This is a genomic window from Pedobacter sp. HDW13, assembly GCF_011303555.1.
Taxonomy (GTDB): Bacteria; Bacteroidota; Bacteroidia; order Sphingobacteriales; family Sphingobacteriaceae; genus Pedobacter.
The window spans coordinates 2883576-2941246 of the sequence record NZ_CP049868.1; the positions used below are offsets into that span (position 1 = coordinate 2883576).

Consider the following 57671-nt stretch of genomic DNA (forward strand, 5'->3'; position numbering starts at 1 on the left):
AGGAAGTGCAGGAGAATTACATTCGCTATAAAGAATCGGTACAACGCATTAACGTGGCCGAAGAAAATATTAAACAAGCTACGGAAAGTTACCGCATTGTGCAGAATACCTATTTCAATCAGCTATCGCTGCTAACCGATTTGCTCGATGCCGAAACCCAGTTGTTGCAATCGCGCTTTGAACTAACCACCGCAAAGGTAAATGCCAAAATACAATACTATCAATTACAAAAAGCCATTGGAAATTTATAACATGAACACACAAAAACAAAGTAAGGCCGATAAAATAATTAGCAGGATAACCACCATCATAGCGCTGATTGTACTGGCAGTATTGCTGGTTTGGGGAGGTAAAACACTGCTGGGTTATATGCGCTATGAAGAAACCAACGATGCGCAGGTTGATGAATACATTAACCCGGTTACTGCCAGGGTTAGCGGTTACATTAAAGCCGTAAAGTTTGAAGAAAACCAGGAAGTAAAAAAAGGAGATACCCTGGTGCTGATTGATGATGATGATTACACTGTGCAGCAGGATGAGGCTTCGGCTTCGTTACTGAACGCACAGGCACAGGTATCGGTACAGCAAAGCAATATTAAAACGGCTCAAAGTAATGCTGCGGTAATGCAGGCTAAAATTGCTGCCGCTAAAGCCAAACTCTGGAAACAGCAAACCGAATACAACCGTTATAAAAAACTGTTCGATGCCGAATCGGCAACACGCCAGCAACTAGAAACGGTTGAAAGTTTACTGCAGGTAGCGCAGGCTGAGTACCTGGCTGCAAAGGAAGATTATGCGGCGGCAGTTTCTAAAACAAATGATATAAAAGCACAAAGTGAAGTGCTGTCATCAGAAATAAAAAGGAGAGCTGCCGTGGTGAAAAGAAATAACCTTAATACTTCATACACCGTAATTGTAGCGCCATACGATGGTAAAATGGGTAGACGAACCATACAGGAAGGCCAGTTGGTGCAAACCGGACAAATCATAGCTTACATTGTTGATCGAAGTGCGGGTAAATGGGTGGTGGCCAATTTTAAAGAAACCCAGATTGCGAAAATGTATGTTGGCGAACAGGTAAACATAGAAGTAGATGCCTTTCCCGATCAATTTTTTGCGGGCGAAATCGAATCGCTATCAGGGGCTACCGGATCAAGGTTTTCTTTACTGCCTCCCGATAACTCTACCGGAAACTTTGTTAAGATTGCACAACGCATACCCGTGCGCATCCGCATCAATAAACAGGATAAAGGCATTGATTTGTTAAGTGCGGGTATGAGCGCAAGTGTAAAAGTTAAAAGGGCTCAGGGTCATGACTAATACCATGCCCTTATTTAAAGCGAGGGTACCCGAGTGGTTGGTTGTTAGCAGTATTTTTGCAGTATTGCTATCGTCGGTACTGCTCTTTGCCTTATCAACCGCCGATGGAATTGCTGCCGCTGGTTATTATGGTGCTACCGCTGCTGATGTGCAGTTTTCTTTACTGATGTTTTATTCAGCCGTAGCCAGCTTTGCAGTGGTAGAACGCCGTTTTTTTGCGCGGGTAGTAACCAAAGATTATCTCCTGATTTGTATTGTTTTAGAAATACTGATTACCTATTGTTGTTACCATACCCGCGAAATAGGCCTCATTTTCGTCCTGCGTTTTTTACAAGGCATAGTAAACTGTGGTTTAACCAGTATTTCGCTCAACCTGCTGTTTAATCGCTTAAAATCAGAGCATGCCAAAGAAACAGGTTATACCATTTTTTATGGGATGATTCTTTGTGTTTCGCCACTTACGGCTTTGTTTTCGGTGCCGATAGTAGAAAACTACGAGTATAATGTAGTGTATAAGGCCATGATATTTTGTTTTTTGCCCAGCGCTGCATTGCTTTTTAGTGTATTAAACCGGGTGCACATGTTGCCTAAAAGCCATTTGTATAAAATAGATTGGCTCAGTTTTGTACTTTTTGCCTCCATGCTGGTGCTAATTGCTTATGTATTGATATATGGGCAGCAGTACGATTGGCTGGAAGATAATACCATTGTTGCAGCCATATTGGCAATTTTAATGTTATTTGCGGTTTCGGTTGCCAGGCAGCAGACCTTAAAAAGGCCAGCGGTTGATCTGGCTATATTTAAATCAAGGAATTTTGCCATTGGCATCGTTTTTCTGGTTATCCTGTATCTAATCCGCGGGGCATTTGGTTTAACTTCTTCTTATTTTATCAGTGTTTTGGGGATGGATTCGTTGCATGCCAACGAGATCATGATCTTTAATATTACCGGCGTAGTAGTCGGGTCGTTTATTGCCATTCGTTTCCTCATCAGGCAGAAGCACCTGCGCATTTTATGGGTAAGTGGTTTTGTATGCCTGTTTGTGTTTTTCTTATGGATGGGGCAGTTGTTTTCGAGCGAAGCAGGAACCGCTAATTTTTACCTGCCTTTGTTTTTACAAGGATTGGGAGCAGGAATGGTGATGTCACCCATTGTGATGTTTATCATGTCGTCAGTGCCCGATCGCATGAGCCAGTCGGCAGCTTCAGTAGGTGTTTTTGTGCGTTTCTCTACTTTTAGTTTAAGTCTGGCTTTTATTAATTTTTTCCAGTTGTATTTTAAGGGGAAACATAACGATGATTTGAGGGCTAGTCTTTCTGTGTTGGATTTTAATCTACCCGAACGGTTAAAAAGCTACCAGTCTGCCTTGACAAGCAGGGGTATGTTGAGAGATGAAGCATCGAAAGTGGCCGTCGGCCTGTTGAATAAAGCCGTGCAGAAACAAACCTTTTTGCAGTTTTGTGTAAGCTATTATAATTGGGTTGCGGTTCTTTGCCTATTCACGATTTTGCTGATTGCCTTGCAACCTGTAATTAGCCGCACGGTAATTAATTTGCGTAATAAACAACCTGCGGCTGCAGGGTTTTAGGGCAGTTGGTAATTAACAGTTTGTAGATTCTGTAAGGATTTCTGCTGCAAAGAGATTGTGAGGTTGATGTCATGTTGAGCCTGTCGAAACAGGTTTTCTAATTCCTTCGACAGGCTACCATTGACAGACCCAACAGAAGGATCGTCATTTCGACTGAAGCCAACCGGTTTTTCACCGGTAGTGAAACGGAGAAATCTATAAAGACAGATTTCTCGACTACGCTGCACTTCGCTCGAAATGACGACTCCGATGGGGCTGTCACTAATATTGTTTTTATCCAATAAATTAACCCTCAGGATGACAACTTAATTTTTATTGCTCTATTGTAAATGCACTCAGGTTTACAAACTGCTGAATACGTGCTGCAACTTCTTCTTCGGTTAAATTTAACAATCTTTCAGTTCCGAATTTCTCTACACAGAATGAAGCTAAAGCTGAACCATAAATAATGGCATTTTTCATGTTGTTAAAGTTAATGGTGCCCACTTTAGCTAAATAACCGATAAAACCACCTGCAAAAGTATCACCTGCACCAGTTGGATCGAACACTTCTGCCAAAGGCAATGCCGGAGCAGAGAAAATCTGATCTTCGTGGAACAACAAAGCGCCATGCTCACCTTTTTTAATGATTAAATATTTCGGACCCATAGCAAGGATTTTCTCTGCTGCTTTAACCAATGAGTATTCGCCTGATAACTGACGGGCTTCGGCATCATTAATGGTTAAAACATCAACCAATTTAATGGTCTCCAGTAAGTCGTCCATCATAATGTCCATCCAGAAATTCATGGTATCCATTACAATTAACTTCGGGCGGTTTTTAAGGCGTTTAATTACGGTTTGCTGTACCTGAGGGGTAAGGTTACCCAGCATCAGGTATTCGCAGTCCTGATAGCTTTCCGGGATGATCGGGTCGAAATTTTCCAATACATTTAATTCGGTAATTAATGTATCGCGGCTATTCATATCGTTATGGTATTTGCCCGACCAGAAAAAAGATTTTTCGCCTGCTTTTATTTGTAAACCTTCAGTGTCAATACCATGTTTGGTAAAGGTATCAATATCCGATTGATGGAAATCATCACCCACTACTGCAACAATTTTGGCTTTATTATAAAAGTAAGATGCTGCTAAACTGGCGTATGTTGCTGCTCCGCCTACAATTTTATCTGTTTTTCCGAAAGGAGTTTCAATAGCATCAAAAGCTACAGTACCTATGATTATCAGGCTCATATCTATGTATTAGTTTTTTTTTAATTTTTTTTCACTGCAAATATTGCATAAATAATTTAAAAGCCCTAATATTGCATTCCCAAAACGAACAAGCAGATATTTGCTGTAAAGCTTAAAGAAACTTGTTTTTTTGGATAGCCGGATTCCTTCTTAGCTCAGCCGGTTAGAGCATCTGACTGTTAATCAGAGGGTCGCTGGTTCGAGCCCAGCAGAAGGAGCGAAACCCACAATGAAAGTTGTGGGTTTTTTGTTTTAAGCCCATCCAGGCTTAACTATTTTACCTCTTCTAATCAATGTTATGTTGGCAATAGCCCGATAGGTAATCATCATAAAATTAACTAAATTCGCCGCATAAAAACTGGAGGTAAAGAACGCATATTCTAAAACTGCAAATTTACTCCTACCCGAATACCAAAAAAACTAACTTTCCTGAGATAAATGGGCCATAAAAGAATAACGAATGGATAAAATTAATTTGCTGGTTATTGTAACTGTAATTTCCTTGTTCATTTCACTATTTCTAGCATTTTTTTTGCTTACAGTTAAAACCAAACACAAGACGAGCAATGTGCTGTTTGCTATTTTTCTATTGATAAATGCAACAGATCTTAGTCATCCTTTATTTAATTTATATACTGATGGTCCTTCGAATCTGGGAATGTTCAGGACTACATTTGCTTTCTTACAAATTCCAGTTTTTTATCTGTACGTTTTATCTGTTTGTTATGCTGATTTCAGGTTTAAACCTAAATATTTGCTTCATCTGCTTCCATTTTTCATTGTAAACGCAATTTTATTACCTCGTTTTTATGCTGTAGATGCCGCCGCTAAAATTGATTTTATTGTAAATCGCCAAAGTATGGTTGAAGTGCAATTCAATCATCTTCTTATTCTTATTCAAATAGTGATCTATTTAGCAGCTATTTTTATGCTATTAAGAAAAGCAAAAAAGCTCTATCTGGAAAATAATGCAGGCGACAGTATCAATTCTTATCATTGGCTATTTCAGTTTACAAGCGTACTCACCATTTTATATTTAACTGCCATTTTAAAAAATGCATTTAAATTTTCTGATTATCCCTACATCTCTGAATGGATAAAGATTGGAATATCGGTATTTAGCCTGTTTATGATTTGTTGGTATTTATACAAGGCATTAAATCATCCGGATTTATTCAGAAGTATAGACTCAAAATTAAAATTGGTTTCGGACCTTATTCTGGAAGAAAAAAATAACCAGCAATTAGCCATAGCTGAAGAGGAATACAATGAAGAGTTATTGAAATTGAAGCAGTATATGGCCGAAGAAAAACCATTTCTTAATCCTGCTTTAACCATTCAAGAGGTCTCAAAGCATATTAGAGTTCCTGTTCGCGACTTATCGCTTTTAATTAACCATAAACTGGAACAACATTTTTACGATTTCGTTAATGCTTACCGGATAGAGACTGCCATGGATATTTTAAGGGATGGGACAAAAGGTAAGCTAACTATTCTCGAAATTCTATATGATGTAGGTTTTAATTCAAAATCTTCTTTTAATACGGCTTTTAAAAAACACACTGGCAAAACCCCTACTGTTTATCGTAAGGGTTTGTAAAATAGCGCTTTGTAATTATTTGTACTTGTCTTTTTAATTACCTGTACTTATTTTTTGAAACAAATGCGTTCGACTACGTCTATTCGGTCGCACAGTGTTAACTTCTTTTTCATGTTTGTATCGTCATAATTTTTAACCTAAAAACGATACATGAAAAGGACACTCTATTTACTAACGCTTCTATTAATAGTTTCGGGTTGCCAAACCAGCTATAAAGTTTTATCGAAAAAAAGAGACTATAGCTTTCTAACCGACAGTTTACACCTTGAACAACAATTAGCAAAATACAAGCTTCCGGGGGCCAGCCTTGTTGTTTTTGAAAATTATCAAATGGTGTATTTGAGCCAAGTAGGATTGAAATCAATGAATGCTAAAGAGAAAATAGACGAAAACACTGCCTTTTCTGTAGCATCAATTACAAAACCAATAACGGCACTGCTTTGCCATATACTTGAAGAGAAAGGCTTAATTAATTTAGATGATCCAATAGATCAATATTTAAAACGTTGGCACTTGCCTAAAAGTAAGTTTACGGAGCATAATAGTCCAACCTGGAGGCAATTCTTTAACCATACTTCTGGTACAAATCAAGGCGGATTTGCAGACTATTATGAAGGAGATACCATTCCAACAATTAAACAAAGTCTTTTAGGGCAAATACCAAGATACAATAAGGAAATTGAATTCTTGTTTACACCTGGAAGCAGTTTTGAATACAGTGGCGGCGGTTATGTAATTGTACAAATGGCATTAGAAGATACCTTGAATAAATCTATTGCAGAACTTGCAGCAGAATACCTTTTTTCGCCTCTTGGTTTAAAAAACACCACAATGAGACAGCCTAACCAAACCGGATTTTTGACTAATGTTGCTTCAGTTCACGATAAAGATGGAAAAGTGATTAAAAAAGGCCTGCCAATTACACCGCAAGTTGGAGCATCTGGAGTATGGTCTACCCCAACAGATTTAGCTAAACTTACCATTGAGATACAAAATGCCTTGCGCAATAAAAACAACAAAGTAATTTCTCATCGTATAGCTAAAAAAGTAACCGCAGTAAGCGCTTTGAAAAATGCTGTTGGTGGTTGGGCTTATGGATGGCAAAAGTCTGTTGGTTACAACAACTACGATTGGTTTATGTGTAGTGGCTCTAATACTGGAGTTGGTGGTAGTATTTTTGCTACGATGACAGATGGGAATGGCTTTGTAATTCTTGCGAATGGCGAAAAACCTAATCGTATTCCTGTGATCAACCAAGTGCGGATAAAGCTGTTGACGTTGATGAACTGGAACAAAAAAGTACCTCATGAAAACATTCAGGAAATACCTTCGAGTTTAAAAAAGCAACTGATCGGAACTTATGATGATTTCCTTTATGGGCAGGGAATGGATATCAAAATTGTAGAAAAGAATAACCGTCTTTATGTTGAATCTCCATTTTTGGAAATCTTTAAGGGGAAGAATGAAAATGAGTTGCTGTATCTGAAAAATGGATTATTTAAAATTGTAGATTATCCCAACCTGTTAAAATTCGATTTCAGCAATGGAAAACTAAATGCTGTAGTATTAACAAGAGATCAGTTAGCTATTCAAATCCCAATAATAATTAAAGAAAAATAACATCAACACATCGAACGCTAGATTGCAAGGTGTTGTAATTCAGTAGTTTGTGATTACTCGTACTTGTTTTTTCAAACAAATGCGTTCGACTACGTCTATTCGGTCGCACAGTGTTAACTTCTTTTTCATGTTTGTATCGTCATAATTTTTAACCTAAAAACGATACCATGAAAAGTACGCTTTATTTACTCATCCTTCTCTTAACAGTTTCGAGTTGTCAAATAAACAAAAGAGTATTGTCTACAAAAAGAGACCTTAGCTTTCTTACAGACAGTTTAAATGTTGAACAACAATTAGTAAAACACAAGCTTCCAGGGTTTAGTGTTGTTGTTTTTGAAAACTACAAAATCGTTTATACTAATCAATTTGGAGTAAAATCAACAGATTCAAAAGAAAAAATAGATGGAAACACTGCTTTCTCTACAGCATCTATTTCAAAACCAATTACCGCATTGCTTTGCTACGTGCTTGAAGAGAAAGGACTGATCAATTTAGATGAACCAATAGATAAATCCTTAAAACGTTGGCATTTGCCAAAAAGTAAGTTTACGGAGAACAACAGCCCAACCTGGAGACAATTTCTTAATCATACAGCCGGCACAACTCAAGAGGGATTTGCAGACTATTATGAAGGAGATACCATTCCAACGCTAAAACAAAGTCTTTTAGGTCAGATACCGAGATACAATAAAGAAATTGATTTCTTATTCACTCCAGGAACCGATTGGCAATACAGTGGTGGCGGATATGTAATTATCCAAATGGCATTAGAGGATACCTTGAATAAATCTATCGCCGAGCTTGCAGCAAGATATATTTTTTCGCCACTTGGCTTAAAAAACACCACAATGATACAGCCAAATGAAAAGGGATTCCTAACTAACGTGGCGCTTGTTCATGATGAAGAAGGAAAAGTAATCAGAAATGGTTTGCCAATCACGCCTCAAGTTGGGCCATCTGGCTTATGGTCTACGCCAACAGATTTAGCTAAAATTGCTATTGAAATACAAAATGCTTTACGCAATAAAAACAACAAGGTGATCTCTCATGATATTGCCAAAAAAATAACAGCAGTAAGCGCTTTAAAAAATGCTGTGGGTGGATGGAGTTACGGATGGCAAAAATCTTTTGGTTACAACAACTACGATTGGTTTTCTTGTAATGGTTCCAATACTGGAGTTGGGGGCAATGTTTTGGCGTCTATGACAGATGGTAACGGTATTGTATATCTGGCCAATGGCGAAAAACCTAATCGTTTTCCAGTGATGAATAATACCAGGATAAAGATACTTACACTAATGGGCTGGAATAAAAAAATCAATGAAGACATTCAGGAAATACCTATGAGTTTAAAAAAACAACTGATAGGAACTTATAACGATTTCTTATATGGACAGGGAATGGAAACCAAAATTGTAGAAAAGAATAATCGTCTTTATGTTGAGTCTCTTCTTTTGGATTTTCTTAAAGGAAAAAATGAGAATGAGTTACTATATCTAAAAAATGGATTATTTAAAATTGTAGATTATCCCAACCTATTAAAATTTGATTTCAGCAATGGAAAACTAAATGCTGTAGTATTAACAAGAGATCAGTTAGCTATTCAAATCCTAATAATAAATAAAGAAAAATAACATCAACACATCGAACGCTACATTGCAAGGTGTTGTAGTGCAGTGGTTTGTAATTACTCGTACTTGTTTTTTTAAACAAATGCGTTCGACTACGTTTATTCGGTCGCATAGCGCCAGTTTCTTCCTCATGTTTGCATAGAAATAATTTTTAATATAAAATTCGATATCATGAAAACTTCATTAAAACTCTTAGCCACTCTATTATTCATCAGTAACTTTTCTTTTGGACAAGATATTTCTAAAAAGATTGATTCCATCATAAAGGATAATTATCAAAAAAATCCAAACGTTGGTATTAGCGTTGGCTTTATCCAAAATGAGGAAGCATACTATACCGCCTATGGTAATTTGAACGCGACCAGTCAAACGAAAATCGATAAGCATTCGATCTTCGAAATTGCATCGATCACTAAAATTTTAACTTCAAATTTAATAGCACAAGCAGTTGTGGAGCATAAAATAAAAACCGATGATTTTATCGATGGCTTCCTTCCTAAGGGCTATGTGTTACATCAAAATCTTAAAAACAAGATCAAAATTTCAGACCTGGGCTCTCATCAATCTGGTTTGCCTGATATCGATTTTGTGAAATTAATAGCGTTAAATCCACAACAGCCTGTAAGTAATGTAACTGAAGAAACATTGACCACTATCATCAATAACTGTACAGAACTAAAAGATTATGGTAAATTTCGTTATTCTACAATTGGCTATACTTTGCTTGGACAAATATTAGAAACAATATATGGCAAGAGTTATGATCAAATTATTAGAGAGAAAATATTCCAACCGTTAAAAATGACAAGTACATTGACCAAAGATTTCAATGTAAAAAACATAACGACAGCTCACAATCCAGAAGGTGGCATTCAGGAATTCTTCAACTGGAATGTTACCGCACCTGCCGGATTGGTAAAATCTAACGCTGTTGATATGGTTACCTATTTAAAAGCAGTTTTGAATGAAGAAACTGCAGTAGGTAAAGCATCCATCATTGCAGAAAAAATCTACTATAAAGATGACAAAAGAGAAATGGGATTTGGTTTTAATATGATAGTGGATGATCAAAATACCGTTTACCTAAAATCTGGAGATTCTATGGGACAATCTTCAATTATATTTTACAATAGGGCTAAAAACTGGGGTGTCATTATCCTACTAGATCAAAGAAACTCAAAAATGAGACAGGATTTGCTGGATAAAATTTATAATACTGTTTTAAAATAGGTAAAGCATTTAGTTTGCCCACAAGTATAAAAGAACAGCGTAAAATTTTCAGTTGATTTCTCTTTTGTAGTGTGTTTATTTGTAAGCGCCTGTGTAAAGGGGGTTAAAGTCATAGCGAGAGTTGTGGCTTTTTTTATTTACATGCACTCAAATCCAATTAAACTTTCTGCGTTTGCAGCCGTCCAAATTGTACACACAGCATAAAGCTTGATTTATTATTTACTTAAAATTTAGGTTATGAAAAAGATTGTAAATGCGTTGCTCTTATTGGTTATGGTTGTGAATTTTAGTGCCTGCGTGGTGCATACCAGAGGGCCAAGAGGAGAATGGGTGCGCGGGCACTACGTAATCGGTCCTCATGGCGGCCGCTATTGGGTGCATGGCCATTACCGTTAATAGGGGCTGGAGGATTGAATGATTGAGTTTTGGATGAAAGAATGGTTAACTGTTCAATCATTCAAAATTCAATCATTTTTTATTTGCCTTAATTATCTTACTTCTTAATGTTAAAAAAATCATCATTAAGTAATTAAGAACATTAAGCGTTTTTAGCGATATTCCAAATACATTCAATCATTCAAAACTCGGTGATTCTCTCTCAAAACTCATGTTTAAAAAACGTTTACGTAACGATTGTGATTTTTGAATAAGATTACAGGAATAAAATAATACATTAGCAGCATCAATCTTATTTAATATATGCAGGAAGAAATTCTTTTACAGATAAGCGGAAAAATTAAAGAACGTCGTAAAGAACTTGGCATTACCGTGCAGGAACTTGCCGATAAGGCATCGGTAAGCAAAGGACTTATTTCGCAGATCGAGAATAGCCGTACCATACCATCATTAATGGTGTTAATGGATATTATTAAAAGCCTGCAGATTGATTTGAACAGCTTTTTTAAAGATATCAATTTCCATAAAAAAGATGCGCCCGTTCTGGTGAAGCGAAAAGACCAGTATCAGCAATTTGAAAAAGAGCAGGCCATGGGTTTTAACTACTCACGTATCCTGACCAAAAACATTAAATTTTCTACGGCCGATTTTGTATTGCTCGAGCTGGAGGTAAATGCGCACCGCCCAATGGTTAAAACCGAAGCCTTTGAATTTAAGTACATGATTGAAGGCAAGGTAGAGTACCAGTTCTCTAAAAAGAAAATTGTACTCGAAAAAGGCGATTCGATGCTTTTCGATGGCAGACTCTCACATACTCCTGTTAATATTGGCGATGGGAAGGCATTAATGCTCGTAATTTATTTTTTTGAGTAAAAAAACGATAAACAATGTTTATTAATACTTAACAAATTTTTACCTTCATGTTTATAAACACAAATAATATAAACAAATGAACATGAAGAAAATTTTATTGGCTGCATTAGTGCTGCTGTGCACATCCCTTTCGGTTGTGGCACAATCAAAAAAAGTTAAACACGTTGTTTTAATTGGTTGCGATGGTTTTGGTGCATATGCACTGAAGGAAGCCAAAATGCCAAATCTTAAAGCATTAATGAGCAGCGGCTCGTGGACCGATAAGGCCCGTTGCGTGTTGCCCTCTTCGAGTGCCGTAAACTGGGCTTCGCTGTTAATGGGAGCCGGACCTACCGAGCATGGTTATACCGAATGGGACAGCAAAGTGCCCGAAATCCCCTCAGCAACCAAAACAGCCTATGGTATATTTCCAACCATATTCAGCGTAGTCAGAGATCAGAAAAAAGAAGCTAAAACAGCTGTGGTTTACAGTTGGGGTGGTATTGGCTATCTTTTCGAAAAAGAGGCTGTTAATATTGTAGTTAATGGAAACGATAAAGACGATTTTTGTACCGACACTGCTGCGACTATTATCAGGAAAGAAAAACCTTATTTTACCTTTTTGCATTTAGATGAGCCTGACCATACCGGTCATGCTATTGGGCACCGTACACCTGAGTATTATAAACAACTGGAACTGGTAGACCAACGTATCGGTAAAATTGTACAGGCCGTTAAAGATGCCGGGATAGCAGACGAAACCATCATATTGGTTACGGCAGATCATGGCGGCACAGGCAAAGGCCACGGCGGTAAATCGTTAGATGAGATTCAGATCCCGTGGGTTATTGCGGGGCCGGGGGTGCGTAAAAACCACGAACTTAAGGATGTGATTATTACTTACGATACAGCTGCTACTTTAGCCTGGATAATGGGACTGCAGCAGCCACAAAGTTGGCGGGGCAAACCAGTGCAGGAAGCATTTACAAAATAGTACCTGCTTTGGCTGGTATAAACTTAACAATTTGATAACTTAACTTTTGTTTACAAATAATAAACTATGTTTACTATTGCGATGTTAAATACAAAAGTTTATGGCTATCAGGTTAAAAGCGTTAAACAACGCAGGCACAATCGTTAAAAACAGGTATTATGCCGTTAATAAAATTCAGCAGGCTCAAATTACTAAACTCGGCAGTTAAAATGAGTCTGCTGCATGTTGCCCGCAAAAAAGCACTTAACTGGCCTTATTGGTTAATTACTGTGCTTGGTGGTATTGCTGCCTTTGGTTGCTATACCAGTATGTATGCTTTCAGAAAAGCCTTTGCTTCTGCCACTTTTGAGCATCAGGAATTTCTGCATGTCGATTATAAAGTATGGCTGGTGGTTGCGCAAATGGTGGGGTACACGCTCAGCAAGTTTTATGGCATACGCTTTATTTCCGAATCGGGTAAAAATAACCGGGCGCGAAGTATTATCCTGCTTATAGTTTTTTCGTGGCTGGCCTTACTGGGCTTTGCATGTGTACCTGCTCCTTACAATATCGCTTTCCTTTTGCTTAATGGTTTTCCGTTGGGTATGATCTGGGGTTTGGTATTTAGCTATTTAGAAGGCCGTAAAACCACCGAGTTTATGGGCGCATTAATGTCTATCAGTTTAATATTTGCTTCTGGCTTTGTTAAAACGGTGGCGCGTACCTTAATGTCGGTTGCAGGTGTGAGCGATAACTGGATGCCTTTTCTTACCGGACTTGTTTTTCTGTTGCCGCTCTTCTTCTTTGTTTTTTGTTTAGAAGTAATGCCGCCACCATCAAAAGAAGATAAGCTATTGCGTACCGAACGGGTGCCTATGAATGCAAAACAGCGTGCTAAATTTATAACTGCTTTTTTGCCGGGCATCGTACTCACCATTATTATTTATGTGCTGCTTACCTGTATCCGCGATATGCGCGATAATTTTGAGGTAGAGATATGGAATGGTTTGGGTATTCATGATAATCATATTTATACTCAAATCGATACCCTGATTTCGGTAGTGGTATTGGTTATGATTGGACTGCTGATTCTGATTAAAGATAACCTTAAAGCTTTTACTGTTATCCATGTAATGATTATAGCAGGCTGTTTGCTAATTGGCTTTAGTACCTTTCTTTTTGATAAGGGATATGTTGGGCCTGTAAGCTGGATGGCTTTATTGGGTATGGGACTTTATATGGCTTATATCCCTTATAATGCCATTTTCTTTGAGCGGATGATTGCCAATTTCCATTATAAGAGCAACATTGGTTTTATTATGTACGTGGCCGATTCTATTGGCTATGTAGGTAGTTTTTCGGTGTTAATGCTGCATGAATTTGGCGAAACCAATGTAAGCTGGATGCATTTCTTTAAGCAGTGCTTAATTGCCGTGCCGCTTATTGGCGGTGTGTGTAGTGTGCTTTCGCTAATTTATTTCAGGCGAAAAACCTTGATGACGAATAAAAAACAGCAACACCTGCCAGCTAAACAGGCATGGAGTGGCGTTTCAGAATAACGATTAATTTAAATTTGTGCCCATTGGAAATTAAAACCAGCGAGGCACCTGAATAATAATTCAATGACAGATAAACATTTCGATCTTATTGTAGTTGGTGGTGGCATATTGGGTACTTTCCATGCTTACCATGCACTGCTTATGGGTAAAACAGTATTGCAGTTAGAAAAAGATAATTATCCGGTAGGTGCTACCGTGCGCAACTTTGGTCAGGTGGTACCATCAGGTATGGAGGCCGAGTGGTTTGAGTATGGTGTGGCCGGATTGGAAATCTACAAATCTATCCAGCAGGAATTTGATATTTCAGTTCGTAATAACGGCAGTGTTTATATTGCATCCGATGCTGATGAGCAAACCTTAATACACGAATTAAAAGCACATTACGACACTTTAGGTTACGAAACAGAGTTGCTTGGGCAGGCTGCCATCTTAAATAAATATCCGGCCATTAAATCTTCATATGCAAAAGAAGCCATATTTTTCCCCCAGGAAATTAGCGTGGAACCCGAACTGATGATTTACCGCTTGCAGCAGTACATGCAAACTAAGTTTAAGAATTATCAGCTACAGTACAACAGCCCTGTAACTGCGTGCCAACGCAAGGGCAGCGGGGTAGAGGTGGGCTTAAAAAACAACAGCGTACTTTTTACAGGCGACAAAGCCGTAATCTGTAATGGTTACGAGTTTAAGCTGCTTTATCCTGAGTTGTTTAGCGAAAGTGGTATTGTGGTAAGTAAACTGCAGATGATGCGCACGGTGCCTATGGCTGATGTACAGCTGTCGGGAAATATTTTAACGGGCTTAACTACCCGCAGGTATGAAAGTTTTGAGCATTACTGCCCTTCTTTCCAATCTATTAAAACACCAGAACATTACGAAGAACTTAAAAAATGGGGTATCCATATCTTGTTTAAACAGGCGGCAGATAGCAGCATTATTATCGGCGATTCGCACGTTTATGCAGATGTAAACCATTTTGATGACCTGGGTTTTGATCTCAGTCATCACATTAACGAATTAATGCTCGAAGAAGCAGCGCGCATTGTTGATTTTGATGTGCGTAAGCTGCAAACTACCTGGGCTGGCTTTTATCCGCAACACGCAACTAAACATATTGTAACCTACGATTTGGATGATTGTATCCATATCCGCACTGCTATTGGTGGCAAAGGTATGACCGCGAGCGCGGGTTATGCAGCCGAAAGCATTAAGAATATATTTAGTTAACAAATACTAAACAAAATAGTGGTATTTTGTTAACTAAAAGTTGGTATTAGGCTAACATGCACGTCTTAATATTGCATCTGTAAACCTTAAAAATTTTATAGATGAAACATCTCTACAAGATGAAGATGTGCATGGTAGCTTTGCTACTGCTATGCATCACGCCTTATTTTACATGGGCGCAAACAAAAATAGCAGGTCTGGTTAAAGACGATGCACAACAACCTATTCCCGGTGTAAGTGTGCTGGTAAAGGGCAGCAAAAAAGCCACTTCTACCGATCTTTCAGGTCGCTTTACCATTGATGCCAAAAGCGGCGAAACTTTAGTGTTTAGCGCTGTTGGCTTTCTTCAGCAAGAAGTTGAGGTTAGCGGAACCAATCTTACCGTAGCCTTAAAAACAGACTCGAAAAACTTAAATGAAGTGGTGGTTACCGCTCTTGGTATCCGTAAAGAAAAACGTAACCTGGGTTACGCCATTCAGGAAGTAAAAGGCGCCGATTTGGTAAAGGCCAGGGAAGCCAATCCGGTAAACGGTTTGGTGGGTAAGGTTGCCGGTTTAACTGTTGGTGTATCTTCCGAACTTTTGGGACGTTCGTCGCTATACCTGCGAGGTAACAACGTAAACCTGGTGGTGGTAGATGGGGTGCCAATTAATTCGGATACCTGGAATATCAACCCCGATGATATTGATACCTATACCATACTAAAAGGCCCTGCAGCTGCGGCGCTTTATGGTTATCAGGCCTATAATGGTGCTTTATTAATTACCACTAAAAAAGGAAAACTGAACGATAAAGGCTTTGTGGTAGAATTAAATTCGAGCACACAGTTCAACAAGGGTTTTATCGCTTTACCTAAAAGCCAGGATGAGTACGGCCCGGGCGAGCATAGTGCCTATGCTTTTGGCGATGGAAAAGGCGGTGGCTTAAACGATGGCGATTACGATATCTGGGGACCAAAATTTGAAGGTCAGCTTATTCCGCAGTACGATAGCCCAATTGTAAACGGTGTGCGCCAGGGTACGCCATGGGTGGCCCGCGGAAAAGACAACTTAAAGCGTTTTATCCAAACCGGACTGCTTTCGGCCAATAACATTGCGCTATCTTCGGCTACCGATAAATACAATTTAAGGGTATCGGTTTCCAATAACTACCAAAAAGGCATTATCCCGAATACCCAGCTCAACATTAATAACTTTAATGTGAGCGGTACCTATAACATCAGCCCTAAACTAAAGGCCGAAGCTTATATCAATTACAGTCGCCAGTTTTCTGATAATATTCCAGATGTAAACTACGGCCCGAACAGTGTAATTTATAATATGACACTTTGGGGTGGTGCCGACTGGAATATCGATGATATGAAAAATTACTGGCAAACCGGTAAAGAAGGTATCCAATCTATTTATGCCGAGTACCAGCGTTACCATAACCCTTATTTCATGTCGTACGAGTGGTTGCGTGGCCATAAAAAGAACGATATTAACGGTTATGCATCATTAAACTATAACCTGGTTAAAGGTTTGGATGTGATGTTAAAAACACAGATTTCTACTTACGACCAGCTGAGAACAGAGAAAATGCCATTTTCGGCACACCCTTATGGTCGCGAAGAAGGTTTGGGCGATTACCGCGAAGACCGTAGAAGCATGTTCGAGAATAATACCCAGCTACTTTTAAAATACAATAAAAACGTTGGGGATCTGTTCGAAATCAGTGCCTTTGGTGGTAGTAATGCGCGTAACTTCAGTTACAACTCTAGCTTTACTACAACCGATTATCTGAACGTACCTAACGTTTACAATTTCTCTAACTCTAAAAACCCGGTAAAGGCATTTAACTTTAATTCGAAAATGCTCGTATTAAGTGCTTTTTATTCAGTGGATATCAGCTTTAAAAAGTACCTGAATATTAACACCACGGGCCGTATCGATAAAAACTCTGCTTTGCCAATGGGCAATAATTCGGCATTCTACCCTTCAGTTTCTTTAAGTTCGGTGGTATCTGATTATGTGAAAATGCCTGCTTTTATTTCTTTTGCAAAAGTAAGGGCATCGTATGCTAACGTTAAAGATCCGGGTTTAGGTACTTTAGAATATATTGGTGCAACACCATTGCAAACATATCCTTTGGGTTATGGTGCCGAATACACCTCGTCATATGGCGGTCCGGGTTATGGCATGTCTTCTCCATATAGCGTTAGACCAACTTTTAACAACCAAACCGGTGCTTTTTATACCGATAACCTGATCGATTTAAATGCAGTAAAAGCGCAAAGCCGTACCAATTACGAAGGTGGTATCGACCTTAAGTTTTTAAAGAATAGGTTAGGTTTTGAAGCCACTTATTTCCGTTATATCGACGGGCCAAAAATCATCAGGCAAAACATTTCGCCTGCTACAGGTTACCAAACCAATACCATTAATGGCCGTAAAACACAAAACAGTGGGGTGGAGTTAAGTTTATCTGGCTCACCGGTGCTTACCGATAAATTTGGATGGGATGTGTTGGTAAACTGGTCTACCTATAAACAGATTTATAAAGAACTTGCCCCTGGCGAAACTTCGGTTGATCAGTTCTTCAAAGCAGGCGACCGTATCGATAATATTTATGGTTCGGTGCTGGCTAAATCTCCAAGCGGGCAGGTAATCCACACGTCGAGTGGTACCCCTATTTCTTTACCGGTTAACCAGTTGCTGGGCCATGCCGATCCAAACTGGGTGTGGAGCATCAGCAATAAATTCAGGTATCAGAATTTCTCTTTCAGCTTTCAGTTAGATGGAAAAGTAGGAGGCGTAATGCAGGATTATGTGCGGTTGAAATCTTTTCAGGGTGGTCGCCAGATCGAAACCATTCAGGGTAAAATGGGCGAAGCCAGATATCAGGATTATGTACGGGTAAACGATCCGAATTATAAAGGTACCTGGGTAGGTGATGGTGTGGTTGTAGCCAACGGAGCCAAAATTAATTTCGATCCGGTTACAGGTGTAATTACCAATTACAATCAGCTTACTTTTGCACCGAATGCTACCCCTCAATTGCTGCAGGATTACCTGGGTGTTTTTTATGGCGCTAAGGAAAATACCATGATGAGCCGTACTTATGCCAAATTGCGTGAGGTAACCTTCGGTTATCAGCTGCCTAAAAAGTTATTGGCCAATACTTTTATCCGCTCGGCCAATATATCGGTAGTAGGGCGTAACCTGCTTTATTTTATTAATTCTACCTATAATGATGTGGATGTAGATCAGTATTCGGGCAGAGAAGGCACTTCTACACTGCAAACACCAACTACACGTAGTGTTGGTTTTAACCTGAATGTTACTTTCTAGTCATTAAAAAATATAAGATCATGAAATCAATATATCGCATACTGTTTCTTTTCATCGCAATGGCAGCAGCCACAGGATGTAAAAAAACATTCGAAGAAAATTTTAATAACCCCAATCAGGCCGAGCATGTTCCGCCAAACTTATTAATTAACGGCATTTTGTACAATATGTACGAAGCCCCGTTTTCGGGCTCCGAGCGCTGGAACCAATATACCGCGGCAAATTATTTCTATTATGCCACCAACAATTACGACTGGACAGGTGCATCGTTGGATTATACTACTTTAAAAAACGTAGTTAAAATGGAAGAAGAAGCCAATCGATTAGGTGGCGAGGTAGCCAAACCTTACCTGGCGCTGGCCAAATTCTTTAAAGCTTATTTCTTTATTAAGATGAGCTTAAAGGTAGGCGATTTACCAATGACCGATGCTTTAAAAGGTTTCGCTAACCTTACCCCGAAATACGATACACAAAAGGATATCTTTAAACAATCGATCAGTTGGTTAGATCAGGCCAATACCGATTTAACTGCATTGATTGCTGCCGGAAACAAAGAGCTAAAAGGCGATATTTATCTCAAAAACGATTTGCTGGCCTGGCAGAAAGTGGTAAATACCTTTAGGTTAAGAACGTTGATTCAGTTGAGCAGCCGGGCTGATGATGCTGATTTGCAGGTAAAACAACAGTTTGCCACAATTCTGGGTAATGCTGTCAAATATCCGGTAATGGAGAGCATGGCCGATAACCTGCAATTTGTATACAACGAGAGTTTTAACAAGTACCCGAACAACAAAGATAACTTTGGTAACGATGCCCTACGTTATAACATGGCAGGTACTTATTTAAATACGCTTTCGCAATTGAAAGACCCGCGGGCTTACATGGTGGCAGAGCCTGCCAGGGGTATTGCCGAAGCCAATGGTTATGCGCTTACCGATTACCGCAATTTTGTTGGCGCCAGTACCGGCGAAGACCAGGGGGTGATGCTGGATAAGGTGCAGAAAGGTTTGTATTCATTAATTGGCCGTTACCGTTATTACAGTGGTTATACCGCCGAAAATACTTTCATTATTTCGTATCCTGAGTTATGTTTTATCAAAGCCGAAGGCATAAACCGCGGCTGGGCTACCGGCGATGCGGAAAGCTGGTATAAAAAAGGAATCCAGGCATCTATTGCTTTTTATGGTGTACACGATGGCAGCAATACGGTAACCTTTTTGAAAAAAGATGGTAAACTGGGTGAATTTGAAACCTATGCTGTTAACTTCACTTTTGAAACTGATTATTATGCTCAAACAGCTGTTAAATATGATGGCAATACGGTTAAAGGTTTAACGCAAATCCTTACGCAGAAATACCTTGCTTATTTCCGTAATTCTGGTTTCGAAGCTTACTATCAATACCGCCGAACAGGAGTGCCCGAATTTCAGGTGGGGCCAGGTATTGGTAATAGCCAGCGGATACCGAAACGTTTTCAATACCCCAACATTGAGCGTACCACCAATGGCGAAAACTTAAACCAGGCTTTGAGCCGCCAATATAATGGCGTTGATGATATTAATTTAGCTCCATGGATTGTAAAGTAATTTTAATTAACTGTTTGGTAATCAGTTTAAAATAACTAAAATGGCCTTTCGTTATTTAAGAAAGGCCATTTTGTTTAATAATATTTGAAATATTTGTTGCATAAATCATATTAAAGCGCTAATATTGCACTCCCAAAACAAACAAGCAGATATTTGCTGCAAAGCTTAAAGAAAGTTGTTTTTTGGATAGCCAGATTCCTTCTTAGCTCAGCTGGTTAGAGCATCTGACTGTTAATCAGAGGGTCGCTGGTTCGAGCCCAGCAGAGGGAGCCAGAGTGGGCAAGCACGTTTTACGGTCGCTTGCCCTTCTTTTTTTACCTTCTATCTCATTGTTAATCAGGTAGATCATTTGATGCATCGCGCTCCTCTTTGCGGTTCGATGTTGCAATTCTTCAAATGTGAATTTCTCAGGGAACATCGAACCAATAATTTTTATTTTTTTTGCATAACTTTTTGATTTACAGTAAACTGTGTGGATTTCTGCGAGTTTTTCAATTGCATCATCAAGTTATCCATTTAGTTCCTCCAGTGATATAGTATTATTGGATACTTGACCTAAACGGGACTCCATCTAGCATTCATGTAGTTAAATTTTGTATGCCCCCCGAACCAATGCGATTTCATCAGGAAAAAAATACCGGGTACGGTTTTTTACAATCAGAAATCTTTTATTCAGCCTGCTAGAAATCTTCTTGCTTCTTAGTGGTCAATAAGATAGTTCTAGAAAAACGGGGAAACTTACATTATAAATACGGGAAATTCCCCATAGTCTGCCTGCCGATAAGCCGATACATTTGATCCATACATTAAGCAAAAATCATTGTCATGAAAAATAATGTTCTGCCTAGGGCCTTAGGCCCTTAAATAGGGAAATCCAATAAAATCTGGCAACTAAAAATTTAAACAACTTAATTCAATCAAAATGAACTCTTGCTCAATTGCCTTTTCGGTGGCGCTTGCATTAATCGTCATCCTTTTTTTATCGCTTAATAGCCGGCTTCTAGCCGCCTTAAAAGACATGAGTGTCTTGACAAGCGACCAGCGTTCCTACAGCCTTGCAAAGACTACGCTGTTTTTCTGGACGGTGCTTGTCCTGCTTTCTATATGTTATTTAGGTATCGTTCTGGGCAAAGTCCCTGAGCTCAACGAAGGTGTTTTAGCCCTGCTTGGAATCGCTGCTGGCACTACAGCAACAGCAGCCACCATCGACTCTTTACAGAGTCAGGATCCAAAGATTGCACGCATCCAGGACACTTCGGAAACCGAAAATTTCTTTTTAGATATCCTTTCAGATAAAGACGGGATCAGTACTACAAGACTGCAGACCTTTATTTTCAACATCATTTACGGCTGCTATTTTATATCGGTAGTTATCAGCGATGAAAAGCTATTTCTTTTTCCCGCCAAAACACTTATGCTTCTTGGTATTAGTTCCGGTGCATATGCAGTGTTAAAAGTCACAGAAAACCGCCCTGTCACAAAATAGATCTCAGGGAGCAAAACTGATATAATTGCTCAAAGAAAAAAATAAATCAATCTAAAATCAAACACTAAACTAAAACAAGATGAAAGTTCAGAAAAAAACGAATCCGCTAGTCGAAATTCAACTGGCAGAAATGGGTCAGATCAGTTTGTCAATAGCAATAGGCAATGCACAAATCGGTGGAAACCAAGTGAAATTTACCGATTCAGACCAAATCTTCCACAAAGGAGATGTTAATAACCTGGCCCTTGGTGAGGCTGACAGTCTCCGTGGAAGAACTTTGGAGATTATCACCAATGTGCTGGACATCAACCCTGGAACCAATAACATTATCGTCACCGATTATTTTTCTGGAGGTTCGCCCGGTCAAATCGTCACCACAGATACCGTATCAAATAGCGGGGACATCTGCTCGATTACCGCAACTTATAGGTTTAAATAGAAATCACATGAAAAAGATACTCCTGTTTACATTTACCTGCCTGGCGTTTTACGCGAATGCGCAGGTCAAAATGAATGACCTCATCATTCCCGATGCGCCCGGATTAATCTTGGGAGATAAAGCCCCCTCAATGGTAAGCAAACCTTCCACACCAAGGGCATTCAGCGCAAGCTTAATGACCCTTGCTGAAGGTGGGGCGGTCGAGGTTTCACCATACTGGCTCAGTAATAAACCCAATTATACCTATAAAGATTTCATCACCGAAAAATTTCCTTTTTGCAGACACTGACTTTTTCAGTAGCCACATATAAGGAAAAAAATACTTTTGGATTTGCCCCTGGTTTACGTGTTCAGCTGCTGCGGCTTTATAGTGAGCGTAGCCGCGAAAATCTTCAAAAGAAAGCAGCGGATCTTGTGTCGCTATTGAGTCAGGGAACAACAATAAATCTGGATTCCATCAATAAAGCAAACGAGGCGCTGGATGAAGCTTCCCAGCAGGGACTCTTTGTTGTAGAGTTTGCAGCCGCAGTGCTTGGCAAATCAACAGAAGGTTACCTTAAGGATTTGGACTTTAACAAATCCGGCACCTGGTTAAATATCAAATGGCAGCCTGCAAAATTCCCGGTTGGCCTTGTCGGGCTGGCAAGATATTCATGGAAAAACAATACCTCCAGCCAGGACAGCTCAGCTTTGGATTTTGGTGCAGGCCTAAAGTTTACGAAAGCCAAATGGGATCTTTCTGCCGAGTATGTGAATAGAAGGGAAACCGGGGGCAAGCACTATGAACGACTGGCCTTCGCGGTCAACTACGCCATAAGCGAGAATATAGTTTTAACGGGTTCTGTAGGTAAAGATATATCAGGCGTCAATAACATCATTTCTTTATTGGGCTTTAAAGTTGGGCTATCAAGAAATGAAGCAAAAGATAAATAAAAATCCAGCAAAATAAATTGTCAGATCTTCGTTTAAATTTGTTAATTTAACTCACAAGCAATTGACCTAAAATTACTTACGCGAGAACCATTAATAAATACGCTCTGACAATAAATCATCTAAATCAAATTATTATGGCAAAGAAAAACAAAACCATGAAGGTTCACGGCTATGACAGTGCTCAAAACGAAGTTGAGATCACCCGCGAACAGCCATTTTCCGATGTAAGTACAGGTAAACATTACGGAATGCCTGTGACACCTGAAGCTTTCCTTAACATGATCAGGCGCTTCAAAGACCAGATGCAAAACCCGGACCCCAAAAATCCTTTTAAGGATGTACTTTGGGTAGAATTCAGTAAAGCCTCAATCTTTAGAATTCTTTCTCAGGAAGATTGCGAATACATCCGGTTTTATATGGCAATCCCTGATGAGAGTTCGGGTAAGGCCAGCCTCTCCCTGCAAGGGGTAAAAGCCGACGGGAGTACCATCAAGCGAGAAATACTGGAAAGTATCGCCCAACAGATGGAAACCGATTCCACCGCCGAAGATCAGACCTTGACCATGCAGACCGAAAATTTGCCCCCACCTGTTGAGGAAAAAGGAAATGAAGGATCAACTTTTCACGGTGATCCTGTTAAATCGCTCAATGCGTTTATCTCCAAACCTGAATGGTCGTTCCAGAACAGAAGCTTTTCGGCGTTTATTTCCGACCTTCATGATTTTCAGATAGAGAAGTTCTAGGCATGTTCCGCTTACAGTACATTTATTACCTGCTGATGCTGGCGTGCTTTATTAGAAGTCTGTTTTATATAAAGTTTTACAGGGTCAGGCTGCTGGCCCTGTTGCTGCTTATCTCCATTATAACGGAGATAATGGTAGAAATATGCATTTATAAAAAAACGAACTACTATATTTTTTACCATATTTTCAATATCTGCGAATACACTTTTATAACCCTGATCCTTTATGACTGTATACCTTATCATCCGGTTAAAAAGGCAATGCAGATATCGATACCGGTTTTTGCGACCATTTCGGTATTGATCACCCTAAACCTACAGGATGTTTTAAAGTTGCCGAGCATCAGCAACAGTATTGAAGGCCTACTGGTAATTACCTGGTGCCTGACAACTATGTGGTCCATTGAGCCCACTGACGAACGGAGCATTTTTCGACGGTCCTCCTTCTGGATTGCACTGGCCTTCTTTGTGTATTTTATCGGTACGCTTCCATTTAATGCAATATACAACTCGATGATGGCAGTAAAATCGATGAAAATAAGTACCAGGGTTAATTTTTCAATAATCAATTCCATAGGCAATTACGGATTGTATATCCTTTTGCTTATCGGTTTATCTCAATACAGATGGAAGAAATCTATTCAGCCATTATCATAATATCAATGATTATTCTGGTGCTTTCTGGAGGTATTATTTTCGCAATCATCAATTATAAGGATAAACAGTCAAGGTTTTTGCTTGAAAAACGGGCTATGGAAGAGGAGTTTTCCGGTCAGCTGCTACAGTCAAGGATAGAAGTCCAGGAAATTACTTTTGCCGCAATGTCAAAGGAACTGCATGATAATATCGGGCAGTTGTTGAGCAGTGCAAAAATGCATATTGGTTTGGCAGAAAGGGCATTCCCCCAAACCATCCCATTATTAAATGCCGCGAATGAAACAATTACAGATGCTATATCCGAACTTCGGTCACTTGCCAGATCTTTGGACAGGGAATGGCTTGAACGCTTTGATCTTTTGACAAACCTAAAGGCCGAATGCCAGCGGCTTGGATCAAGCGGAGCATTTGAAATCACTTTTATTCACCCTTCGAGAATATTAATGGCCCCTGATCGGCAGATCATACTCTTCAGGATCATACAGGAAGCCATACAAAATGCCATCCGCCATGCTAAACCAAAATACTTGTTCATCCATATCCTCACCGCTGATGACCAAGATGCTCTTAACATCAAAATCAGTGATGATGGCCCGGGTTTCACTGAACTGGAAGAAGCAGGATTGGGAATGAGTAACATGCGGCAAAGGAGCCTTTTGCTTAAAGGAAAAATAGAATGGATTAATACCGGACAAGGAACCCAGGTTAATATAGAATTACCACTAAATGACATTCCACATGAAAGTTAATATAGGATTGGTCGACGACCATTTGATTTTTTTGGAATCGCTGGCGTTTATGCTGGAGAGTTTCAAGGACTACAATATCTGCGTTAAGGCCACAAATGGAGAGGACTTGCAGCGAAAAATGAAGGGTCTTGATAATTCGCCCGACATGATGCTCATCGATGTAAATATGCCGGTAATGGACGGTATTGCGACAGCGAAGTGGATGAGGGAAAATCATCCTGTAACGAAGCTTGTGGCACTCTCGATGAACAATACTGACCAGGCAATAATTGAAATGCTCCGTGCCGGGTGCTGTTCCTATCTGCTGAAAGACACCCATCCAAATGTTTTTGAAACTGCTTTAGCTGCAATAAATAAGAGCGGTGAATTTAGCGGTGACATCAGTCATCACAAACTAAAGGCCTTGATCAGTTATAAGGAAGAGAAAAAAGAGGTATTTAGCGAAAGGGAGATTGTTTTTTTAGAACTGGCCTGCAGTGATATGACTTATAAGGAAATTGCTGCTAAAATGTTCCTCAGTGAGCGTACCATTGATGGTTATCGCGAAAAACTATTTGAAAAGCTCCAGGTCCAAAGCCGTGTTGGGATGGCGCTAGAAGCCATCAGGCGAAATATCGTTCAGCTGAAAAAGACCTAATTATGCTGTAAGCCTTGGGCATTTCACTTAAATGGGAAGTTTAAGTGCAGGTTTTACTTCTTCACCAATACCATGTTTTATTAGAACTTATTTTCCTTAGCTTTTAAGACTACGCTGAACACCTATTTATTTGATCCTTACTATAATTTTATTGAATGCAATATAGGCTTATATTTCACCTGCAAAATTTTTTCAACTATACTTCTGAGATAGTCGCCATCTTTGGATTGGTCACCAAGTGGTAAATAATAGAAATCAACCTCGCCACGGTAGTTTTTAAAAGCTTCTTTATATCTGGGGTGCCCCCAGGCATTACAGGACTCTAATAAATGCTGATATATTCTTTCGCTTAAATTTTTGCTCACCCCAATATATATACATTCCGTTTTTTGATTTTTAATAAAATAAGCATATACACCCGCAAGGTTTTTTACAGACTCAAATTTCCTTCTGATCTGTTGGTATGTAGTAACTCCATAATGTTCAAAACATTCTTCTCCATGGCAGATAGTTAGCGATTTCCATGGGCCTTCTCCAATGTTGCCAAGCATTCTTTTATCTAAAAACTCTATAAAATCTTCGTTACTGATGAGGTTCTCATGAGTGATATTGAGTTTTTCTTCCATTTTAATGTCTTTTATCCACAAGGGTCTTCGAAGCGGTAAATTCTTTTTTATTGACATCATCTCTTATACCAGTGCTCAAGTATTTGTAACGCTTTGATGCTGAAATAATCTCCAAGGTGTTAAATTATATGAATTATATGGCTTATGAAATCGTTTCCCCTGCTGAAATCAAAGGACTTTTGTGACGTTGTTATTCTCAACTAGCCATATTTCGCAGGGAAATTTTTTGTTAAGGAAATTGAAAAGTTCTTTTGCATTTTCAAACCAAGCTATATGTAGTGATTCAATTATGGCCATACTGAAAACAGGCCTCCCTTTCTCATAATAGCCTTTATAATAATAAGTAGTATCAGAGTTGCTTTCTCCAATAATCCAGAATTTCTCGGATAAGACCAACTGTAAAGGGAAACCCGTATCAGACCTACGTCGAACTATCATCTTTCTTTTTATGTAAGCACTTGAATTGTAAATATGGTTATTCGATTGACTAGTACACTATCCAATAGCTTCTGTTTGTAGGATGAATATTTCTACAATCTCCCGCTTTCATCAGCACTGCTTTTCTCATAAGTGCTTTTTTTGAAGGCTTTTCCAGATCTAAAATTGTATCTCAAAGAAAAATATAGTTTTCTCGTCTGAAATTTTGGATTCCTGGTAATTGCCTGATTGTTGTAATAACTGGTGATGTGTGGGTTGCTGCTAAAGAATATGTCTTCAAGGTTGACATTGATCGCCAACTTATTCTTTAGCGTCTTTTTTGAAATTCCTGCTGAAATATCTCCATAACCTTTTGTGATGGTATTAGCATAGATGCTGCGGGGAGTATAGTATGTGCTCAGGGACAGCGATAGTGTTTTATTGATTTCAAAATCATTGCTGTTCTGGAAAACGAATGTACCTTTTTGGATCTGATACTGATCCCCGGTTACCTGTTTAAATTGTAACAGTAGGGAGTTGTTTGTTGTCCAGAATTTTGTGATGTCGAATGGCGCTGAGAGGTTTACATTGTAAAGCCTTGTATTGCCCACATTTTCCCATGTCTGGTAGAGGATATCTGATTGATCTACAGATACAATCCTTTGAATCTGGCAACTTAGATTAGAATATAGTAGACTTAAATTATATCTGTTCTTTAATGTAAACGTCAGTTGTAGATTGTCCGCAAATGATGGTCTTAAATTGGGATTTCCTGTCGAGATGGTATTGTTGTCTACATAAAATATGTAAGGATTCAAAGTTGAGTAAGAGGGCCTGGCAATTCTCCTGTTGTAAGTGAGTGAGAGATTATAGTATTTTTTTTGGTCTAAATCCCTGCCAAAATAAATGGAGGGAAAGATGTTGAAGTATTTTCGTTGATTGTCCATTTGGTTTCCTAACGAGTGAAGTGAAGTGAGAATGTCTGTTGCCTCGCCTCTTAAGCCAAGTCTGTAATTTAGGTTTAGAAACTTTCCACTTCCTTCAATAAATCCTGCCGTGATCATTTCGTCGTACAGATAATTGAAACTGGATTTCGGATCTGTGAAAAATCCATTGCCTGTAAAAAGCTCAATAGAATTGTCGGTATTTATATATGATTTTGATATGCGGCCACCAAAATTCAGTTCATGCCCGCCTTTAAATACTTTCAGGTACTTAATATCACCGGTGTAAATTCTGGAATGGCTCGGAAAGATAAAATTGTAGAGTGTATCAGATAAAAGGTTGTTGAGGTCGTCTCTGAAAGAGCTTTCGATTTCACTGGACTCTTTTTTGCTGTTTGTTGTGAAATCGCCATTTACACTCAGCCTCGACTTTAATGAGTCGGTATATAAACGGTAGTTGATACCGAAGTTGTGGTATCCGACCTTCGATATATTGTTGAACTGGCCAGCAGATCTTACTGTATTTGTAGGTCCTGTATTTTTTATCAGCGCCTCGCTCAGACTCGATTCTTTTTCAGTTGCATAGTTGCCATTGTAATTAATACTAATGTTTTGCCTGGCATCTACATCATATGCAAGCCCTAAATTAAGGTTGGTTTGGTTCCCCCTTGTTATCCGCTCCGTTTCAGAAGAGAAGGAGGTGCCTGAAATGAGTGTCCTGAACTGTTCATCTGTGAAATACTCTTTTCTTACCTGGTAGCTATATTTAGCACTCAACTGGATTTTGTCTTTCTTTAGGTTAATATTCGCATATGGACTGGTAGAGGGGTACCGGCCCAATCCAAATGATTGCTGACCTCCAAGGTAACCTGTTATGCCATCAACTGTTGTTTTTTTTATATTGATATTGATAATTCCTCCCAAGCCTTCGGCCGAAAATTCAGAAGAGGGGGTGCCAAGAATCTCAATGTTTTTAAGCTCTCCGGCATTTATATTTGCCAGATAGTTTTTCAAGGCATTGCCCGTCATTTTCAATGGTTGCCCGTCGAGATAAATTCTTACACCGGAAACACCATTGATGAATATTTCATTGTTCATAACCTGGATCCCTGGTGCATACTGTAAGATCTGGTTAAAGTTCTTCCCTTGCAGGGCGTCATTGCCCTCTACATTGACGATCAGTTTATCATTTTTTCTGGAGATAAGTGGACGCCGACCCACTACATCAACACCATTCAGGATATTTATCTTTTCTTGAAGCAAGAATACGTATAGGCTGTCTGTTGTATTTTTGAAAGAGAACCTGCCCTTGTAGGTAAATGTTGAGGTATGGGAGATTTCAATTAGGAAATAGTCGGCCGGACCTAGATTATCTATGGTAAAAAGTCCGTTTTTGTCCGACGTCCTGGTAACTGTAGGATTTGTCGAGTTTGTTGGAGAGAATATCTTTATGTAGGCATCGGCTAATGCTATGGATTTTCCGGTTTCAACTTTCCCCTTGAAAACTTTGCTTTGGGCAAATGCTTTGATATCGAGGAATAGCAGGATAAGTAAAAAGACTTTTAAAAATTTTAAGGCGGATATAGTCATTAGTTCAAAGTTCATTCATGTCAAAGTCCCTGCATAAATAGTAATATTCTGGGATAGATATGTCGTAAATCTTTTATTAAACGATAAAGTATCCTGTCTCTTTGATCAGGTATGCTAATCCATCAACCCGATGGAACGTCGTAGTTTAAGCAGGAAAAGTGTCTTATTTTACCGTAATGAGCGGGCCCGCCCTGCATTTGTGTTTGAAAAGCAAAAAACGAGTACAAATCCACAAACATTTATTACCATCTTATATCCCTATAGCGGTAATACTGCCCCTGCAATCTTGGTAAAAGAAAATGCAGGCAACGATTTCGCTGGCGGGCATTTAAATCTGAGCCTTACAATTAACAGTAAGGTAAAACAGATAAAAGCAAATTTGAAATAGTGTACCATAATAAGGTTTTTCTTCATTAATACAGAACTTAAGCCTAAGCCTATCCATAGAGCAGCCACCACATCTGGTGGTTGCTCTTATTGGTGCATACCTCCGGATTTTAGCACCAGATCTTTTCAATTATTCCAGCCCAATTACTTTCGCTTAGCTATTGAAAAAATAGTTACCAGACATCATTTTTGATCAATTAAAACGCACCTCGTTTTTCAATTCCAAGATCTCTTACATGGTCAATTCAAATATTTTCCTCTTTGTAGTCTTACGTTTACGGCTAGAAAAACAAATTGTAAACGGTCCGGAAACAATGCTATTCATCTTTTTTTTCTGTAAACACCTACTCAAAACAGGTTGTGCGTTGTTGTTATATTATTGATAATCAATACGTTGATTGCCTTAAGTATATGTGCGTATTTATAAATTTCTTTATCTTTTTTCATAACTATTTCTTTGTAGTAGGAAAATAAAGCGATTTATTTTTCAAAAACCGTCCCCTCCCCAACATCCCATAAGTAGTTAACTGTCGAGCGCACGGTTCGGCTATTTTATGTAATGCTGAAACTACAAAAGATAGAATTTTTTAAAGCCGTAGGTCATTAATCTATGGTGCGCAAACAATAACAAATAATAAATGAAAAAACGCTTACTCCTCGGCTTAGGTTTATCATTAAGCTTTTACAGTGCGCTGGCTCAGCAAAAAATTACCGACGGTTCAATTACAGATAAAAAACTGCCCAATAAAGACGCAATATTCGAACTGGAAAGTTCAAATAAAGGCTTACTTCATACCAGGGTGGCACTAAAAACCACTACCGATGCATTTCCACTATCGGCACATGTAGCTGGTATGATGGTTTATAACACTGCAACCAGTAACGATGTTGTTCCGGGGATTTATTATAACGATGGAACGAAATGGAATTTGGTTAAAGGATCGAAAGGAGATGCAGGCTCGATTCTGGTCGAAACCCAGCCCGATAAAGATGGGGTGCCTGGCAAACCAGGTGAGCCCGGTGGGCCGGGCGCAGGCGTTACCATTGTAATTAACCGCAGTGGTACCTGGGTATATAACCCAACTACTAATACCTGGACAAATATTAAAGGACCAAAAGGGGATAAAGGAGATGCTGGCACAGTAGGCATTCAGGGTATGTCTGGCACAAGCGGAACTCCGGGTACTCCGGGTTCTGGTACTGCCGGTGCACCTGGTGCAGGCGTTACCATTGTAACTAACGATAGTGGTACCTGGGTTTATAACCCAACTACAAATACCTGGACAAATATTAAAGGACCAAAAGGGGATAAAGGAGATGCTGGCGCAGTAGGCGTTCAGGGTATGCCTGGCACAAGCGGAACACCGGGCACACCGGGTTCTGGCACTGCCGGAGCACCAGGTACAGGTGTTACCATTGTAACCAACGATAGCGGCACCTGGGTGTATAATCCAACAACAAATACCTGGATCAATATTAATGGACCAAAGGGAGATAAAGGCGATGCGGGTGTAGTAGGCGTTCAGGGTATGCCTGGCACAAGCGGAACTCCGGGTACACCGGGTTCTGGTACTGCCGGTGCACCTGGAGCAGGTGTTACCATTGTAACCAACGATAGCGGCACCTGGGTGTATAATCCAACCACGAATACCTGGACAAATATTAACGGACCGAAAGGAGATAAAGGCGAGAAGGGCGATGCGGGTGTAGTAGGCATTCAGGGTATGCCTGGCACAAGCGGAACACCGGGTACGCCGGGTTCTGGCACTGCCGGAGCACCTGGTACAGGTGTTACCATTGTAACCAACGATAGTGGCACCTGGGTGTATAATCCAACAACAAATACCTGGACGAATATTAACGGACCAAAAGGAGATAAAGGCGATGCGGGTGTAGTAGGCATTCAGGGTATGCCTGGCACAAGCGGAACACCGGGTACGCCGGGTTCTGGCACTGCCGGTGCACCTGGTACAGGTGTTACCATTGTAACCAACGATAGTGGCACCTGGGTGTATAATCCAACAACAAATACCTGGACGAATATTAACGGACCAAAAGGAGATAAAGGCGATGCGGGTGTAGTAGGCATTCAGGGTATGCCTGGCACAAGCGGAACACCGGGTACGCCGGGTTCTGGCACTGCCGGTGCACCTGGTACAGGTGTTACCATTGTAACCAACGATAGCGGCACCTGGGTGTATAACCCAAGCACAAATACCTGGACGAATATTAACGGACCAAAAGGAGATAAAGGCGATGCAGGTGTAGTAGGCGTTCAGGGTATGCCTGGCACAAGCGGAACTCCGGGCACACCGGGTTCTGGTACTGCCGGTGCACCTGGTGCAGGTGTTACCATTGTAACCAACGATAGCGGCACATGGGTGTATAACCCAAGCACAAATACCTGGACGAATATTAACGGACCAAAAGGAGATAAAGGCGATGCGGGTGTAGTAGGCGTTCAGGGTATGCCTGGTACAAGCGGAACACCGGGTACCCCGGGTTCTGGCACTGCCGGTGCACCTGGTACAGGTGTTACCATTGTAACCAACGATAGTGGCACATGGGTGTATAACCCAAGCACAAATACCTGGACGAATATTAACGGACCAAAAGGGGATAAAGGCGATGCGGGTGTAGTAGGCGTTCAGGGTATGCCTGGCACAAGCGGAACTCCGGGTACACCGGGTTCTGGTACTGCCGGTGCACCTGGAGCAGGTGTTACCATTGTAACCAACGATAGCGGCACATGGGTGTATAATCCAAGCACAAATACCTGGACGAATATTAACGGACCAAAAGGAGATAAAGGCGATGCGGGTGTAGTAGGCGTTCAGGGTATGCCTGGTACAAGCGGAACACCGGGTACCCCGGGTTCTGGTACTGCCGGTGCACCTGGAGCAGGTGTTACCATTGTAACCAACGATAGTGGCACATGGGTGTATAACCCAAGCACAAATACCTGGACGAATATTAACGGACCAAAAGGAGATAAAGGCGATGCGGGTGTAGTAGGCGTTCAGGGTATGCCTGGTACAAGCGGAACACCGGGTACCCCGGGTTCTGGCACTGCCGGTGCACCTGGTACAGGTGTTACCATTGTAACCAACGATAGCGGCACATGGGTGTATAACCCAAGCACAAATACCTGGACGAATATTAACGGACCAAAAGGGGATAAAGGTGATGCAGGCGTTGCCGGTAAATCTGTAACCTTAACCAACAATACCGATGGTACCACAACTATTACCGATGGATCAGGCGGAACGGTAACGATTAAAAATGGTAAAGACGGTGTAAACGGAACAAATGGTGTAGACGGTAAATCTGTAACCTTAACCAACAATACTGATGGTACAACAACCATTACCGATGGATCAGGCGGAACGGTAACAATTAAAAATGGTAAGGACGGTATAAACGGAACGAATGGTGTAGATGGAAAATCTGTAACCTTAACCAACAATATTGATGGTACCACAACTATTACCGATGGATCAGGCGGAACGGTAACGATTAAAAATGGTAAAGACGGTGTAAACGGAACTAACGGAACAAATGGTGTAGACGGTAAATCTGTAACCTTAACCAACAATACTGATGGTACAACAACCATTACTGATGGATCAGGAGGAACGGTAACGATTAAAAATGGTAAGGACGGTGTAAACGGGACAAATGGTGTAGACGGTAAATCTGTAACCTTAACCAACAATACTGATGGTACAACAACCATTACCGATGGATCAGGGGGGACGGTAACAATTAAGAACGGTAAGGATGGAGTTGATGGAGCAACTGGTCCGCAAGGTCTGGTAGGAGCTACAGGTGCACAAGGTTTGAAAGGTGATAAAGGAGATATTGGAGCAACAGGCGCTATAGGTGCTACTGGTGCAACAGGTGCAATTGGCCCACAAGGTACTGCAGGAGCCGCAGGTGCACAAGGTTTGAAAGGTGATAAAGGAGATACTGGAGCGGCTGGCGCAGTAGGTGCTACTGGTGCAACAGGTGCAATTGGCCCACAAGGTACTGCAGGAGCCGCAGGTGCACAAGGTTTGAAAGGTGATAAAGGAGATACTGGAGCGGCTGGCGCAGTAGGTGCTACTGGTGCAACAGGTGCAATTGGCCCACAAGGTACTGCAGGAGCTACAGGTGCACAAGGTTTGAAAGGTGATAAAGGAGATACTGGAGCGGCTGGTGCAGTGGGTGCTACTGGTGCAACAGGTGCAATTGGCCCGCAAGGTACTGCAGGAGCCACAGGTGCCCAGGGTTTGAAAGGTGATAAGGGAGATACTGGAGCGGCTGGCGCTGTAGGTGCTACTGGCGCAACAGGTGCTGTTGGTCCGCAAGGCCCGGTAGGAGCCACAGGTGCTCAGGGTTTACAAGGTGATAAGGGAGATACTGGAGCGGCTGGCGCAGTAGGTGCTACTGGTGCAACAGGCGCAATTGGTCCGCAAGGCCCGGTAGGAGCCACAGGTGCTCAGGGTTTACAAGGTGATAAGGGAGATACTGGAGCGGCTGGCGCAGTAGGTGCTACTGGTGCAACAGGCGCAATTGGTCCGCAAGGCCCTGCAGGAGCCACAGGTGCTCAGGGTTTAAAAGGTGATAAAGGAGATACTGGAGCGGCTGGTGCAACAGGTGCAATTGGCCCACAAGGTACTGCAGGAGCCGCAGGTGCACAAGGTTTAAAAGGTGATAAAGGAGATACTGGAGCGGCTGGTGCAGTGGGTGCTACTGGTGCTACTGGTGCAACAGGTGCAATTGGTCCGCAAGGCCCTGCAGGAGCCACAGGTGCCCAGGGTTTGAAAGGTGATAAGGGAGATACTGGAGCGGCTGGCGCTGTAGGTGCTACTGGCGCAACAGGTGCTGTTGGTCCGCAAGGCCCGGTAGGAGCCACAGGTGCTCAGGGTTTAAAAGGTGATAAAGGAGATACTGGAGCGGCTGGTGCAACAGGTGCAATTGGCCCACAAGGTACTGCAGGAGCCGCAGGTGCACAAGGTTTAAAAGGTGATAAAGGAGATACTGGAGCGGCTGGTGCAGTGGGTGCTACTGGTGCAACAGGTGCAATTGGCCCGCAAGGCCCTGCAGGAGCCACAGGTGCCCAGGGTTTGAAAGGTGATAAGGGAGATACTGGAGCGGCTGGCGCTGTAGGTGCTACTGGCGCAACAGGTGCTGTTGGTCCGCAAGGCCCGGTAGGAGCCACAGGAGCCCAGGGTTTGAAGGGAGATAAAGGAGATATCGGAGCAACAGGTGCACAAGGTACTGCAGGAGCTGTGGGTGCAACAGGTCCTCAAGGCCCTATTGGTCTAACCGGCGCTACTGGTCCTGCTGGGGTAGCTGGTGCGCAAGGCTCTCAGGGACCGGTTGGAGCTACAGGCGCGCAAGGCCCTGCAGGTACCAATGGCGTAGGAGGTGTTTCGCAAGCTGGTACTGGAATCAGTATTACGGGCGCAGGAACTGCAGCTAGTCCTTATATTATCAATAACACTATAATTGATACTGATAATCAAGCCATTACTGCTTTTAGCTTAAATGCAGCCACAAAAATATTAACACTTACTTTGCAAAGAGGAAATACAATGACGGTAGATCTTTCTACATTGGCACCTGCAAGTACTGCTGATAATGGTTTAAATAAATCAAGCACTACCAATACCCAATTGGGAGGGCCGTTAACCGGAGCAACTACGATCACTACTACTGCTGCAAATACATTGGCCATTCCAGGTTTGCAAACTGGCGCTGAAACGGACAAAGTAGTAACGGTTACCTCAACAGGTGTTTTACAAGCCTTAAAGGGTGCATTGCCCAAGTTCTTTTATGCCCCTTCTGTAGTGGTGCCTACGCACGACTCGAACGGGGTTCCATTGGTAGGGAATCAGACTTTGGATATTTATAGCAAGTATTCGCAGCAATTTGGTTTCTCTGGTGGAATTGGCCAGGCCAGAAGCAACTCTTCTTCTACGCTGCCGGTATTGCCAGCAAGCGAATTGGATTATTTCGTTACCTATTTCGATAATACGGTATTCAATACTGTAACGGTTTCTGCTGCTGGTGTAATTACTTATACTGTTAAACCAACAGCAGTAGCAACAGAAGCTTCGTTCATGAACATTGTATTTAAAGTTAAATAGCATGAATAGGATAAAGAGAATGTGCAATAGGTTATTTAATTTAAAACAATTGGGCAAAATAGTTACACTGAGCTTAACACTTTGTTTGTTCTTCTGGAATAAACAAAGTGCACAGGCACAGAGTTCTTATGGAGATTTTCCTTATGCCCAATCTTTTACCTCAGGTACCAAACCTTCCGAAGTATCTACTCCAACCGGAGCGGGAACTAACGATGTGGCATTTACCACTAATGGTTTACGTTTAACACGTGCTGCCAACAGCCTTTTCGGTGCTATTTTTATAAATAACAGACAGTTTTCTTCTAAAAACGGAGTTAAAATTGCATTTGAGTTTGGAATGTACGGTGGAAACGGAGCAGATGGTATTTCAATGTTTCTATTTGATGCAGCAGTAACTAATCCGGTTATTGGCGCTCCCGGTGGTGATTTGGGTTATAATTTTGCCCGTGCTAATGATTCTTGGGCAGCAAATCGTAAAGCTGGTCTTACCGGTGCTTATTTAGGCGTAGGTATAGATGCTTTTGGGAACTTTAAAACTAAGCAGTTTCAAACTGATAAAAGATGGAATGGAGTAAGCCTGGCTGGTTCAAGTCATGTTACCTTAAGGGCAGCTGCCGGACCAGTGATTAACAATACCGGTCAAGGTCAGGGTTTTACAGGTTATCCGGTAATGATTACCCAATCAACTTTGGCAGTACCGACAGGTAATGGAGGTGCTATTTTAAATCAAACTGGCGGAGGTTATACCTTTTCTACGGGACCATCAACAGGTTTCGACCTTAAAACAACAGGCCTGGGTGCCACAACAGCTGATGCCGATTATAGAAAGGCATTTATAGATTTAGTTCCTAATAATGACCTTTTAGGCAACAATAATGGGTTTTATATAACAGTTAAGATCCAACATGGGAGCACCATTACTACGGTGATTGATAATTACCTCTACCGTACTTCTTTTACCTATACCGAAAATGCCAATGCAGCCGGTAATACCGATTATAATACCAATAGTAATACTGGTGCTGATACACAGCGAACCTTATCTGCTACTGTTCCCGATTTTTTACGCATCGGTTTTGCTGCCAGTACAGGTGGTTTAAACAATATCCATCTGATCAAAAACTTAACGGTTACCTTGCCCTATGCGGCTGAAGCAGCAGATGATTTGGGTGCTACTTGTAGAAATATACCAGTAGTTGTTGATCCTTATGCCAATGATATAGCTTATGCTGGTCTCATACTTTTATCGCCAGTGCCAACTGCATCGAAGGATAATATTGATGCCAGCCAATTCAGGTTTTTGAACAGCGATGGTACTACTGCAACCAACCCTTTCTCGGTAACCAATAACCAAGGTACGTTTACCTACAATGCTACAACAAAGAAAGTGACCTTTACCCCAGCTGTAGGCTTTATCGGTACGGCATCCATCAACTATAGTATTAAAGGGATAACGGTTCCAGTTGTGGGTGGTCCTTATGGCGATGAGGCTTATCGTTCTCAGAATGCCACGATTACGGTTAGGGTTTCCAAATGCCAGGTCATCACCAACCCCATGTTGCCTTCAGGTAACGAATAACCGCTGAAGCGATAATTCATTCAACATGAAAATAAAAACATTACAAATATTAATTATTATCCTGCTGCTTTTACTGGGCTACCAAATAGAGGTTCAGGCGCAAACAGGGGCAGGGAGTAGTACTGTTGATAATTCGACTGTTTATATTGCAGCCGGAACAACCGAGCTTCGTTTCTCTGAGGAAACTTATTTTGGGCCTGATGCCGACTGGACTATCGACGGCACGCTGACCATTTACAGTAAAAATGTATGGATTGCCCCCGGTGCAAAATTTAGCGGTAAAGGGAAGATTATCATTTACAATCCGGGCGATAATCCTTTTTACACCGATATGCCATCGGGTCCAACACAGATTGATGGCAACAATGGTAATTTCATTAACCTCATTATCGAACACCACAATACAAGCAACATTGTTTTAGCCAATGTTACCGATCCGGGATACAATACCAAAAATCCGGTTGGAGCAGATGGGGCTACACTAAACATTGCCGGAACATTAGATATGGCTGCTAACGGAGCCGACATTATATTAAACGGTAATAATTTAGTTTTCAATGCTAGCGGTAAAATCAGTAATTACAGCATGTCGCGGATGGTGGTTACCGAAAACAGTTTAACCGGCCATATGGTTAAAGATATTAACGCCAATGCTGCATTTGTATTTCCGATAGGCATTGCAGAAGGCGATTATACACCCGCAACATTAACGCCCAAAATACCAACACGGATTTTTGCCAGTGTTCAGAATTATAATGCCGACAATAATATACCCGGCACCGATATGATAAAAGGGATGGATAGAACCTGGAATTTATATGCTGCTACTCCGACTACTGCAACCGTTACTTTACAGCACAATACCATTACCAATGGCTCGGGTTTTATTGATGCAAAGGCTTCCATTACCCAGTATTTAGGCTTTGGTAAATGGGATGTAAGCGCAACAACCAACCCTGCTCAGGGTGTTCATACCCGCAGTAACGTAAGCATAGCGGGCGATATGCTGGCCAATGGAGCCTTTTTTACCAAGCACTCGCTCGATGGTACTAATTTAATTATTCCCAACCTGTTTACGCCAAATGGCGATGGCAATAACGATACCTTCGAAATCCGCGGACTCGAATTTTTTGATGCGAATGATCTCGTTATCGTAAACCGCTGGGGAAATGAAGTGTATAAAGCAAGTAACTATCAAAATAACTGGACCGGTGAAGGCCTTAATGAGGGCACGTATTATTACGTACTGAGGGTTAAAGCAGATGCATCTGCTGCATGGCAGGTGTATAAAGGATACATCACATTAATCAGGGCATTTAGAAGATAATTGGTTGAGGTTCGATTGCCTTAAACCGATGTATGTACATCATCACCATGAAAAAAATACTCACCATAACAGCCTTAATTTTATTGACTAAGCTTTCTTCTGCACAGCAGGATGCACAGTTTAGCCAGTACATGTTTAATGGCATTTACATTAACCCTGCCTATGCAGGTTACCGCGAACAGTTAAACGTACATGCTTTTTATCGCAACCAGTGGACAGGGTTAACGGGTTCGCCAAAAACCATGTCGGTAGCGGTTGATGCCATTGCCAATAACGGAAATGTCGGGCTGGCCCTGCAACTCTCTGGCGATAGGCTTGGTGCACAAAGAAACCAGTCTGTTTATGCCAATTATGCCTATCGCATTCGTTTAAATGCCGATGGAACTTCGAGGCTGGCCCTGGGTTTGGGTGTAGGGGCAGTTCAGTTAGGAATTGATGGCGCAATGCTTAACCCCAACGATTTTGAAGTTTACCAGCCTACTGGCATGGAAAGCACCATTGTGCCCGATGCCCGTGCCGGTGTTTACTTCGCTAACGACCAGTTATATGCCGGTATTAGTGCCGATAACCTCGTTTCGCAGTATATAGATATTGATCGCTATGCCTTTATTCCGCAACCCAAACCACATTATTACCTTACTGCAGGCATGCTCATTCCCTTATCGCAGGATATCCTGTTAAAACCTTCTTTTTTATTGAAAGACGACCGTGGAGGACCAAGCAGCATAGATTTGAATGCCTTTGTAATTTTAAACGAAAAGCTCTGGTTGGGAGGATCGTACCGCACGGGAATTAAGCTGTACAATAAAGACTATCTGCAAAAAGATTTAAGCAAAATGAATTCGGCAGTGGCAGCAGTACAACTGTTTCCAACCAACAACCTGAGGATTGGTTATGCCTACGATTTTTCTATTGGTGCCCTGCAGCAATATAGCGGCGGAACACATGAAATATCAATCAGCTATTTTTTCAATAAAAAGAACATGCGCATGTTAACCCCAAGAATTTTTTAAGCCATGGCTCATTTATCCATACCAAACTTTATTGCTGTTAACTACAAAAGATTTTTAGCTACGGCTATGTTAACCTTGCTGCTCCTTTTTGGCGCTAAACCTGGCCAGGCGCAATACGTGCTCAATGCTGCCGATGCCCAATACGAGCTTTTTAATTATAGCAAGGCCATAAACCTTTACGAACAGGCCTACCAAAAGAAACCAACGCAGTACACCGCCGAGCGGCTTTACCATTGTTATGCCTTTATCAACGATTACAAACAGGCCGAAAGCTGGAGTGCCATTGCCGCTGCAATGCCAGATGCGAAACCCGAAAATATACTGGCCTATGCCAAAGCCTTACAGCAAAATAGTAAGTACACCGAAGCCAAACAGCAATTTCAAAAATACGCTGCTACTGGCGAAACCGTTGCCCCTGCCGATATAAACCGCTGGTTATTGAGCTGCGATTCTGCTTTGTATTGGATGAAAAACCCCACATCGGTTATCATTACCAATGCCGCTAAACTTAATTCTGCCCAATCAGACTGGGGGCTTAACACGTTTGGTAACGGCGTAACTTTTGCTTCCGATCGCGGTGCTGATGGTTCAGTACAAAACGGTTCCAATCGGCCCTTTTTTAAATTTGATGGCACAAAGAAACCCGATAAAAATATTTACGGCTGGACCGGAAACCATTATTTACGCCTCTATACACAAAGGGAATTAACCGATAGCGTAAGTCCTTTTCCTATTCAAACCCACACCGATTATCATATGGGGCCTGCCAGCTTTACGCAAAGCGGAAAGGAAATGTATTTCACCTTAACCAAAATCCCAAAGCATCCGGTTTATGTAAAAGGCAAACTGGCTACCGTTAACGTAGAAATCTATTCGGCTAAGTTAGATGAAAAGGGAAATTGGGGTAGTCCTCTCGCTTTTAGCTATAATAAAGTGGATGAATATTCGGTTAGCGATCCTTTTATCAGTGCCGATGGCAATACCCTTTACTTCAGTTCAACTATGCCCGGCGGCCTGGGCGGGGCAGATATTTATTTTTGCCTGAAAAGAGCAGATGGTACCTGGCAGCTTCCCGTTAATTTGAAAGCACTGAATACTGCCGGTAACGAACGTACACCTGTGTTGGGCGGGCATCAGGATTTTTATTTCAGTAGCGATGGTCGGGTAGGTATGGGCGGATTGGATATTTATAAAGCCAATCTCGTAGGAGATAAAATCAGTAAGATCGAAAATATGGGCTACCCGCTCAATTCGCCTCAGGATGATTTTGCTTTTCTGAAAACTAATGCACTAAACGGATACCTGAGCTCCAATCGCACAGGTGGCTTAGGAAACGATGATATTTACAGCTTTACTGCACCTCAATTATTGGTATTTAAACTTACCGGAATTGTTTTCGATAAACGTACTAACCTTCCACTCAACAATGCGTTGATTACGTTAAATAAAACCAATATACAAAACCTGAAAGTGTTAACAGGTGATGATGGTACATTTCAGTTCAATTTAGAAAAATCGGCTGATTATGAACTTACGGGAGAGAAAACCGCTTACCGCAACGATTTGGCCCAGGTAACCACCAAAGGCCTTACCACCAGCACCATGCTTAAGCAAAATCTGTATCTGGAAAAAATAGAGCTCGAGAAAGCAATTAAGCTGGAAAATATTTATTATGATTTCGATAAATCTGATATCAGGCCTGATGCAGCTATTGAGCTTAACAAACTGGTTAAAATTATGAAAGATAACCCAACCATTTGGATTGAGCTGGGTTCGCATACCGATAGCCGGGGTAACGATCAATATAACATGCAGCTATCGCAAAACAGGGCCAATGCTGCCGTTCAGTACATCATTAACCAGGGCATTGCCCCGAACCGGATTACTGCTAAAGGTTATGGCGAATCGCAACTGCTTAATAAATGTGCTAACGGTGTAAAATGTACAGCAGCCGAACACCAGTTAAACCGGAGAACCGAATTTAAGATTGTAAAATTATAAAACGTTGCTGTGCAGCAAGCGGCTTTTAGCGTTAGGGATAGACTAAAAAGCCCTTGTTTGCATGGCTTCGTTTTTTAGCAATTATTCTAAATACACCATAACCATAGGGTTTATATTTTCTCCTTATTAACAACTAATTAATTTCGGAACTCCTACGGATTTTCTTCACATGTTATCGAAGCAATTCCGAAGAAACAGGCTATATTAACCTTTGTTTACAGGCTTAATTTAAGGTTGCCAATTTATTTCACCACCTAAGACATGTAAGAATATTAAAGGTTGGAACGAAGACACGATTGCAATTTATTTACCATTTAAGACATATAAGCTCATGTAAGGGTAATTGTACTTATATGAAACTTATATATCTGATATGGTTTTTGTTTTACATGGTAATAAATTGAGTTGTCATCCTGAGCTTGTCGAAGGATCTGCCTTAACCTAATTCAATCATTCAAAACTCAATTACGCCAATACCTCTTCGCGCATTTCCTGGGCTGCTGCCACCATTTCAATCAGTGCTTTTTTGGTTTCATCCCAATGGCGGGTTTTTAATCCACAATCAGGGTTTACCCAAAGCTGATCGGCAGGAACCACAGCTTTCGCTTTTTCCAAAAGCTGCACCATTTCTGCTCTTGAAGGTACCCTTGGCGAGTGGATATCGTACACACCAGGCCCAATTTCGTTCGGGTATTTAAAGTCGGCAAAGGCATCAAGCAGTTCCATTTGCGAACGCGAACATTCAATTGTAATTACATCGGCATCCATATCGGCGATATTTTGGATAATATCGTTAAACTCCGAATAGCACATGTGAGTATGGATCTGCGTTTCGTCTTTTACACCGCTTGCCGAAATTTTAAAGGCCGTAACCGCCCATTTCAGGTAAGCCTGCCAATCTGTTTGGCGTAACGGAAGGCCTTCGCGTATGGCTGGCTCATCAATTTGAATGACTTTTATTCCTGCATTTTCGAGGTCTACCACTTCATCGCGGATAGCCAGTGCAATTTGGTTACAGGTAACTGATCTCGGCTGGTCGTTACGTACAAAAGACCATTGCAATATCGTAACCGGACCGGTTAACATGCCTTTTACAAGGATTGGGGTTAACGATTGCGCAAATGCTGTCCAGTAAACCGTCATGGCTTTAGGGCGGTCTACATCACCATAAATAATAGGGGGTTTAACGCAGCGGCTACCGTAGCTCTGTACCCAGCCATTTTTGGTAAAGGTAAAGCCGTTAAGCTGCTCACCAAAATACTCTACCATATCGTTACGCTCAAATTCGCCATGTACCAATACATCAATGCCAATTTCTTCCTGCCAGCGAATGGCTTCTTCGGTTTCCTTTTTTAATAAAGTATCGTATTCGGCAGGTGTAATTTCTCCCTTTTTAAATTGTGCCCTCCAGTTTCTAACTTCGGTAGTTTGTGGAAAAGAACCGATAGTTGTAGTAGGGAAAAGCGGCAGTTTTAAAATATCCTGCTGTGTCTTTTTCCTGATCGAAAAGGCATTTTCGCGTTCTGCATCTTTATCGGTAATGCCACTTACCCTTTGCTTTACTGTTGTGTTATGGATCAGCGTAGAAGTTCTGCGGCTTTCAATGGCGTTTTTGTTTTCAGTGAGTTTAGTCAGTGCCTCCTGACCGGGGGTTTCATCAGCCAATGCTTTGAGGGTAACCACCTCATCAATTTTCTGTTTGGCAAAGGCCAGCCATTGCTTAATTTCGGGGGTAAGGGTTTCCTCGTTGGTTTCCAGGTCCAGATCGCAAGGCGAATGCAATAATGAGCACGAAGGCGCAATCAATACGCGGTCGCTACCCAGTTGGGCTACTGCTTTTTTGATGATGGCTAAAGATTGCTCAAAATCATTTTTCCAGATATTTCTACCATCAACCACTCCAAGAGATAAGCTTAATGTAGCCGGAATGGCATTTAGTACTTCATCCAGCTGCTCAGGGCAACGTACCAAATCGATGTGTAAAGCCTGTACAGGTAAGCCGGTAGCCAGTGCAAGGTTATCTTTTAAGCCCTCAAAATAAGTGGCTACCAATACCTTAAGCTGCGGAAATTGTTTCCTGATTTCGGCATAAACATAATTGTAGGCTGCACGGGCTTTTTCGTTAATATCTAACGCTAAAAACGGTTCGTCGAACTGGATCCACTCTGCTCCCTGATCTTTCAGCTCTGTTAAAATCTGGAGGTAAACCGGTAACAGTTTCTTAATCAAGTCGATTTTATCAAAACCGGTTTCTTTTTCTTTGCCCAGTAACAGGTAAGAAACAGGCCCAATAATTACAGGTTTGCTGTTAATGCCCAGTTGTTTTGCCCTTACAAATTCGTTTACAATTTTGCCTGAGAAAAGGTTAAACTCCTGGTTTTTATAAAATTCGGGTACAATGTAATGGTAATTGGTATCGAGCCATTTGGTCATTTCCATGGCGGTAATGTCTAAACCATCTTTCTGGTAGCCCCGGGCCATGGCAAAATACAAATCGAGTTCGTTATTGGTTTTCTGCAGTACCACCTGGTTATAACGTTTTGGAATGGCGCCTACGGTTAGCGACATATCCAGGATCTGGTCGTAATAAGAAAAATCGTTTGAAGGAATCAGGTCGATACCTGCCTCTTGTTGTAGTTTCCAGTTTTGATCGGCAATGTTACGGCCTTTGCTCAGCAGCTCTGCCAAAGTAATTTTGCCGGCCCAATATTGCTCGCTGGCTTTTTTTAGTTCTCTGTTGCTCCCGATACGCGGGTAGCCTAGGTTGTGGGTTTGCATTTTTTCAACTTTTTAAATGGTTAATAATCATTGTAAAAAGCCCCTTGTTAATTTCGCAATGCAATAAGGAAGGAAGTATGAAGGAGCGCAATGCCACGGAAACAGGGCACAACAAGCCCATAAAGGTTTTGTACCAGTGTAACAGCATTTGTCTGACATCAGGCTTCAATCGCGAAAGCATTGTCAATTCCGGAACAGAAAGGTATCCTGACTTGTAACCGTTTTATCATCTATGGATGTTTTTGATAAAATCTTAAATGTTACTTACAGTTGCGCGACAGTTCGTGATTTACACACGATTCCCTTTTCACTTCCGGTTATTGAAATATATACAAGAACTCTTTTGCTTACAATCAGTTTTTAATTCTTTTCAAAGGTAGTTAAGTGGATATTAAAACTATTGATTGTGAAATAATAAGGTTAAACAGCTGTTTTTGTGTTGTTTTTTAGTGTATTTTGCTTTTGAGTACTTAGATTTGGCAGCAAAAAAGAAAAATATTCTATGAGCGAGCTTGATGAAACTGATTTATTACTGTTGAAGATTTTAGGCAATAACTCCAGTTACACCACAAAAGAGCTGGCAGCGCAGGTAAACTTATCGCCGTCGCCGGTTTTTGAAAGGGTAAAACGGTTAGAAAACAATGGCTATATTAAAAAATACATCGCTATACTGGATGCGGAGAAATTTAACCAGGGCTTTATTGTTTTTTGTAACATTAAACTGAAACAGCATGACCGAAAAATCGGCCACCACTTTGTGGCCGATATTTTAAAAATAGATGAAGTTACAGAATGTTATAATGTTTCTGGCGACTATGATTTTATTTTGAAGGTATATGCGAGGGACATGAAACACTATCAGGATTTTGTTTTCAATAAACTCGGCTCAGTAGAAAGTATTGGGAGTACACACAGCACTTTCGTAATGGCCGAGATTAAAAATTCGCATAACATTAATTTTTAAGGGGCTGTGGCATTCTTTCGTTTGTCTACAAGTTTGCCACACTGAGCCTGTTGAAATGCCTATTTAAACTGGTAAGTTTTAACATAATCAAATACAACCTCGTCGGGATATACGCCCTTGGTGTAGTCGCCGCCAAAACCAGTTAATTCGGTACTTAAGATCATGTATTCTGAAATACCCGACAGGCCTTTACTTGTGCGGAATACTTCGGTTCCATCAACAAAAAAGACGTATTCTACGTTGTTCCAAAGTAATCCAAAAGTGTGAAAATTATTGTCGTTAATGGTTTCGCTGGGTACAATTTTACTTTCGCTTTTGTGGGTTGCACCGTAGCCTCCCCAATGTACGGTATGGTAAGTGGCGTTTGGATTCGGCTTCAGGTATTCAAAAATATCAACTTCTGCACCCACTGCAAGTGCATTATCTGGCTGTGAACCCATTGTATTTGTTTGTAGCCAAAAAGAGGAGTGTGTACCAAGCGATTTTTGCATTTTAGCCCTGCATTCAAAATAACCGTACTTCTGGGCAAACTTACCATCGGTACACAGTTGCCCAACATAATATTTTCCATCAGTATCTTTAATCGTTTGTATCACCAGATTTCCTTTGCCATCAAGCGAAATGGTTTTATTGCCCGAAACAGTAGCATATCCCCTTACGGTTCCATCAGCCCTGTAAGCCCATTTCGTTGCATCGATTGTTGTGCCGTTAAAATCATCAACAAAAACAGGAGTCATCTGGTGAATAAAGTCGGCTGGTTTTAAAGGTTTTTGGAGAAATGGATCCGTTTTTTGCGAAAGCGTTGGTACTTCGGGAACATCATTTTTCTTGGCGCAGGATAAAAGTAGAACGGCGATTAAAATTGAAACTGTGTTTTTCATAATACATTTAAAATTTGGTTACAGGATAAAGGTGTACCTTTTTTAGAATAAGCAGGGGCTAAAATCCTTAACAAATGGGGCGAAAAATACAAAGATATTATGGGTAATATGGATGACCTGTTGCAGCAGGTGCATAGGCCTGTAGGTAGGAAGCTGCTTGTGGCCTGTAAGCTTAACATTTTCTTAATGTTCACCAAACTTAAAGGGTATACTGTCCAAATACCTTTGCCGAAAAAAGATTTATGAAACGAATAGTTGCCCTAATGGCCTTGTTGTGGCTTTCGGCGGGATATGTATCGGCACAAGAAAACCATGTGGTATTGATTAGTATAGATGGCTTACGCCCCGAATTTTATTTAGATCCGCAATGGGGCATGATTAATGTACGCCAGGCCATGCAAAACGGAGCATATGCAGAGGGCGTAAGGGGCAGTTTCCCAACGGTTACCTATCCTTCTCACACCACCATTGTAAGTGGTGTATTGCCAGCCAAACATGGTATTTATTATAACACACCTGTTGAACCGCTGGGCATTTCGGGCAAGTGGTTCTGGTATTACAAAGACATTAAAGTACCTACCATCTGGACAGCAGCTAAAGATGCAGGTTTAACAACCGCAGGGGTGAGCTGGCCGGTTACCGTTGGTGCGCCAATTACGTATAACCTGCCTGAGTATGTAATTCTTCCACAAGGTAAAGGAGAGAAAAAAGACGAGATTAAAGCCATGTCTTTGGAATCGAACCCTAAAGAGCTTTTTCAGGAAGTACAGGATTATGCGGTAGGTAAGTTTAACGAGGAATATGGTGCTTCGGTTGATTTTTATACCAGCGACCAGAATAAATCGCGCATGGCAGCCTATATTTTAAGAAGATATAAGCCAGCTTTCCTGGCATTGCACATTGCACTTTTAGATCACTTTGAACATGAGCAGGGCCGCGATGGAGATAAAGTAAGATCGGCTATCGTAGGGGCAGATGTGGCTATTAAAACCATTATGGATGCGGTAGAGGCATCGGGTATGAGCAAAAACACTACTTTCATCATTACCGGCGACCACGGTTTTGTTGATATCCACACACAGTTTAAACCTAATGTAGTACTAAACAAGCTTGGCCTTTACGATGATGCCAATAAAGAAGGCTGGAAAGCTTACTTTCAGCAAAGCGGTGGATCTGCCTTTTTACACCTTAAAGATCCAAACGATAAAAAAAGCGTAGAGCAGGTAAAAAAAGCATTAAGCCAGTTACCGGAAGGCATCCAAAGAACTTTCCACGTATTGGATAAAGAGGGGATTGCTAAAGCACAAGGCGATCCAACAGCTGTTTTAGCGCTTGCTGCAAATCAGGGTTTCAGCTTTGGAGCTTCGGCCACGGGCGATATGCTTGCTCCGGCCAGCGGTGGTACCCATGGCTACCTTCCAACTGATTTTAAAGAGATACAAACCGGTTTTGTCACTTTCGGTAAAGGAATAAAAGCAGGTGCTGTTTTGCCCTTAATTGGTCAGGAAGATATTGAACCTTTAATTGCAAAATTGCTTAACCTGAACCTAAAAACAGATGGCGTGTTATACCCGGGCATACTGGCTCCGGTAAAGAAATAACAGGCAAATAACTGGTTAAAAAAATAAAGGGCTTCGAAAGTATATTTTCGAAGCCCTTTATTTTTAATCTTTTTTTAACAGGTTTAAAATACGCCAATGTAGTGGTTTCCTGTTTTGTTAATCAGTTTAGCGCCTTTGGTTACGTTACCCGTTCTGCTGTTGATGATGTAAATGTTGCCATCTTTACCAACTGGGGTTACAGCTACAAAAACTTCATCGCCATTTACTACCCAACCCTGATATTGAAAAAAGTAAAGATCGGGTTCATAAGGTAAGGTTACCTGTTTAGCGGTTTTGGCATTTAAATCTACCCTTGCAATAAAACTTTGTTGTTCGGTGGCATTAAAGGCTGAGGCAGCTGCTCCATCATGCGTGTACATGATAAAGGCAATTCCGTTTCCGGCATATGTCCAGCTTTCTATGTAGGCTCCTTTAACACCTAAAGCTGCATCTAAGCTAAATTTATACGCGTTATCGTATTCGTTATTTGGGTTAATACGCAGGATATGTGAACCTGCCTCTTGCGTAGCCTGGTAAATGTAACCATCTTCGGCCAGGTAAGAATTGAAATTGCGATAACCATTGGTGTTACCTGTGCTCACAGTAGAACTGATTAAAGTTGGGTTTTTTAGTGATGGATAATCAACCAGTAACGATTTTGCAGGGATTTTAACAGTCCCCGAATTATCAGCAATGCCCATTGCGGTATTGTACTTGCTTTTAGAAACACCAATAATTAACTTGTTACCCGCTTTGTTTAATACCGGGCCATCTAAACGTCCAATGTAAAAACCCTGAGCCTCTTCGGTTGCTAAAAGCGGAATTTCATACTGCTCGTAAGTTTTAATGCCTGCAGCCTGCAGGTTTAAAGACAATACTGTTGATTTTGCCCTTGCATATTTATAGGTTATTCCATCCGCTTCTGTAGTAATTTTTACACCCGAAACGTTTACTGCAACACCAGTTTTATCGTTATCGAATAGTTTCACCCAGCGGGGTGAAGTAGTTGCGTAGCTGGAAATATTTACCTTGTCGCTTAATTCAGCATAGCTGCTACCACCATTTACTTTATATTTAGAAAACTCTCCTCCGTTTGGTCCGGTGTAAGCAATGTTAAAAAGTGTACTTCCATCAAGCGATGATTGTAAACGGGCAGTACGTTGCGACCTTACTGGAAAACCATTGGTATAAACATCTATAGATTTGTTGGGGTCTTTGGCATCGTTTACACTTACCGAATACACCATTGTTCCACCATTACCATCTCCCGGGTAGTACCCATCAAAGCACCCGAAAGGGTAATCCAGCGGCTGGAGTTGCCCAGGTTTTCTTCCGGCTCTGGTATTTCATTATTTTTCGAACAACCTGAAATAGTAGTTGCCATTGCTACAGCTCCAAGCATCAAGAGCTTTAAAAATTGCTTTTTCATATTAATGATTAATTAGATTTAAAAATTGTTAATGGTATAGTTAAACTTTAAATAAAATGCTCTTCCAGGTTTTTGGGCGGCAAAATTATCGTAAGCCTCTTTGTTAAATATGTTTTTGGCGTCGAAACTGATCACCATCCTTTGGTTAGGGAAACGGTAGCTGGTGCCTAAATCCTGTATAAACTGGGTAGGGGTAATGTTAAATTCGTCGCGTTTAAGCTGCCAGATGGTTTCGAAGGGGTGTACATAACCGAAATTGTAATACAGGTTTAAAGCCGATTTTTTCTGCAACAGATTATCTATGCGGTATTGTACATTACCGTTTGCGGTAAAGAAGGGTTCGTTTGGAATTTGATTGCCGTTAAAGAGCGAAGCTCCATCCTGCAGCAATGCATTGAATCTCGACAAGTTCAGTACCACATTCAGTTTACGGTATATGTAGTTTACTTCAGCTTCGAATCCGATAGATCGTACGCCGGATAGGTTTACATTGTTGGAGGTTTCCATATTGGTAATATTCCGGTCGCTTGATAAAAGCACGATTTTATCTTTGGTGTTACGTAAAAAACTACCTCCTGAAATAGAAATGCGATGTTGGTTAAAGCGAAAGGTACCTGCACGGAAGCCCAGGTTAAAATTATTACTGATCTCTGGACGGATAGATGGATTGGCCACTAAATTGTCGGCCTGGTTACCGAATATCTCCGATTCGCCGGGCATTCTTACTGCTTTCTCGGCCGAGGCGATAATAACAAAGTTGGGTTTAAGGGAATATGAAGTGGCAAAACCATAACCAGTGGTATTTCGGTCGTCGCTGGTTATCCTTTCTATACGGGTAGGCTGTCCGTTTACATTTTGTTGTACGGGGTCTGTCCGGTCTATTTTTTGTTGATAGTATTTACCAAATAAACTGGTTCTTAAACGGCCTTCAAAAGCTTCCATTTCGTATGAGAAAGCCGAAACATTTTTAGTCAGGTCGCTGGTCGACAGATAATTTCGTTCCAATATGGTTCTCAGCTCGTCCATATCCTGCCTGTCTACCACATAAAACATATGGTTAAAAACTACTTTATGGTTTTCGGCAATATTGTAACTTAAACTGGCGCGTAAAGTCGCAATTTGCCTGCTGATGTTGTTCATGGTTGGGGCAGCCTGTTGTGCACCACCAAGTGTGCGCAAGGGTTCGCCTTTTATGCCAATTACTTTCTGCCCATCCCAGTTGTAGCGGTAACTTACCGTATCCTGAATGTATTGATGCCTGTCGCTGTAAACACCGTTAAAGCTAAAATTTAAGCCTTTTAACAACAGGTCGTTCTTTTTATAATCGAGACCAATTACATGTGCCTGCGATTTTGAAAATCTGCCCATATAAGGCCTGCTCATGTACTGGCCATGTTGTACCTCATCGTAAGTATCCGAAACGTTATAGTTTACCATCAGGTTGTCGGCCCATTTTACATCGGTAAAACCCAGTTCGAAACGGCCACCATACGATTTGTAGGCATCATTAAACCGCTTTCCCCGAGTTTCGATCATCTGGCCGTTGGGCTGTTCATTACGTACAAACTTGCCCCATACCTCATAATCGTTATCAGAGTAGCTGTAAAAACCTGATCCGCGTACCGTAAAACCAGATTTGGCATCGCGGTACATGCCGCTTAAATCGGCCTGTTGGGTATTAAAAGAGCCATAAGAAACTGAGGCATTTAAGTTGTTGCGCAAACCGCCTTTTTTTAAAATCACGTTAATGCCTCCGCCCAGGTAATCGCCGGCAAGGTGCGCAGGCAATACGCCTTTATACACTTCTATCCGCTCAATCATAGATGGTGGAATATTGTTGAGGTTGAAAGAAGAACCATAGGTAGAAATCTCTATTCCATCAATAAAAATTCCAATGGCGCGGCCTGACATTCCGTTTAAGTTGTAATTTGCTTCAGAACCGATACCGCCACTCTGGCGAACCCTAACTCCAACAGTTCTATTAAGAAGTTCGTTGGTTTGTAAATTCCGTAATGATGCTGCTTTGGTATCAATTACATTCACGGCAAAACCCGAAGTTTCGATCTTCCTTTTTTCTGTTTTGCCCTGCACGGTTACCTGCTCCAGCTCGCGATCGGAAATGGTTAGCACCTTTGGGTTTAGCACAGTTTTATCTTTATTAATATTAACTGCGAAGTTTTTGTGGCGTATTTCAACAGAACTGATAATCAGCGTATAATTGCCATATTTCACTGCCTGCATCTCATACTTGCCATCAGCATCTGTCATGGTTTTTCTGTCAAGCTCTTTCAGTAAAACAGTAGCACCGCTAACCGCTTCGCCCTGCTCGTTGGTTACCTTGCCCCACAGGGTGCCGGTTTGGGCTGATGCTGCGGAAGTGATACAGGATATGATGAGGATTAATAAACAGTGTTTCATTAAATAGTGTAATTTTTTATATTTGTTCTTTAGAATAGGTCTTAATAAGAATAACTTTGCCGCAAAGATAAAAGCTGAATATGACGCAATCGGGAGAAGAACTAACGCTTAAGGGAGAATATAAACACGATATAGAAAGTGTGTTTTCGTTTAATAAAGCGATTGCTTTCAGCTATATTAAGGATGTAGCAGACCGGAAGAAGATCGAAATCAGGATGAGCCATCCGGATGATGAGCAGTTAGAAGTTTTTCAAATGATTTTTGTGTTGAAAGGGAATGTCACCGTCCACACCTCTGATGCACCGGATAAGGTAAATATCAGTGTACATCAACACAACCTTTGCCGGGTAGCCATTCAGTCGGTGCGCATGGTTATGAGCGATAGTAGCGACGAAGTGGTTTGTATTAACCTGAGTGCTGCTTTTTTAAACCGGTATGTACCGGTTAACCATCCGGCACATCGCAGACTCATGGCTGTACGCACAGGCAAGGAGGCCCCGGTCATGCTTTCACCAGTAAACTTGTCTGTTACGCCCGAAATTGGTACAATTTTGCAACGACTGAGCGATGCAGCTCAAAGTAATTTCTGCGATCAGTTGCTGCTCGAATCTAAAGTAATTGAACTACTGGCGCTGCAACTTGGACAATTTGAGCAGCTTCAAAGTAGTATAGGTACGCCAAAGCTTAAAACCGAAGAATTAGAAAGGATGCAGGAAGCACGGGAAATCTTAATACACCATGTTGGAGAAAAGCTGTCGTTACGTACCCTGGCCCACCTGGTGGGTACCAACGAGTTTAATCTTAAACGCGATTTTAAAACTGTTTTCGGTAATACCGTATATGGTTACCTCAATCAGTTTAAAATGGAAAAGGCCAGGTCAATACTCCTGGCAAAAGATATTACCATTGCCGAGATTGCTAAAAAGGTAGGCTACAAGCATGCTACACACTTTACCAGCGCATTTAAAAAATACTTTGGCTACTTGCCCAATAAAATTAAAGCAGGCAAATTATCGTTATTGATCTTCATGGAAGATATTATTGTGCTTTTTGATAATCTCTTTTGTGCAATAGTTTAGTAGGAATAGTTTTCTATCAAACCATAGAAACTCCTTGGTTTCCTTTTGTACCAGTTGAAATCTAAAGACTGATTTTTTACAGTAATTTTTGGTAGCAGAAGAATCGTAATCCCGGGCGTTTGGCCAGTGTAATTTCTCCACTAAATGCATAACCTAATTTGGGGAACAGCGCTTGTGTAGCCTTATTCTCACTATTGGTATCTACCCTTAAAATGGTAATGTTACGTGTTTGCGCCACAGTTTCTGCCTGCTGCATTAAGGCCCGGGCAATGCCTTTGCCCTGTAAATCGGGGTTTACCGCCAGGCGGTGGGTTACAATGGCATTTTCGGTAATATCCCAGCCGGCATCAGCATATTCGGGATCCTGATCGGTAGTAATGGCTGTAACCCCTGCAATTTGATTGTCTATTTCAGCTACCCATAACTGCGCCAGCGCAATGTCTTTCTCAAATACTTCGGGGTTTGGATAATCGTTTCCCCACTGGAAATTTCCTGCAGCCTGCATTAAGGGCACTACTTTACGTACCAATTGCATTATACCTGCTATATCTGTCGTTTCGGCTAATCTGATTGTCATGGACCAAAGATAGCAGAATGAAGAAAAGCATCGTTCATCGCTATGTCAGAACAGGTTTTTACAGAGGATAAATTTGTGCAAAAGAAATAAACCACAGATAAAAAGAATAACCACAGATTTAAATAAATGATCTGTGGTTATCTGTGGCAAAAAACAGGAATCTTTTTTTCCCGGTTAGTTATTCAAAATCTCTTTGGTTTTTGATAGAGTTTCGGCTGCTGTTGTTTTAGGCAGATTACTGATCTCGAACTGTTTCAAAGCATTTTCAAGCTGTTGCAGTTTTTCGCTTTGGTTTTTATCAGTATATTCTTTTCTAAGTAGTTTTATTTTTTCAAAATCCTGTGCGCCTTCAATCATTTTTTCGAAACGTACCGAGCTAAATGGTCCCGGGTAAACCAGGTAAGTGTCGCCGGCAGGCCATGCCGTAAAACGCGTATCGGTTAACGGACTTTTGGTCCAGCTGTTAAAGGCCCAACGCAGGTAACCATCCATGTTTTTGTTGGCGGTGTACCAACCCATCCAAACCGACTCTGCCGGCGATGAAAAGCTAAAAGCATTTGGGTAAGGTTCGGTACAGCAAGTGTACCAGGTGCTTATTTTGCCCGCTGCATGGCGGTTTTTCAATACCTCGGCAGGGTATTCCCATTTAGAGGCAATGCAATAGTTAAAAATATCTTTTTCAATTTCCTGGTGATATTCGCCGGCCAATGCGATTTTCCATTCGCTATCAATCGATTTTAGCAGGCTGATTACACTTTTCATGGCAGGCATAGGCCTTTCGTCCATGGCAATGTAGGTTTTGTTAAACCAGTTTTTCTGTTTCAGGTGGCGGGTAAAATCTTTAAGCATGGTGCCCCAAAAAACGTTGTAACCTGGGGTGCCAATGGCTTCCGTAAAAACAGCTTCTTTGTTGGTGCTCTCGTCGAAATAGCTGAATGCAATTTTCCAGGGTACCATACTGTAGCAGTTAATGCGCTGGTTAATGCCGCAGCTCATGGTAAAAGCTACATATTTATCAAACAGGCTATAATCGTAACTCCAGCTACCATCTTTTTTCTTCGTCCATTTAATCAGGCTGGGGTAGTCGTCGTAAGTTTGGTGTCCCCAGGGTTCGTTTACAATGCTGGTGGTAATGGTTTTTTGTCCGGCATTAGCCAGCATTTTATAATAATCTTTCATTAAGTCAAAATGCTCGTTGCTCCATAATTTTACCTGGTGCACCCGTGCAATGGCTGCCGGATGTTGCCAAAGGTCTAAATCGTAAGCCCACTGCTCTGGCGAAGTTAAGGTTCTGTCTACCACCCTAACCGAAATTTCGAGGCTGTTTGCTTTATCTCCGTTAATGCTAACGGTTCCTTTATAAATACCAGCTTTTGCTCCCTGCGGAACTTTTATGCTTAGCCAAACCGGTTGGGTACTATTAGGCGTTAAAGTAAGTACTTTAGTTTTGGTATCGATAAGATCGGCAACGTACGAAGAATCAAAATCTTTCGATTTGCGGTAACCGCAACCATCTCTGAATTCGTCGGTAATTACATATTTGATAAAGCCTGTTGATAGGTTTTCTTTTTTAATGGTATTACCTTCAGGGCTTTTTAAATCGCTTATATTCAAGCTTACCGGGGCGGTGCCTTTTGTCCAGATCAGGATTTGGGTGTTTAGGATTTCGCCTTTCCAGGAGTTAAATACCCAGCTTTTGTTGTTGTTTACCGTTGGCGGCACTTCGCGGGCAAAGCGTTGGTTGCTGCTGGCAAAGCTTAGGTTTAATCCGGCAGGTACTTTTGCCCATTGGGCAGTAACAACATCTGTACTTAATTTGGGTGCTTTTTGGAGGGCCAGACTGGCATCTTGCGCATTAACCGTTGCAGCGGTTAACAGGGTTAAAATAAATAGAGAAAACTTCATAATCCACAAGTTAACAAATTGTAAATCATACTGTAGAAAGCATTTTTAGCGCAATCGTTTGTGTGATTGTAACAAAGATGATGCAAGCCGGAAGGCAAGAGGTAGAGGGCTGGAAGGTTAGGGGGTTGAAGGGAGGGGGGCAAATAAAAAAATACCCGTTTGTATATCTAGTATATCGCCAAAATGGCAATCTAGTGCTTTACATCTTTACGAAGCAGTTTGCTCACATGGCTTTCATCGGTAAGGTCGAATTCGGCTGCAATTTGCTTCAGTCCAAATCTCCCACTGGCCATCCGCTGTTCGATTAAATGCTTGCGGTAATCGTTAATGTAGCTACGAAGTGTGAATCCGGTGTTCCGCTTGAAATACGGCCCAATATAATCTTCAGAGCGTTTAAAGTGGGCAGCCATTACGCTTGCTTTTAACTGCTTAGGCTGGTAAATGTGTTTATGCAGGTAACAGAAAAGGGCCTGTATATCTTTTGTGCGCTGGCTATTGCTTTTAATTTCGGGCATGTTGCGCTGCATAATATGCGCTAGGGTAAGGATTTGTGCCCAGATCAGCATTTCATTCTGCAGCATATTGTGCTTTAATGCCAGTACAAGCGTAATGATCTGGTCGGCAACCTGTTGGTCTTCTTCTGAGAAATTAAAACCTGAAAGGTGGGTTTCCCGACTCTTGATCAGGTATTCTAATTGCTTGATCCCTAGTAGACTAATGTCGTTTTGATGGATGTAGATATCGGTGAATTTCATATAAATAAAATGTGTCTTCTCTTCGATCTCAAAATAGTGTTCATCATCAGGGCCGATTAAAAACAGGTTGCCCTGCCGATAGGCAATCGGTAACTGGTTAATGAAATGAACACCAGAACCCGATTTGACATAAATCAGCTCATAGTGGTTGTGCCTGTGTACTGGGTACGGCCATGCTGTTGCCTCGAACTCCGAAACCACAAGAGGTTGAAACTGGATATATCGCTTAATCATAGATTTATACAAATTTATCAAAGTATTTTACAAAAGTGCCTGTGGTTTTATCGTTCACCTTTGCATAGTAATAAATAAAACAGCAATGAAAAACATTAAAACCGCACTCGTAGTAGGTGCAAACGGGGTAATTGGAAGTAAGCTGATTGAGCATTTGGAAAGTTTGGGCAATTGGAATATTATCGGTTTATCGCGTAGAGGAGGCTTAAGCACAAATAAAACACAATACCTCACTGTTGATTTACTGAACGAGGCTGAAAGCAAGCAGCAATTGCATAAACTGCACGGGGTAACACATATTTTTTATGCTGCGTACCAGGACCGATCAGATTGGGCTGGCCTTGTTGCCCCAAATATGGCAATGCTGGTTAATGTAGTTAATGCGATCGAAAGTGTAGCAGAGAACCTGCAGCATATAAGTTTAATGCAAGGTTATAAGGTTTATGGTGCACACTATGGGCCATTTAAAACGCCTGCAAAAGAAAGTGATGGTGCACATATGCCTCCTGAGTTTAATGTATCGCAGCAAGAGTTTTTAACAGAACATCAAAAGGGTAAAAAATGGACCTGGTCGGCGCTTAGACCTTCGGTTGTTGCCGGAACGGCCTTGGGTAATCCTATGAACCTGGTGATGGTTATAGCTGTATATGCTTCAATTTCAAAAAAATTAGGTGTACCCCTTCGTTTTCCGGGTAAACCTGGTGCATACGATAAGTTGCTGGATATTACCGATGCCGGATTACTGGCAAAAGCTACGGTTTGGGCTGCTACAAATACAGCATGTGCCAACCAGGCTTTTAATATTACCAACGGCGATTTAATTAGATGGAATGACCTTTGGCCTAAAATTGCCACCTACTTTAAAATGGAAACTGCTGCTCCTTTACCAATGCCTTTACAGCAAGTGATGGTCGATAAGGCAGAAATATGGGCAGACATACAGGCCAGTTATGGTTTAGCCGACACTAGTTACGAAGCAGTATCGTCATGGGCTTTCGGCGATTTTGTTTTTTCATGGGATTACGACTTCTTTTCGGACGGAACCAAAGCAAGAAGAATGGGGTTTAATGAATATATAGACACTGAAAAAATGTTCTTCGACTTATTTGATGAACTTAAGCGTCAGAAAATTATTCCTGAAATTTAGGGTTAAGTTAAAATAGTGGTTTAAAATAAAAAGCAAAGCAACCTGCTGGTTACTTTGCTTTTTATTTGGATATATCTAAAGGTTATACATCCCGCCAT

General features: G+C 41.1%; 44 protein-coding genes, 2 tRNA genes and 1 riboswitch (2 of these 47 cut by a window edge). Of the genes, 33 read left to right on the top strand and 13 right to left on the bottom strand.

Annotated features, from left to right (window positions below):
* The 3 genes in view from G7074_RS12360 to G7074_RS12370 are tightly spaced (at most 1 nt apart) and all read left to right on the top strand, a layout consistent with a single transcriptional unit that may run on beyond the window.
* Window positions 1–251: the final stretch of a TolC family protein gene (locus G7074_RS12360; protein ID WP_124562591.1), read on the top strand. 1087 nt of this gene lie to the left of the window's left edge; only the last 251 of its 1338 coding nucleotides appear in the window; its start codon lies off the left edge, out of view; it ends in the stop codon at window positions 249–251.
* Between the two features lies 1 nt (window position 252).
* Window positions 253–1320, top strand: a complete 1068-nt coding sequence (locus G7074_RS12365; protein WP_124562592.1) for an HlyD family secretion protein — start codon at window positions 253–255, stop codon at window positions 1318–1320.
* A complete protein-coding gene (locus tag G7074_RS12370) occupies window positions 1313–2908 on the top strand; it encodes an MFS transporter (RefSeq protein ID WP_124562593.1) in 1596 nt (531 codons plus the stop codon). The genes G7074_RS12365 and G7074_RS12370 overlap by 8 nt, the downstream gene beginning before the upstream one ends.
* A gap of 312 nt (window positions 2909–3220) precedes the next feature.
* Here the strand turns inward: G7074_RS12370 and G7074_RS12375 are convergent, their stop codons facing one another.
* The gene (locus G7074_RS12375; protein WP_124562594.1) at window positions 3221–4141 is read right to left on the bottom strand and encodes a PfkB family carbohydrate kinase; all 921 of its coding nucleotides are present in this window, start codon (window positions 4139–4141) and stop codon (window positions 3221–3223) included.
* Window positions 4142–4285: 144 nt separating this feature from the next.
* Here G7074_RS12375 and G7074_RS12380 point away from each other — a divergent pair.
* The 18 genes from G7074_RS12380 (at window position 4286) to G7074_RS12465 (ending at window position 23745) form a co-directional block, all read left to right on the top strand.
* Window positions 4286–4359: transfer RNA gene (locus G7074_RS12380), tRNA-Asn, on the top strand.
* A gap of 536 nt (window positions 4360–4895) precedes the next feature.
* Window positions 4896–5741 carry an AraC family transcriptional regulator gene (locus G7074_RS12385; protein ID WP_240916527.1) on the top strand — a complete coding sequence of 282 codons (846 nt, stop codon included), beginning with the start codon at window positions 4896–4898 and terminating at the stop codon, window positions 5739–5741.
* 150 nt (window positions 5742–5891) lie between these two features.
* Complete coding sequence (locus tag G7074_RS12390; RefSeq protein ID WP_166212416.1) at window positions 5892–7361, top strand: serine hydrolase; 1470 nt, start codon at window positions 5892–5894, stop codon at window positions 7359–7361.
* 167 nt (window positions 7362–7528) lie between these two features.
* On the top strand, window positions 7529–8995 hold the full coding sequence (locus G7074_RS12395; protein WP_124562219.1) for a serine hydrolase: 1467 nt from the start codon (window positions 7529–7531) through the stop codon (window positions 8993–8995).
* A gap of 168 nt (window positions 8996–9163) precedes the next feature.
* Window positions 9164–10222, top strand: coding sequence for a serine hydrolase (locus tag G7074_RS12400; RefSeq protein WP_166208626.1), 1059 nt, complete (start codon window positions 9164–9166; stop codon window positions 10220–10222).
* A gap of 237 nt (window positions 10223–10459) precedes the next feature.
* Window positions 10460–10618, top strand: coding sequence for a hypothetical protein (locus tag G7074_RS12405; RefSeq protein ID WP_158674122.1), 159 nt, complete (start codon window positions 10460–10462; stop codon window positions 10616–10618).
* 303 nt (window positions 10619–10921) lie between these two features.
* Window positions 10922–11491 carry a helix-turn-helix domain-containing protein gene (locus G7074_RS12410; protein WP_124562217.1) on the top strand — a complete coding sequence of 190 codons (570 nt, stop codon included), beginning with the start codon at window positions 10922–10924 and terminating at the stop codon, window positions 11489–11491.
* 82 nt (window positions 11492–11573) lie between these two features.
* Window positions 11574–12464, top strand: coding sequence for an alkaline phosphatase (locus tag G7074_RS12415; RefSeq protein ID WP_124562216.1), 891 nt, complete (start codon window positions 11574–11576; stop codon window positions 12462–12464).
* A gap of 158 nt (window positions 12465–12622) precedes the next feature.
* Window positions 12623–14002: a DUF5690 family protein gene (locus G7074_RS12420; protein ID WP_124562215.1), complete on the top strand. Its 1380-nt coding sequence runs from the start codon at window positions 12623–12625 to the stop codon at window positions 14000–14002.
* A 63-nt stretch (window positions 14003–14065) separates the two neighbouring features.
* Entirely contained in the window at window positions 14066–15229 is a 1164-nt protein-coding gene (locus G7074_RS12425) for a TIGR03364 family FAD-dependent oxidoreductase (protein ID WP_124562214.1), read from the top strand.
* Between the two features lie 101 nt (window positions 15230–15330).
* Window positions 15331–18558 carry a SusC/RagA family TonB-linked outer membrane protein gene (locus G7074_RS12430; protein WP_166208629.1) on the top strand — a complete coding sequence of 1076 codons (3228 nt, stop codon included), beginning with the start codon at window positions 15331–15333 and terminating at the stop codon, window positions 18556–18558.
* Between the two features lie 20 nt (window positions 18559–18578).
* Complete coding sequence (locus G7074_RS12435) at window positions 18579–20144, top strand: SusD/RagB family nutrient-binding outer membrane lipoprotein (RefSeq protein WP_124562212.1); 1566 nt, start codon at window positions 18579–18581, stop codon at window positions 20142–20144.
* Window positions 20145–20340: 196 nt separating this feature from the next.
* Window positions 20341–20417: transfer RNA gene (locus G7074_RS12440), tRNA-Asn, on the top strand.
* A gap of 649 nt (window positions 20418–21066) precedes the next feature.
* Window positions 21067–21630, top strand: a complete 564-nt coding sequence (locus G7074_RS12445) for a hypothetical protein (RefSeq protein ID WP_124562210.1) — start codon at window positions 21067–21069, stop codon at window positions 21628–21630.
* A gap of 79 nt (window positions 21631–21709) precedes the next feature.
* Window positions 21710–22069 carry a hypothetical protein gene (locus tag G7074_RS12450; RefSeq protein WP_166208632.1) on the top strand — a complete coding sequence of 120 codons (360 nt, stop codon included), beginning with the start codon at window positions 21710–21712 and terminating at the stop codon, window positions 22067–22069.
* A 7-nt stretch (window positions 22070–22076) separates the two neighbouring features.
* Complete coding sequence (locus G7074_RS12455) at window positions 22077–22358, top strand: hypothetical protein (RefSeq protein WP_166208635.1); 282 nt, start codon at window positions 22077–22079, stop codon at window positions 22356–22358.
* Window positions 22346–23002, top strand: coding sequence for a hypothetical protein (locus G7074_RS12460; protein ID WP_166208638.1), 657 nt, complete (start codon window positions 22346–22348; stop codon window positions 23000–23002). The genes G7074_RS12455 and G7074_RS12460 overlap by 13 nt, the downstream gene beginning before the upstream one ends.
* 134 nt (window positions 23003–23136) lie before the next feature.
* On the top strand, window positions 23137–23745 hold the full coding sequence (locus tag G7074_RS12465; protein WP_124562207.1) for a hypothetical protein: 609 nt from the start codon (window positions 23137–23139) through the stop codon (window positions 23743–23745).
* 241 nt (window positions 23746–23986) lie between these two features.
* Here G7074_RS12465 and G7074_RS12470 read toward each other — a convergent pair whose 3' ends face one another.
* Window positions 23987–24319, bottom strand: a complete 333-nt coding sequence (locus G7074_RS12470) for a hypothetical protein (protein ID WP_124562206.1) — start codon at window positions 24317–24319, stop codon at window positions 23987–23989.
* Between the two features lie 51 nt (window positions 24320–24370).
* On the opposite strand from G7074_RS12470, the gene G7074_RS12475 reads away from it, so the two are divergent.
* Complete coding sequence (locus tag G7074_RS12475; RefSeq protein WP_124562205.1) at window positions 24371–25150, top strand: sensor histidine kinase; 780 nt, start codon at window positions 24371–24373, stop codon at window positions 25148–25150.
* Window positions 25140–25787: a response regulator transcription factor gene (locus G7074_RS12480; RefSeq protein ID WP_199748420.1), complete on the top strand. Its 648-nt coding sequence runs from the start codon at window positions 25140–25142 to the stop codon at window positions 25785–25787. The genes G7074_RS12475 and G7074_RS12480 overlap by 11 nt, the downstream gene beginning before the upstream one ends.
* A 140-nt stretch (window positions 25788–25927) precedes the next feature.
* On the opposite strand, the gene G7074_RS12485 is transcribed toward G7074_RS12480, so the two are convergent.
* Together G7074_RS12485 and G7074_RS12490 are read right to left on the bottom strand one after the other, a co-directional pair.
* Window positions 25928–26413, bottom strand: a complete 486-nt coding sequence (locus G7074_RS12485; protein WP_166208640.1) for a GIY-YIG nuclease family protein — start codon at window positions 26411–26413, stop codon at window positions 25928–25930.
* A gap of 530 nt (window positions 26414–26943) precedes the next feature.
* Window positions 26944–29379 (bottom strand): outer membrane beta-barrel protein, encoded by a 2436-nt coding sequence (locus G7074_RS12490; protein WP_166208643.1) that lies wholly within the window; start codon window positions 29377–29379, stop codon window positions 26944–26946.
* Between the two features lie 115 nt (window positions 29380–29494).
* On the opposite strand from G7074_RS12490, the gene G7074_RS12495 reads away from it, so the two are divergent.
* From G7074_RS12495 to G7074_RS12525, 6 genes are all read left to right on the top strand, one after another.
* Window positions 29495–29752: a hypothetical protein gene (locus G7074_RS12495; protein WP_166208647.1), complete on the top strand. Its 258-nt coding sequence runs from the start codon at window positions 29495–29497 to the stop codon at window positions 29750–29752.
* Window positions 29753–30389: 637 nt separating this feature from the next.
* Entirely contained in the window at window positions 30390–35885 is a 5496-nt protein-coding gene (locus G7074_RS26595; protein WP_205944187.1) for a collagen-like protein, read from the top strand.
* A gap of 49 nt (window positions 35886–35934) precedes the next feature.
* Complete coding sequence (locus G7074_RS12510) at window positions 35935–37464, top strand: hypothetical protein (protein ID WP_166208650.1); 1530 nt, start codon at window positions 35935–35937, stop codon at window positions 37462–37464.
* 25 nt (window positions 37465–37489) lie between these two features.
* Window positions 37490–38791 carry a gliding motility-associated C-terminal domain-containing protein gene (locus tag G7074_RS27200; RefSeq protein ID WP_233603970.1) on the top strand — a complete coding sequence of 434 codons (1302 nt, stop codon included), beginning with the start codon at window positions 37490–37492 and terminating at the stop codon, window positions 38789–38791.
* 47 nt (window positions 38792–38838) lie between these two features.
* A complete protein-coding gene (locus G7074_RS12520; protein WP_124562120.1) occupies window positions 38839–39804 on the top strand; it encodes a type IX secretion system membrane protein PorP/SprF in 966 nt (321 codons plus the stop codon).
* Window positions 39805–39807: 3 nt separating this feature from the next.
* Window positions 39808–41805: an OmpA family protein gene (locus G7074_RS12525; RefSeq protein ID WP_166208653.1), complete on the top strand. Its 1998-nt coding sequence runs from the start codon at window positions 39808–39810 to the stop codon at window positions 41803–41805.
* Window positions 41806–42270: 465 nt separating this feature from the next.
* On the opposite strand, the gene metE is transcribed toward G7074_RS12525, so the two are convergent.
* The gene (metE, locus tag G7074_RS12530; protein ID WP_124562118.1) at window positions 42271–44583 is read right to left on the bottom strand and encodes a 5-methyltetrahydropteroyltriglutamate--homocysteine S-methyltransferase; all 2313 of its coding nucleotides are present in this window, start codon (window positions 44581–44583) and stop codon (window positions 42271–42273) included.
* 179 nt (window positions 44584–44762) lie between these two features.
* Window positions 44763–44942, bottom strand: a riboswitch (cobalamin riboswitch).
* Window positions 44943–45085: 143 nt separating this feature from the next.
* Here metE and G7074_RS12535 point away from each other — a divergent pair.
* Window positions 45086–45547, top strand: coding sequence for an Lrp/AsnC family transcriptional regulator (locus G7074_RS12535; RefSeq protein ID WP_124562117.1), 462 nt, complete (start codon window positions 45086–45088; stop codon window positions 45545–45547).
* A gap of 59 nt (window positions 45548–45606) precedes the next feature.
* Here G7074_RS12535 and G7074_RS12540 read toward each other — a convergent pair whose 3' ends face one another.
* On the bottom strand, window positions 45607–46428 hold the full coding sequence (locus G7074_RS12540) for a family 16 glycosylhydrolase (RefSeq protein WP_124562116.1): 822 nt from the start codon (window positions 46426–46428) through the stop codon (window positions 45607–45609).
* Between the two features lie 242 nt (window positions 46429–46670).
* Between G7074_RS12540 and G7074_RS12545 the strand changes: the two genes are divergently transcribed.
* Window positions 46671–48029, top strand: a complete 1359-nt coding sequence (locus G7074_RS12545) for an alkaline phosphatase family protein (protein WP_166208656.1) — start codon at window positions 46671–46673, stop codon at window positions 48027–48029.
* A gap of 83 nt (window positions 48030–48112) precedes the next feature.
* Here G7074_RS12545 and G7074_RS12550 read toward each other — a convergent pair whose 3' ends face one another.
* From G7074_RS12550 to G7074_RS12555, 3 genes are read right to left on the bottom strand one after another with little or no spacing between them, the layout of a single operon-like run.
* Window positions 48113–49276 (bottom strand): hypothetical protein, encoded by a 1164-nt coding sequence (locus G7074_RS12550; RefSeq protein ID WP_205944188.1) that lies wholly within the window; start codon window positions 49274–49276, stop codon window positions 48113–48115.
* On the bottom strand, window positions 49261–49458 hold the full coding sequence (locus G7074_RS26600) for a hypothetical protein (RefSeq protein WP_205944189.1): 198 nt from the start codon (window positions 49456–49458) through the stop codon (window positions 49261–49263). Before G7074_RS26600 ends, G7074_RS12550 begins: the two co-directional genes overlap by 16 nt.
* An 18-nt stretch (window positions 49459–49476) precedes the next feature.
* Complete coding sequence (locus tag G7074_RS12555) at window positions 49477–51876, bottom strand: TonB-dependent receptor (RefSeq protein WP_124562113.1); 2400 nt, start codon at window positions 51874–51876, stop codon at window positions 49477–49479.
* Window positions 51877–51956: 80 nt separating this feature from the next.
* Between G7074_RS12555 and G7074_RS12560 the strand changes: the two genes are divergently transcribed.
* Window positions 51957–52955: a helix-turn-helix transcriptional regulator gene (locus G7074_RS12560; protein WP_166208659.1), complete on the top strand. Its 999-nt coding sequence runs from the start codon at window positions 51957–51959 to the stop codon at window positions 52953–52955.
* A 76-nt stretch (window positions 52956–53031) separates the two neighbouring features.
* On the opposite strand, the gene G7074_RS12565 is transcribed toward G7074_RS12560, so the two are convergent.
* The 3 genes from G7074_RS12565 to G7074_RS12575 all read right to left on the bottom strand — a co-directional run bounded on the left by G7074_RS12565 (window position 53032) and on the right by G7074_RS12575 (window position 56426).
* Window positions 53032–53532 (bottom strand): GNAT family N-acetyltransferase, encoded by a 501-nt coding sequence (locus G7074_RS12565; protein ID WP_124562111.1) that lies wholly within the window; start codon window positions 53530–53532, stop codon window positions 53032–53034.
* Between the two features lie 174 nt (window positions 53533–53706).
* Entirely contained in the window at window positions 53707–55437 is a 1731-nt protein-coding gene (locus G7074_RS12570) for a DUF4091 domain-containing protein (protein WP_166208662.1), read from the bottom strand.
* A 191-nt stretch (window positions 55438–55628) separates the two neighbouring features.
* The gene (locus G7074_RS12575) at window positions 55629–56426 is read right to left on the bottom strand and encodes an AraC family transcriptional regulator (RefSeq protein WP_124562109.1); all 798 of its coding nucleotides are present in this window, start codon (window positions 56424–56426) and stop codon (window positions 55629–55631) included.
* Window positions 56427–56511: 85 nt separating this feature from the next.
* On the opposite strand from G7074_RS12575, the gene G7074_RS12580 reads away from it, so the two are divergent.
* On the top strand, window positions 56512–57573 hold the full coding sequence (locus G7074_RS12580) for an SDR family oxidoreductase (RefSeq protein ID WP_166208665.1): 1062 nt from the start codon (window positions 56512–56514) through the stop codon (window positions 57571–57573).
* 75 nt (window positions 57574–57648) lie between these two features.
* Here the strand turns inward: G7074_RS12580 and G7074_RS12585 are convergent, their stop codons facing one another.
* Window positions 57649–57671: the end of an SDR family oxidoreductase gene (locus tag G7074_RS12585; RefSeq protein ID WP_166208668.1), read on the bottom strand. The gene runs 733 nt beyond the window's last position; the window shows 23 of its 756 coding nt (coding positions 734–756); its start codon lies off the right edge, out of view — the gene reads right to left on this strand; its stop codon occupies window positions 57649–57651.

Coding starts and splice junctions, on each gene's coding strand:
- G7074_RS12365 (WP_124562592.1), top strand. CDS start 253: ATGAACACACAAAAACAAAGTAAGGCCGATAAAATAATTAGCAGGATA.
- G7074_RS12370 (WP_124562593.1), top strand. CDS start 1,313: ATGACTAATACCATGCCCTTATTTAAAGCGAGGGTACCCGAGTGGTTG.
- G7074_RS12375 (WP_124562594.1), bottom strand. CDS start 4,141: ATGAGCCTGATAATCATAGGTACTGTAGCTTTTGATGCTATTGAAACT.
- G7074_RS12390 (WP_166212416.1), top strand. CDS start 5,892: ATGAAAAGGACACTCTATTTACTAACGCTTCTATTAATAGTTTCGGGT.
- G7074_RS12395 (WP_124562219.1), top strand. CDS start 7,529: ATGAAAAGTACGCTTTATTTACTCATCCTTCTCTTAACAGTTTCGAGT.
- G7074_RS12400 (WP_166208626.1), top strand. CDS start 9,164: ATGAAAACTTCATTAAAACTCTTAGCCACTCTATTATTCATCAGTAAC.
- G7074_RS12405 (WP_158674122.1), top strand. CDS start 10,460: ATGAAAAAGATTGTAAATGCGTTGCTCTTATTGGTTATGGTTGTGAAT.
- G7074_RS12410 (WP_124562217.1), top strand. CDS start 10,922: ATGCAGGAAGAAATTCTTTTACAGATAAGCGGAAAAATTAAAGAACGT.
- G7074_RS12415 (WP_124562216.1), top strand. CDS start 11,574: ATGAAGAAAATTTTATTGGCTGCATTAGTGCTGCTGTGCACATCCCTT.
- G7074_RS12420 (WP_124562215.1), top strand. CDS start 12,623: ATGCCGTTAATAAAATTCAGCAGGCTCAAATTACTAAACTCGGCAGTT.
- G7074_RS12425 (WP_124562214.1), top strand. CDS start 14,066: ATGACAGATAAACATTTCGATCTTATTGTAGTTGGTGGTGGCATATTG.
- G7074_RS12430 (WP_166208629.1), top strand. CDS start 15,331: ATGAAACATCTCTACAAGATGAAGATGTGCATGGTAGCTTTGCTACTG.
- G7074_RS12435 (WP_124562212.1), top strand. CDS start 18,579: ATGAAATCAATATATCGCATACTGTTTCTTTTCATCGCAATGGCAGCA.
- G7074_RS12445 (WP_124562210.1), top strand. CDS start 21,067: ATGAACTCTTGCTCAATTGCCTTTTCGGTGGCGCTTGCATTAATCGTC.
- G7074_RS12450 (WP_166208632.1), top strand. CDS start 21,710: ATGAAAGTTCAGAAAAAAACGAATCCGCTAGTCGAAATTCAACTGGCA.
- G7074_RS12455 (WP_166208635.1), top strand. CDS start 22,077: ATGAAAAAGATACTCCTGTTTACATTTACCTGCCTGGCGTTTTACGCG.
- G7074_RS12465 (WP_124562207.1), top strand. CDS start 23,137: ATGGCAAAGAAAAACAAAACCATGAAGGTTCACGGCTATGACAGTGCT.
- G7074_RS12470 (WP_124562206.1), bottom strand. CDS start 24,319: ATGGAATTGATTATTGAAAAATTAACCCTGGTACTTATTTTCATCGAT.
- G7074_RS12475 (WP_124562205.1), top strand. CDS start 24,371: ATGGAAGAAATCTATTCAGCCATTATCATAATATCAATGATTATTCTG.
- G7074_RS12480 (WP_199748420.1), top strand. CDS start 25,140: ATGAAAGTTAATATAGGATTGGTCGACGACCATTTGATTTTTTTGGAA.
- G7074_RS12485 (WP_166208640.1), bottom strand. CDS start 26,413: ATGGAAGAAAAACTCAATATCACTCATGAGAACCTCATCAGTAACGAA.
- G7074_RS12490 (WP_166208643.1), bottom strand. CDS start 29,379: ATGAACTTTGAACTAATGACTATATCCGCCTTAAAATTTTTAAAAGTC.
- G7074_RS12495 (WP_166208647.1), top strand. CDS start 29,495: ATGGAACGTCGTAGTTTAAGCAGGAAAAGTGTCTTATTTTACCGTAAT.
- G7074_RS26595 (WP_205944187.1), top strand. CDS start 30,390: ATGAAAAAACGCTTACTCCTCGGCTTAGGTTTATCATTAAGCTTTTAC.
- G7074_RS27200 (WP_233603970.1), top strand. CDS start 37,490: ATGAAAATAAAAACATTACAAATATTAATTATTATCCTGCTGCTTTTA.
- G7074_RS12520 (WP_124562120.1), top strand. CDS start 38,839: ATGAAAAAAATACTCACCATAACAGCCTTAATTTTATTGACTAAGCTT.
- G7074_RS12525 (WP_166208653.1), top strand. CDS start 39,808: ATGGCTCATTTATCCATACCAAACTTTATTGCTGTTAACTACAAAAGA.
- metE (WP_124562118.1), bottom strand. CDS start 44,583: ATGCAAACCCACAACCTAGGCTACCCGCGTATCGGGAGCAACAGAGAA.
- G7074_RS12535 (WP_124562117.1), top strand. CDS start 45,086: ATGAGCGAGCTTGATGAAACTGATTTATTACTGTTGAAGATTTTAGGC.
- G7074_RS12540 (WP_124562116.1), bottom strand. CDS start 46,428: ATGAAAAACACAGTTTCAATTTTAATCGCCGTTCTACTTTTATCCTGC.
- G7074_RS12545 (WP_166208656.1), top strand. CDS start 46,671: ATGAAACGAATAGTTGCCCTAATGGCCTTGTTGTGGCTTTCGGCGGGA.
- G7074_RS12550 (WP_205944188.1), bottom strand. CDS start 49,276: ATGGTGTATTCGGTAAGTGTAAACGATGCCAAAGACCCCAACAAATCT.
- G7074_RS26600 (WP_205944189.1), bottom strand. CDS start 49,458: ATGAAAAAGCAATTTTTAAAGCTCTTGATGCTTGGAGCTGTAGCAATG.
- G7074_RS12555 (WP_124562113.1), bottom strand. CDS start 51,876: ATGAAACACTGTTTATTAATCCTCATCATATCCTGTATCACTTCCGCA.
- G7074_RS12560 (WP_166208659.1), top strand. CDS start 51,957: ATGACGCAATCGGGAGAAGAACTAACGCTTAAGGGAGAATATAAACAC.
- G7074_RS12565 (WP_124562111.1), bottom strand. CDS start 53,532: ATGACAATCAGATTAGCCGAAACGACAGATATAGCAGGTATAATGCAA.
- G7074_RS12570 (WP_166208662.1), bottom strand. CDS start 55,437: ATGAAGTTTTCTCTATTTATTTTAACCCTGTTAACCGCTGCAACGGTT.
- G7074_RS12575 (WP_124562109.1), bottom strand. CDS start 56,426: ATGATTAAGCGATATATCCAGTTTCAACCTCTTGTGGTTTCGGAGTTC.
- G7074_RS12580 (WP_166208665.1), top strand. CDS start 56,512: ATGAAAAACATTAAAACCGCACTCGTAGTAGGTGCAAACGGGGTAATT.